The 56636-nt window shown below is 74.0% G+C and carries 46 protein-coding genes (1 of these 46 running past the window's edge); 17 read left to right on the top strand and 29 right to left on the bottom strand.

The features are described 5' to 3' along the window. The 12 genes from hypF to AB0D44_RS07955 all read right to left on the bottom strand — a co-directional run. A protein-coding gene (gene hypF / locus AB0D44_RS08010; RefSeq protein ID WP_362586109.1) for a carbamoyltransferase HypF crosses the window boundary here: on the bottom strand, window positions 1-2359 show its 5' portion. It extends 5 nt beyond the left edge of the window; the window shows 2359 of its 2364 coding nt (coding positions 1-2359); its start codon is at window positions 2357-2359; the stop codon falls past the left edge of the window. Continuing rightward, window positions 2359-3186 carry a hydrogenase nickel incorporation protein HypB gene (gene hypB / locus AB0D44_RS08005; RefSeq protein WP_362586106.1) on the bottom strand — a complete coding sequence of 276 codons (828 nt, stop codon included), beginning with the start codon at window positions 3184-3186 and terminating at the stop codon, window positions 2359-2361. Before hypB ends, hypF begins: the two co-directional genes overlap by 1 nt. 3 nt (window positions 3187-3189) lie before the next feature. After that, window positions 3190-3600: a hydrogenase maturation nickel metallochaperone HypA gene (locus tag AB0D44_RS08000; RefSeq protein WP_362586103.1), complete on the bottom strand. Its 411-nt coding sequence runs from the start codon at window positions 3598-3600 to the stop codon at window positions 3190-3192. Between the two features lie 219 nt (window positions 3601-3819). Beyond that, complete coding sequence (locus AB0D44_RS07995; RefSeq protein WP_362586101.1) at window positions 3820-4332, bottom strand: hydrogenase maturation protease; 513 nt, start codon at window positions 4330-4332, stop codon at window positions 3820-3822. Next, on the bottom strand, window positions 4329-5759 hold the full coding sequence (locus tag AB0D44_RS07990; RefSeq protein WP_362586098.1) for a hypothetical protein: 1431 nt from the start codon (window positions 5757-5759) through the stop codon (window positions 4329-4331). Before AB0D44_RS07990 ends, AB0D44_RS07995 begins: the two co-directional genes overlap by 4 nt. Further along, window positions 5756-6463: a DUF6084 family protein gene (locus tag AB0D44_RS07985; RefSeq protein WP_362586095.1), complete on the bottom strand. Its 708-nt coding sequence runs from the start codon at window positions 6461-6463 to the stop codon at window positions 5756-5758. The genes AB0D44_RS07990 and AB0D44_RS07985 overlap by 4 nt, the downstream gene beginning before the upstream one ends. After that, entirely contained in the window at window positions 6460-7080 is a 621-nt protein-coding gene (locus tag AB0D44_RS07980; protein ID WP_362586194.1) for a DUF5947 family protein, read from the bottom strand. The genes AB0D44_RS07985 and AB0D44_RS07980 overlap by 4 nt, the downstream gene beginning before the upstream one ends. 80 nt (window positions 7081-7160) lie before the next feature. After that, complete coding sequence (locus AB0D44_RS07975) at window positions 7161-7688, bottom strand: hypothetical protein (protein ID WP_362586092.1); 528 nt, start codon at window positions 7686-7688, stop codon at window positions 7161-7163. Next, on the bottom strand, window positions 7685-9469 hold the full coding sequence (locus AB0D44_RS07970; protein WP_362586089.1) for a nickel-dependent hydrogenase large subunit: 1785 nt from the start codon (window positions 9467-9469) through the stop codon (window positions 7685-7687). The genes AB0D44_RS07975 and AB0D44_RS07970 overlap by 4 nt, the downstream gene beginning before the upstream one ends. A gap of 72 nt (window positions 9470-9541) precedes the next feature. Beyond that, window positions 9542-10597 carry a hydrogenase expression protein HypE gene (locus AB0D44_RS07965; RefSeq protein WP_362586086.1) on the bottom strand — a complete coding sequence of 352 codons (1056 nt, stop codon included), beginning with the start codon at window positions 10595-10597 and terminating at the stop codon, window positions 9542-9544. Between the two features lie 72 nt (window positions 10598-10669). After that, window positions 10670-12439 (bottom strand): hydrogenase maturation protein, encoded by a 1770-nt coding sequence (locus AB0D44_RS07960; RefSeq protein ID WP_362586084.1) that lies wholly within the window; start codon window positions 12437-12439, stop codon window positions 10670-10672. A 201-nt stretch (window positions 12440-12640) separates the two neighbouring features. Next, window positions 12641-13546, bottom strand: coding sequence for a LysR family transcriptional regulator (locus AB0D44_RS07955; RefSeq protein WP_362586082.1), 906 nt, complete (start codon window positions 13544-13546; stop codon window positions 12641-12643). Window positions 13547-13729: 183 nt separating this feature from the next. Here AB0D44_RS07955 and AB0D44_RS07950 point away from each other — a divergent pair, with 183 nt between their 5' ends. After that, window positions 13730-14260, top strand: coding sequence for a DUF6817 domain-containing protein (locus AB0D44_RS07950; protein ID WP_362586079.1), 531 nt, complete (start codon window positions 13730-13732; stop codon window positions 14258-14260). A 9-nt stretch (window positions 14261-14269) separates the two neighbouring features. Here AB0D44_RS07950 and AB0D44_RS07945 read toward each other — a convergent pair whose 3' ends face one another. The 5 genes from AB0D44_RS07945 to AB0D44_RS07925 all read right to left on the bottom strand — a co-directional run bounded on the left by AB0D44_RS07945 (window position 14270) and on the right by AB0D44_RS07925 (window position 22118). Beyond that, entirely contained in the window at window positions 14270-17404 is a 3135-nt protein-coding gene (locus tag AB0D44_RS07945; RefSeq protein ID WP_362586076.1) for a TIM-barrel domain-containing protein, read from the bottom strand. 283 nt (window positions 17405-17687) lie between these two features. Continuing rightward, entirely contained in the window at window positions 17688-17894 is a 207-nt protein-coding gene (locus AB0D44_RS07940; RefSeq protein WP_362586073.1) for a hypothetical protein, read from the bottom strand. A gap of 217 nt (window positions 17895-18111) precedes the next feature. Next, on the bottom strand, window positions 18112-19905 hold the full coding sequence (locus AB0D44_RS07935) for an ABC transporter permease/substrate binding protein (RefSeq protein ID WP_362586070.1): 1794 nt from the start codon (window positions 19903-19905) through the stop codon (window positions 18112-18114). Next, window positions 19905-20963 carry a betaine/proline/choline family ABC transporter ATP-binding protein gene (locus AB0D44_RS07930; RefSeq protein WP_362586191.1) on the bottom strand — a complete coding sequence of 353 codons (1059 nt, stop codon included), beginning with the start codon at window positions 20961-20963 and terminating at the stop codon, window positions 19905-19907. Before AB0D44_RS07930 ends, AB0D44_RS07935 begins: the two co-directional genes overlap by 1 nt. 174 nt (window positions 20964-21137) lie before the next feature. After that, window positions 21138-22118: a SigB/SigF/SigG family RNA polymerase sigma factor gene (locus AB0D44_RS07925; RefSeq protein WP_362586067.1), complete on the bottom strand. Its 981-nt coding sequence runs from the start codon at window positions 22116-22118 to the stop codon at window positions 21138-21140. A gap of 145 nt (window positions 22119-22263) precedes the next feature. Here AB0D44_RS07925 and AB0D44_RS07920 point away from each other — a divergent pair, with 145 nt between their 5' ends. After that, window positions 22264-22653 carry a helix-turn-helix domain-containing protein gene (locus tag AB0D44_RS07920; RefSeq protein ID WP_362586064.1) on the top strand — a complete coding sequence of 130 codons (390 nt, stop codon included), beginning with the start codon at window positions 22264-22266 and terminating at the stop codon, window positions 22651-22653. Here the strand turns inward: AB0D44_RS07920 and AB0D44_RS07915 are convergent. Together AB0D44_RS07915 and AB0D44_RS07910 are read right to left on the bottom strand one after the other, a co-directional pair. Continuing rightward, window positions 22646-23434 (bottom strand): GntR family transcriptional regulator, encoded by a 789-nt coding sequence (locus tag AB0D44_RS07915; protein ID WP_362586061.1) that lies wholly within the window; start codon window positions 23432-23434, stop codon window positions 22646-22648. The two genes, AB0D44_RS07920 and AB0D44_RS07915, sit on opposite strands and share 8 nt — an antisense overlap. A gap of 114 nt (window positions 23435-23548) precedes the next feature. Beyond that, window positions 23549-25105 (bottom strand): IucA/IucC family protein, encoded by a 1557-nt coding sequence (locus AB0D44_RS07910; protein WP_362586188.1) that lies wholly within the window; start codon window positions 25103-25105, stop codon window positions 23549-23551. A 119-nt stretch (window positions 25106-25224) separates the two neighbouring features. On the opposite strand from AB0D44_RS07910, the gene AB0D44_RS07905 reads away from it, so the two are divergent. The 4 genes from AB0D44_RS07905 (at window position 25225) to AB0D44_RS07890 (ending at window position 31188) form a co-directional block, all read left to right on the top strand. Further along, window positions 25225-26751, top strand: coding sequence for an IucA/IucC family protein (locus AB0D44_RS07905; RefSeq protein WP_362586058.1), 1527 nt, complete (start codon window positions 25225-25227; stop codon window positions 26749-26751). A gap of 122 nt (window positions 26752-26873) precedes the next feature. Beyond that, the gene (gene argG, locus AB0D44_RS07900) at window positions 26874-28325 is read left to right on the top strand and encodes an argininosuccinate synthase (protein WP_362586055.1); all 1452 of its coding nucleotides are present in this window, start codon (window positions 26874-26876) and stop codon (window positions 28323-28325) included. 139 nt (window positions 28326-28464) lie between these two features. Beyond that, on the top strand, window positions 28465-29976 hold the full coding sequence (locus tag AB0D44_RS07895; protein WP_362586052.1) for an FAD-binding oxidoreductase: 1512 nt from the start codon (window positions 28465-28467) through the stop codon (window positions 29974-29976). 9 nt (window positions 29977-29985) lie between these two features. Continuing rightward, entirely contained in the window at window positions 29986-31188 is a 1203-nt protein-coding gene (locus AB0D44_RS07890; protein ID WP_362586050.1) for a trypsin-like peptidase domain-containing protein, read from the top strand. Here AB0D44_RS07890 and AB0D44_RS07885 read toward each other — a convergent pair. Both AB0D44_RS07885 and AB0D44_RS07880 read right to left on the bottom strand, forming a co-directional pair. Beyond that, entirely contained in the window at window positions 31142-31534 is a 393-nt protein-coding gene (locus tag AB0D44_RS07885; protein ID WP_362586047.1) for a hypothetical protein, read from the bottom strand. The genes AB0D44_RS07890 and AB0D44_RS07885 overlap by 47 nt on opposite strands. 65 nt (window positions 31535-31599) lie before the next feature. Next, a complete protein-coding gene (locus tag AB0D44_RS07880; protein WP_362586044.1) occupies window positions 31600-32547 on the bottom strand; it encodes an AEC family transporter in 948 nt (315 codons plus the stop codon). A 72-nt stretch (window positions 32548-32619) separates the two neighbouring features. Here AB0D44_RS07880 and AB0D44_RS07875 point away from each other — a divergent pair, with 72 nt between their 5' ends. The 4 genes from AB0D44_RS07875 to AB0D44_RS07860 all read left to right on the top strand — a co-directional run bounded on the left by AB0D44_RS07875 (window position 32620) and on the right by AB0D44_RS07860 (window position 37136). Further along, window positions 32620-33972 (top strand): sensor histidine kinase, encoded by a 1353-nt coding sequence (locus AB0D44_RS07875; protein WP_362586042.1) that lies wholly within the window; start codon window positions 32620-32622, stop codon window positions 33970-33972. Continuing rightward, complete coding sequence (locus AB0D44_RS07870; RefSeq protein WP_362586039.1) at window positions 33969-34649, top strand: response regulator transcription factor; 681 nt, start codon at window positions 33969-33971, stop codon at window positions 34647-34649. The genes AB0D44_RS07875 and AB0D44_RS07870 overlap by 4 nt, the downstream gene beginning before the upstream one ends. Window positions 34650-34803: 154 nt before the next feature. Further along, complete coding sequence (locus AB0D44_RS07865) at window positions 34804-35847, top strand: alpha/beta hydrolase (protein ID WP_362586037.1); 1044 nt, start codon at window positions 34804-34806, stop codon at window positions 35845-35847. 68 nt (window positions 35848-35915) lie between these two features. Beyond that, window positions 35916-37136: an acyltransferase gene (locus tag AB0D44_RS07860; RefSeq protein WP_362586035.1), complete on the top strand. Its 1221-nt coding sequence runs from the start codon at window positions 35916-35918 to the stop codon at window positions 37134-37136. A gap of 61 nt (window positions 37137-37197) precedes the next feature. Here the strand turns inward: AB0D44_RS07860 and AB0D44_RS07855 are convergent, their stop codons facing one another. Continuing rightward, window positions 37198-37620 (bottom strand): DUF350 domain-containing protein, encoded by a 423-nt coding sequence (locus AB0D44_RS07855; protein ID WP_362586033.1) that lies wholly within the window; start codon window positions 37618-37620, stop codon window positions 37198-37200. Between the two features lie 95 nt (window positions 37621-37715). On the opposite strand from AB0D44_RS07855, the gene AB0D44_RS07850 reads away from it, so the two are divergent. Continuing rightward, window positions 37716-39479 (top strand): GNAT family N-acetyltransferase, encoded by a 1764-nt coding sequence (locus tag AB0D44_RS07850; RefSeq protein ID WP_362586031.1) that lies wholly within the window; start codon window positions 37716-37718, stop codon window positions 39477-39479. A gap of 82 nt (window positions 39480-39561) precedes the next feature. Here the strand turns inward: AB0D44_RS07850 and AB0D44_RS07845 are convergent, their stop codons facing one another. Further along, on the bottom strand, window positions 39562-41580 hold the full coding sequence (locus tag AB0D44_RS07845; protein ID WP_362586028.1) for an AMP-binding protein: 2019 nt from the start codon (window positions 41578-41580) through the stop codon (window positions 39562-39564). A 137-nt stretch (window positions 41581-41717) separates the two neighbouring features. Here AB0D44_RS07845 and AB0D44_RS07840 point away from each other — a divergent pair, with 137 nt between their 5' ends. After that, entirely contained in the window at window positions 41718-43631 is a 1914-nt protein-coding gene (locus AB0D44_RS07840; protein WP_362586025.1) for an ABC transporter ATP-binding protein, read from the top strand. 7 nt (window positions 43632-43638) lie between these two features. Beyond that, complete coding sequence (locus tag AB0D44_RS07835) at window positions 43639-44016, top strand: VOC family protein (protein ID WP_362586022.1); 378 nt, start codon at window positions 43639-43641, stop codon at window positions 44014-44016. Window positions 44017-44085: 69 nt separating this feature from the next. Here AB0D44_RS07835 and AB0D44_RS07830 read toward each other — a convergent pair whose 3' ends face one another. Then, window positions 44086-44433, bottom strand: a complete 348-nt coding sequence (locus tag AB0D44_RS07830; RefSeq protein ID WP_362586020.1) for a hypothetical protein — start codon at window positions 44431-44433, stop codon at window positions 44086-44088. Between the two features lie 166 nt (window positions 44434-44599). Here AB0D44_RS07830 and AB0D44_RS07825 point away from each other — a divergent pair, with 166 nt between their 5' ends. Further along, entirely contained in the window at window positions 44600-45127 is a 528-nt protein-coding gene (locus AB0D44_RS07825) for a gluconokinase (RefSeq protein WP_362586017.1), read from the top strand. A 208-nt stretch (window positions 45128-45335) separates the two neighbouring features. Here AB0D44_RS07825 and AB0D44_RS07820 read toward each other — a convergent pair whose 3' ends face one another. The 3 genes from AB0D44_RS07820 to AB0D44_RS07810 all read right to left on the bottom strand — a co-directional run bounded on the left by AB0D44_RS07820 (window position 45336) and on the right by AB0D44_RS07810 (window position 50827). Continuing rightward, window positions 45336-46322 carry a hypothetical protein gene (locus tag AB0D44_RS07820; RefSeq protein ID WP_362586014.1) on the bottom strand — a complete coding sequence of 329 codons (987 nt, stop codon included), beginning with the start codon at window positions 46320-46322 and terminating at the stop codon, window positions 45336-45338. A gap of 75 nt (window positions 46323-46397) precedes the next feature. Further along, a complete protein-coding gene (locus AB0D44_RS07815) occupies window positions 46398-47138 on the bottom strand; it encodes a hypothetical protein (RefSeq protein WP_362586011.1) in 741 nt (246 codons plus the stop codon). 128 nt (window positions 47139-47266) lie between these two features. Continuing rightward, on the bottom strand, window positions 47267-50827 hold the full coding sequence (locus tag AB0D44_RS07810; RefSeq protein ID WP_362586008.1) for a S8 family serine peptidase: 3561 nt from the start codon (window positions 50825-50827) through the stop codon (window positions 47267-47269). 202 nt (window positions 50828-51029) lie between these two features. On the opposite strand from AB0D44_RS07810, the gene AB0D44_RS07805 reads away from it, so the two are divergent. The 3 genes from AB0D44_RS07805 (at window position 51030) to AB0D44_RS07795 (ending at window position 54918) form a co-directional block, all read left to right on the top strand. Next, the gene (locus tag AB0D44_RS07805; protein WP_362586005.1) at window positions 51030-52523 is read left to right on the top strand and encodes an MFS transporter; all 1494 of its coding nucleotides are present in this window, start codon (window positions 51030-51032) and stop codon (window positions 52521-52523) included. A 4-nt stretch (window positions 52524-52527) separates the two neighbouring features. After that, the gene (locus AB0D44_RS07800) at window positions 52528-53172 is read left to right on the top strand and encodes a DUF6629 family protein (RefSeq protein WP_362586002.1); all 645 of its coding nucleotides are present in this window, start codon (window positions 52528-52530) and stop codon (window positions 53170-53172) included. Window positions 53173-53262: 90 nt separating this feature from the next. Next, window positions 53263-54918: a GMC oxidoreductase gene (locus AB0D44_RS07795; protein ID WP_362585999.1), complete on the top strand. Its 1656-nt coding sequence runs from the start codon at window positions 53263-53265 to the stop codon at window positions 54916-54918. A gap of 61 nt (window positions 54919-54979) precedes the next feature. Here the strand turns inward: AB0D44_RS07795 and AB0D44_RS07790 are convergent, their stop codons facing one another. Together AB0D44_RS07790 and AB0D44_RS07785 are read right to left on the bottom strand one after the other, a co-directional pair. Beyond that, window positions 54980-55459, bottom strand: a complete 480-nt coding sequence (locus AB0D44_RS07790) for a carboxymuconolactone decarboxylase family protein (RefSeq protein WP_362585996.1) — start codon at window positions 55457-55459, stop codon at window positions 54980-54982. Beyond that, on the bottom strand, window positions 55456-56538 hold the full coding sequence (locus tag AB0D44_RS07785) for a dihydrodipicolinate reductase (RefSeq protein ID WP_362585993.1): 1083 nt from the start codon (window positions 56536-56538) through the stop codon (window positions 55456-55458). The genes AB0D44_RS07790 and AB0D44_RS07785 overlap by 4 nt, the downstream gene beginning before the upstream one ends. Window positions 56539-56636 lie beyond the last annotated feature (98 nt).

Below are 56636 nucleotides of genomic sequence, written 5' to 3'. Positions count from 1 at the left end.
TAGAGGTGGTGTCCGTGGCGTGGACCGCTGCGGCCACCATGAGCTGGCCCAGCGACAGGCCGCCGTCGTTGGGCGGGACCCGCAGGTGGCGCAGGACGGTGAAGTCCCGCTCGCGCAGGATCCGGGCGCAGGCCGAGGAGAGCAGGGTGTTGGCGAAGACCCCGCCGGTCAGGGCGACGGTGTCCAGGCCGTGCCGTTCGCGGGCCAGGGCGCACAGCGCCCCGACGAGCTCGGCCACCGCGGTGTGGAACCGGGCGGCGATCCGGGCCGGATCCGTACCCGCCCGCACGTCGGCTGCGACGGCGGCCAGCAGGGGCGCCGGATCGGCGGTCACCGGCCCGTCGGCGCCGTCCGGGGGCGGGCGCAGGGCGAAGGCGTAGCCCGGCCCGGATCCGGCGTCGGCGAGGTCGGTGAGCGCCGCGGACTCCAGCTCGATCGCGGCCTGCGCCTCGTACCCGGAGCGGTGGCAGACCCCCGCCAGGGAGGAGACCGCGTCGAAGAGGCGGCCCATGCTGGAGGTCGGGGCGCAGTTCAGGTTGCGCTCCAACTGGGCGCGCAATACGCGCAGTTCGTCGGGCGGACAGGCCGCGACACAGGGCAGGTCCGGGGCCCATTCGATGCCCGCGGCCCGTAGCTGGGACAGGGCCATGCGGTAGGGGCGGTGCACGGCCGCGTCGCCGCCCGGCAGCGGGACGTAGGCGAGGTGGGCGAAGCGCGTGTACCCGGCGTAGTCGGCGAGGAGGAACTCGCCGCCCCACACGGCGCCGTCGTCGCCGTAGCCGGTGCCGTCGAAGGCGACGCCGATCACCCTGCGGGCGCCGTCCAGGCCGTGTTCGGCCATCGCGGAGGCGATGTGGGCGTGGTGGTGCTGGACGCGGACCAGCGGCCGGCCGGCCGCGGCGCGCCCGGCCCGCTGCCCTGAGCGGTAGCCGGGGTGGAGGTCGGCCGCGAGCAGGGCGGGGGTGACGCCGGTGACGGCCTCCAGCTGCCGCTGGGCGCGTTCGCAGGCGTACTGGGTGGCGAGGTCGTCCATGTCGCCGATGTGCGCGGACAGCCAGGCCAGCCGTCCTTCGCCGAGGCAGAAGGTGTTCTTCAGGTCTCCCCCGGCGGCGAGGACGGCGGGGACCGGCAGCGGGAGCGCCACGGGCAGCGGGGCGTAGCCGCGCGAGCGCCGTACGGTCAACGGCTCGCCGTCGCAGACGCGCACCACCGAGTCGTCGCAGGGCACGTGGATCGGCCGGTCGTGGGTGAGCCAGGCGTCGGCCAGCCCGGCGAGCCGCTCCAGGGCCTCGTCGTCCCGGGTGACGATGGGCTCTCCGGAGAGGTTTCCGCTGGTCATGACGAGCAGCCGGGGGCCCGGCGGATCGCCGGGCAGGCCGAGCAGCAGGTGGTGGACGGGCGTGTACGGGAGCATCGCGCCGAGGTCGGGGCAGCGCGGGGCGACCCCGTCGGCCACCGCGTCGGCCTCGACGGCCGACCCGAAGGCGCGGCGGCGGCGCAGCAGCACGATCGGCCGGGCCGCCCCGGTGAGCAGGGTGCGCTCCTCGGGCCCGATGTGGACGAGGTGTTCGAGGTCGGCGAGGTCGCGGGCCATCAGGGCGAACGGCTTGTCCCCGCGGGCCTTGCGGCGGCGCAGTTCGGCCACGGCTGCGGGGTGGGCCGCGTCGCAGGCGAGGTGGTAGCCGCCGATCCCCTTGACGGCGACGATCGCTCCGGCGGCCAGGAGCCTGCGGGCCTCGGCGATCGGGTCCTCACCGGTCGGCTCGTGGGGAGGGTGCCCGGCCAGCAGCCGCAGCCGGGGTCCGCAGGCGGGGCAGGCGACGGGCTGTGCGTGGAAGCGGCGGTCTGCGGGGTCGGCGTACTCGCCGGCACAGTCGGGGCACATCGGAAAACCGGCCATCGTGGTGTGGGCGCGGTCGTAGGGCAGCCCGGTGACGATGGTGAACCGCGGTCCGCAGTGCGTGCAGGTGATGAAGGGGTGCCGGTGGCGGCGGTCGCCCGGGTCCGCCAGCTCGGCGAGACAGTCCGCGCAGGTGGCCACGTCCGGTGGGACCAGGGTGCGGGCGGGGCCGCCGGTCCGGGAGGGGACGATGGTGAACCCGGTGCCGCCCGCGACGGGCACCCGGCGGTGGTCGACCGCGTCCACCACCGCCAGCGGGGGCGCGTCGGCCGCGAGCCGGTCGCAGAACTCGGTGACGGCGGCCGGTGCGCCCTCGACCTCCGCCACGACGCCCTCGGGGGTGTTGGTGACGTGCCCGGCGAGGCCGAGGCCGGTGGCGCGGGTGTACACGTACGGCCGGAAACCGACGCCCTGCACCACGCCCCGGACGAGGATCCGGCGCCGCTCGACGGCCTCCATCAGCGCGACTGCACCACGGCGTGCGGGGCCGCAGGAGCGTGATCCTGTCCGTGGTCGTGGTCGGGCCCGTGGCCATGCCCGTGCCCGTGCCCGGGTCCGTGCCCGTCGCCGTGCCCGTGTCCGTGGCCGTCACCGTGGGACCGTCCCGCCATGACCGGCGTGTGCGTCGCGGTGCCCGCGCCGACCGCCAGCGCCCGTTCGAGCAGCACGCCCACGCCCTCGCCCGTGCGGGCGGACGTCAGGGCCACCTCCACACCGGGGTTGACCCGCTGCACGTTGGCGCGGAAGGCCGCCTCGTCGAACGCGACGGCCTGCGCGATGTCCGTCTTGGTCACCACCACCAGTTGCGCCAGCCCGAAGGCGGTCGGGTACTTCAGCGGCTTGTCCTCGCCCTCGGTGACCGAGGCGAGCACCACGCGCAGGGTCTCCCCGAGGTCGTAGGAGGCCGGGCAGACCAGGTTGCCCACGTTCTCCACGAACAGGATCCGGGTGTCCTCGGACAGCCATCCGTCCAGGTGCCGGCCCAGCATCCCGGCCTCCAGGTGACACAGCCCGTCGGTGAGCACCTGCTTGACCGGTGCTCCGGAACGGGCCAGCCGCCGTGCGTCGTTCTCGGTGGCGAGGTCGGCGGTCAGCGCGGCCACCGGCACCCCCCGCTCCCCGGCGAGGAGCAGCTCGCGCTCCAGCAGCTCCGTCTTCCCGCTGCCCGGGCTGGAGAGCAGGTTGACGACCACGGTTCCCCGTGCGGTGAGTTCGGCGCGCAGGGTCTGCGCCGCCTCGTCGTTCTTGGCGAGTACCGCCTGCCGTAGATCGACCACTCGGCACATGGTTCAGGCCTCCTCGGAGATCGGTTCGCGGGGACGGGCGGCGGCGGGGGCGGGGCCGGCGGGTCCGTCGTCCCATTCCACGGTGAGGATCCGCAGCTCGCGGCCCGTGAGCAGTTCGACGTCGGTGGCCCGCGCGCAGCCGGGGCAGCACAGTTCGGGGGGCATGCCCGTCGGCCATGCGTGCCCGCAGGAGCCGCACCGGGCGCGGGCGGCCACCGTCTCGGTGACGAGAGCGGCGCCTTCCAGTACGGTTCCGGCGCAGGCCAGTTCGAAACAGAAGGCCAGGGCGTCGGGAACCACCCCCGCCAGTTCCCCCACCTCGAGCCGTACGGTCGTCACGGCGCCGGCGCCGCCGGCCCCGGCCGCTTCCTCCACCTGGCCGACGACGGCCATGGCGATCGACATCTCGTGCATCGGACTCCGTCCTGCCGGGGCTCATTACACCGGCAGGACGGAGGCGGGGCGGGCGGGCACGCCGACGCGCGACGCGCCCCGTACGCCATTCGGGCGCCGGGGCGGACGCGTCGCGGTCCTACATCCTGACCATCCGCAGGTAGCGCCTGACGTCGGGGAAGACCCCCAGCAGTACGGCGACCAGTGCGGCGGTGGCGGTCCCGCAGATGACGGCCTTCTTCATGGGGTTCTCCTCAGTGCGCGGGAAGGCGTGGCGGTCTCGTCGTGGAGCAGGTCCAGCACCATGCGGGCGGCCTGCGGTACGGCCGCCGCCACGGGTGGGCTCAGGCCGATGCCCTCCTCAACCGAGGCCGGTTCGCAGCCGACGACCAGGGTGCGGCGGGGCGGAGCGGTCCCGGTGCCGGCGCACAGCGTGTCCAGCAGGGCGAGGACGGCGTCGGGGGACATGTGGTGGCCGTCCAGGACGGCGCCGCCGGGCCCGGCGCCCCCGTCCGGCTCGATGACGTAGAGCGTGCCGGGCTCGCCGCCGCGTGCGGTGGCGTCGACCAGCACGAGCGTGTCGTAGCCGTCGAGGAGCTGGTAGGCCAGGTGCACTCCGCGTACACCGAAGTCCACCACCTCCACCCCGTCGGGCAGTTCGTGCGCGGACAGGGCCCGCACGGTCTCGACGCCGAAGCCGTCGTCGCCGAGGAAGACGTTGCCGATGCCGGCGACGAGCGTCCTGCCGCTCACGCGTCCTCCAGGGGGGTGACCTCGTCGGGCTGGAAGTAGAGGAAGCGGCCCTGTTCACGCCGGATGTCCGCGCCCGGATCGCCCTCGACGGTCACGGCGAGGTGGACCCCGCCGTCCACGTCGTGCAGCACCGCCTCGACCCGGGCGGCCATGCCCTGGAGGAACAGGTCCTGCGCGTCGGTGCGGCGCAGGCCCGGGCGGAGCAGGACGCGGCTGCCCACGCCCACGTGGACGCCGTCGATGACGATCCGGTCGCGTGCCGGGTCGGCGGTGTCCTCCCGGGCCGGGTCCCACCACGGGGTATCGGGCCGGAACACCGTCCCCTGGTCCGGGAGTTCGGGGAGGGTTTCGGGCAGGTCCGGGGGCCCGCCCCCCGGGTCCGTGATCTCGCGCAGGGCGCGCACCGCTCCGTGCAGCCGCTCCAGGACCTCGGGCGGCATGGTGTCGGCCAGGTCGATCACGGCGGCGGCGCGGGCGTCCGTACCGCGTGCCTCGCGCTTCTCCCGGTCGGTGAGGGCCGCCGTGCGCAGGGCGAGGATCTCGTCGATCTCGGTGGCGTCGTACATGGCGCCGGCGCTTTCGGGGGCGATGGCCGGGTGGTCCTCCAGGATGATCGGCGAGGACAGGACCACGTCGGCGCGGCCGGGTTCGCCGGCCAGTACGGGCCAGGTGTGGCGGTTGGCGCAGGAGGCGACGGCTTCCCTGGCCCACTCGGGCGGGTCGGTCATGGACAGGAAGGAGCCGGCGCTGAGGCCGAGCAGGAGGTGCGCGGCGACCAGCGAGCGGGGCAGGGCCGCGTCGCGGTCGGCCGCTCCCTCCGGCGGGGTCCACGGGCTGGTGTTCTCCACGATCGCGGTGAGCTTGAACACCCGGTAGGCGCCCCCGAGTTCGGTGGCGCGCAGCCGGACGACGCCCTCGACCTCCTCGGTGCGCCGCACCAGGCGGCCGACGGGGCGGCCCTCGGCGTCGAGGACGGGCTCCGTGGTCTCGCGGGCGGGGCGGCGGAAGGGGAGGCTGACGCCCTCGCCCGCCAGTTCGGCCACGTCGGCGGAGAGTTCGACCCGCTCCTCGGACCCCTCGTCCCACGGGACGAGGACCCGGTCCGCGAGGTGCAGTTCGGGTACGTCCGTGAAGGTGCCGTCGGCCAGGGCCCGTTGGACGGTGCGGCGCTGTGCGTGCAGGAAGCGCAGCTCGACGGCGAGCCGGGCGGCGCCCTTCGGTTCCATGAGGATCTCGGTCTGCAGGTGCGCGTGCTCCTCGTGCGCCGCGCCCCATGCGGGCGGGACCAGTACGCCGAACTGCCAGCGCAGCCGGTTCTTGGCCGCCGAGGCCCGGTACGGGTAGAGCACGTAGCCCTCGAAGAGGACCGCGTCGGCCACCTGCCGGGCGGTGGCGAAGCGGGAGTCCGGTGCGGCCGTGGTGGTCATGGCGCCGTCCTCTCGGTGGCACGGGGCAGTACGGAGCCGAACCGGAGGGGCGGGGGCGGCGGGGGCGGCGCTTGCGGCGGGGCGGCCGCGTCGAGGAGGGCCCGCACGGTGTCTTCCCAGGAGGCGAGGGCGTGCCGCGAACGGTAGGCGAGCAGCTCCGCCATGGTGTCGCGGGGCAGCCGCAGCCAGCCGGAGCCCGGGAAGTGCTGCTCGATCATCTCCCGCCAGACGGGTACGGGCAGGCGGTAGGAGGCTTCGCGGTCCCAGGGCACGGGCTCGACGCGGAAGCCGCCCGCGCCGGTGAAGGCGGTGCCGGAGAACAGCATCAGCAGCGGCGCCTCGCCCTCTTGCAGGGCGTGGAAGTAGCGGGTCGCGGCGATGTCCATGTCGTAGGTGCAGGGGACGACCAGGTCGGTCTCGGTCTCCCCGGTGAAGCCGGGCACCATCAGCGCGACCTGGGCGAACTGGACGGGCTGCAGGGTGCTGCCCCAGCGGCTGCGCTCGCCGAACAAGTCGGCCAGCCCCTCGGCCTCGGCGGGGCCGTAGCCGCGCCGGGCCGGTTCGATGCGGATCTGGCAGCGCAGGGCCAGGGCGTGCACCCGGGCCCCGTCGGCAGCGGTGATCCGCAGGCGGAAGACGAGGGTGGGGCCGGCGGCGTAGGCGTCGGCGCGCACCCCGGTGCAGGTGAAGGCGAGGTCGGTCATCGCGGCCGCGCCTGGCCGCCGTCGGCCGGGACCTTGGCCCGGCGTTCGACCTGCTCGAAGAAGGTGTCGAGGGCGGCGCGGGCCTCGGCGCCGCCGTCGAAGCCCTGCCACAGCAGCCTCATTCGGCCCACCAGTTCGTAGCAGACGTCGATGGGTACCAGGTAGCAGGCGGTGCGGCCCTCCGAGCGGCGCAGCAGGAGGGCTTCCACGTCGGGTTCCAGCAGTGCGGCCAGCCGGCCGCCGCCGAGCACGGTCTGCCAGGTCTGCGGGTCGAGTTCGCTCTCGGTGGCTCCGGCCGGGCTCGGGTACAGCGCGACCAGGCGGTCGAGGGCGGCGTTGCGGAAGAAGAAGGCGACGCCGACGGGGATCTGGAGCAGTTCCCAGGCTCCCTCGTCGAGGGGGTGGCCGGGGTCGGTGAGGTAGCGGTCGGGGACGGCGCGGTAGCGCCCGGTGGCGGCGCCCGGCCGGTCGAACAGCAGGGCGCAGGCAGTGCAGGCGCAGACCAGGGCCCGCTTCTCGGTCTCCACGAGGTGGCGGTGGCCGTCCTCGGGCACCACCGCCGCGCACAGTTCGCAGGTTTCGGGCTGCGGCGGGCGCGGGCCCGCGAACCGCCGCAGGCCGCGCGGTGACCCCGCGGTCCCGGGGATCCCGGGGATCCGTGGGGCCGTCCGCGTGCCCGGGCGGGCCGGGTGAGCGCTCACCGTGCCCGCGCCGGGGCGTGCGGGCGGGTGGAGATCTGGAGCAGGGCGGGCTGCGGGGCCGCCTCCTCCCGCTCCACCCGGGTGACCTCGGGGGCGAAGGAGCCCAGGGCGTCCTCGAGGGCCCGCTGCCCCGCCGGGCCGCCGGCGCTGCCGCCACAGCCGCAGCCGGAGCCCGCGGGCTCGGGGCGCAGCCGCAGCACGCCGGTGCTCTCGTCGAAGCCGAGCACCTGCGCCGGGTCGCCGGCGGCGGCCAGGGCGCGGGAGATGCGGGTGTGCACGTCCTCGGGGTGCAGGTCGTGCAGGGCCAGCAGGCTCGCGACGAGTTCGTCGTCGAGCAGCGGGCGCAGCGGCTCCTCGCCGAGCCCGCCGACGAGCCGGGCGAGCCCCGCCCCGTAGAAGTCCATGAGGACGCGCACCAGTTCCTCGGCGGCAGCGCACGCCTCCCGGTCGCCGCCGGCGGCGATCCGGTCGAGCACGTCCTCGACGCGGCGGCCCGTCTCGCGGGCGTCGACGGCCGGGCTCATCCGCCCAGTCCGCTCAGGCCGGTGGGCACGTGCATGGTCTTCACCGTCTTGCCGCCGCCCACGTACATGTGGACGCCGCACGGCAGACAGGGGTCGAAGCTGCGTACGGCCCGCATGATGTCGATCCCCTTGAAGTTCTCCGGGGGGTTCTCCTCGAAGATGGGCGTGTTCTGGACGGCGTCCTCGTACGGTCCGGGGGTGCCGAAGGTGTCGCGGGTGCTGGCGTTCCACGGGGTCGGCGGGTAGGGGTGGTAGTTGGCGATCTTGCCGTCGCGGATCACCATGTGGTGCGAGAGCACGCCCCGTACGGCCTCGGTGAAGCCGACGCCGATGGACTCGTCCGGCACCTCGAACTTCTCCCACGTCTGGGTGCGTCCGGCGCGGACCTCGGCCAGACCCTTCTCGGCGCAGTGCAGGGCGATGGCGGCGGCGTAGGCCTGGAAGTACGTGCGGGCGCGGTTGCGCTCCAGCGCGTTGCTCCACTTCGGGATCTTCCACTCGAAGCGGGTCTCGGGCTTGGTCATGGTGCGCGGCAGGTTGATGACCACGCTGTGCCCGGTGGCCTGGACGTAGCCGACGTCGACGAGCCCGGACAGGGCCGTGGACCACAGGCGGGCGATGGGGCCGCCGCCGGTGTCGAGCGCGAGGTGGTCCTTGCCGTCGAACCAGCGCGGCGACATCACCCAGCTGTACTTGTCGTCGAAGTTCCGCTTCTGCGGGGCGGGGATGGTGTGCTGGTTCCAGGGGTGGCGCGGGTCGACCGGGTTGCCGAGCGGGTCGTGGGTGACGAACTGCTCCTGGCCCGCCCAGTCGTCGTAGTAGGAGCTGCCGAGGAGGATGCGGATGCCGAGGTTGATCTCGGTGAGGTCGTTGGTCACCAGTTTGCCGTCGACGACCACGCCCGGGGTGACGAACATCTTCCGTCCCCAGTCGGTCATGTTGGCGTACGTGAAGTCGCAGTACTCGGGGTCGTTGAGCGCGCCCCAGCAGCCGAGCAGCACACGGCGCCGGCCGACCTCCTCGTACCCGGGCAGGGCCTCGTAGAAGAAGTCGAAGAGGTCGTCGTGGAGCGGCACGACGCGCTTCATGAACTCCACGTACCGCATGAGGCGGCTCATGTAGTCGGTGAAGAGCTGCACGGAGGCGATGGTGCCGACGCCGCCCGGGTAGAGGGTGGAGGGGTGCACGTGGCGGCCCTCCATCAGGCAGAACATCTCGCGGGTGTAGCGGCTGACCTGGAGGGCCTCGCGGTAGAACTCGCCCTCGATGGGGTTGAGGGAGCGCATGATGTCGGCGATGGTCTTGTAGCCGTGGTCACCGGCGTGCGGGGCCTCGGTGCGCTCGGCGAGTTCCAGGACCCCGGGGTTGGTCTCGCGGACCATCTTCTCGCAGTAGTCGACCCCGACCAGGTTCTCCTGGAAGATGTTGTGGTCGAACATGTACTCCGCCGACTCGCCCAGGTTGATGATCCACTCGGCGAGGTGGGGCGGCTTCACCCCGTAGGCCATGTTCTGCGTGTAGACGGAGCAGGTGGCGTGGTTGTCGCCGCAGATCCCGCAGATGCGGCTGGTGATGAAGTGCGCGTCGCGGGGGTCCTTGCCGCGCATGAAGACGCTGTATCCGCGGAAGACCGACGAGGTGCTGTAGCACTCCGCGACGCGCTTCTGCTTGAAGTCGATCTTCGTGTGGATGCCGAGGCTGCCGACGATCCGAGTGATCGGATCCCAGGCCATCTCCACCAGGCCGCTGCCGTCGCCGGCCGCCTTCGTCTTCGGTGCCATCGTGTCTGCCGTGACCCTTCTCGCTGCGGTGCTGCGGGGAGTTCGTGACGGGGGTGGGGGCGTGCGGGGCGGTCACCAGGGCGGGCGGTAGCCCGTCGTCAGCTTCTCGCCGGAGCGACGCCACTTCGGCTCCTTGTCCACGGTGTGCGCGGTCATCGAGCGGAGTCGGCGCACGAGGGCCCCGTACGCGCCGCTCGCCTTGCTCGACACCTTGGCGCCGGGGGGTTCGTCCATGAACGGCATGAACTTGTCGGGGAAGCCCGGCATGGTGCAGGCGATGCAGATGCCGCCGACGTTGGGGCAGCCGCCGATGCCGTTCATCCAGCCGCGCTTGGGGACGTTGCACTTGACGACGGGACCCCAGCAGCCCAGCTTGACCAGGCACTGGGGCGAGTCGTAGGTCTTCGCGAACTGGCCCTGCTCGTAGTAGCCGGCCCGGTCGCAGCCCTCGTGGACGGTGGCGCCGAACAGCCAGGTGGGGCGCAGCTTGTCGTCGAGCGGGATCATCGGGGCCGCGCCGGCCGCCTGGTAGAGCAGGTAGGTGAGGGTCTCCGAGAAGTTGTCCGGCTGGATCGGGCAGCCGGGCACGCACACGATCGGGATGCCGGCCTTCGAGGTCCAGTCCCAGCCCAGGTAGTCGGGCACGCCCATGGCGCCGGTGGGGTTGCCCTCCATGGCGTGGATGCCGCCGTACGTGGCGCAGGTGCCGATGGCGACGACGGCGAGGGCCTTGGGGGCCAGCCGGTCGATCCACTCGCTGGTGGTGATGGGCTGGCCGGTCTCCGGGTTGTCGCCGAAGCCGCACCAGTAGCCCTCGGGCTTGATGCTCTCGTTGGGGATGGAGCCCTCGACGACGAGCACGAACGGGTCGATCTCGCCCCGCTCCCCCTTGAAGAACCACTCGATGAACGTGTCCGCGCCACCGACCGGGCCGCATTCGAAGTCGATCAGCGGCCAGTGCACCGCGATCTTGGGCAGCCCCGGCAGGGTGCCCGTCACGATCTCCTCGATGCTGGGCTGCATGGCGGCCGTCAGGGATACGGAGTCGCCGTCGCAGCTCAGCCCCGCGTTGATCCAGAGGATGTGGATCGGGGGGTCTTCAACCGTGGTCGACGTCGCTGGATCCATGGGGATGCCTCCTCGGGGAGGTGCTCGGGGCGGAGTGCGGAGCGAGGCGGGCGGACGGCCTCGTCTTTCTTGCTAACAGCCGGGAGCCCGGCATGCCTCGTCATGCGCGGCCGGTCCAGTGACCTGACGCTGCCGGGAGGGCAGCGGGGCGGTGTGCCGGCCGGCCACGGCGCGCGCGAGGTGGGGCGGCGTGGCCGTCGCGGGCTCCTTGCGCACGAAGGCCCGGCGCAGGGCGTGGTAGGGGGCGTCCGGGTCGAAGAAGGTCTGCCGCATCAGGACCAGCTCCGCCTCGCGGTAGGCGGCCAGGGGCTGCTGCGCCTCGTCGCGGTCGCGCCGCGCCTTCTTGGCGGCGATCCGGGAGGCGGTGGAGGGCAGGGCGGCCAGCCGGGTCGCGAGCCGCGCCGTCTCGCCGGCGAAGGTCTGGGGCGTGCAGGCCACCGTGCGGTCGGCCAGCCCGAGCCGGTGCGCGGCCTCAGCGCTCAGCGGCAGGGCCTCGGTGGTGAGGCGCTCGGCCACGCCGGTGCCGACGCGGCGCGGCAGGGTGTACGTCCAGTACTCGGAGCCGTGCAGCCCCATGAGGCGGTAGTGCGGGTTGAGGACCACGCCGGAGCGGCACCAGACCTCGTCGGCGGCGAGGGCGAGCATGGCCCCGCCGGCGGCGGCGTTGCCGCCGAGGGCGGCGACGACCAGGCGGTCGGTGGTGGTGAGCACGGCCTCGACGAGGTCGTCCATGGCGTTGATGTTGGCCCAGGACTCCTCGGCCGGGTCCGCGGCCGCCTCGATGACGCCCAGGTGGATGCCGTTGGAGAAGAAGTCGCGGCCGCCGCCGAGGACCAGGACGCCGGTGGGGCGGGCGCAGGCGATCCGGTAGGCGTTCAGCAGGCGCCGGCAGTGGGCGGTGCTCATCGCTCCGCCGGGGAACGTGAAGGACAGGAAGCCGGTCTGCCCCTCCTCCCGGTAGCCGATGTCGGACCAGGTGCGCCGGCGGGCGTCGGTGTGCAGCGGGGCGGGGTGTTCGCGCAGGGTGGGCAGCCGGTCGGCGAGGGCCACGGTGGCGGGCAGTTTCGGGGCGGCGGGGCCGCCGGGGGTGCGGCGGGCGCGGAGTTCGGGGATCCACACGGCGCCGTCGGCGGTGGCCCGGCAGATGGCGCCGGCGCGGGTGGCGAGCAGTTCCCCGGGGCGGCCGCGCAGGTGGTCCTCGGCGTGGCCGCCGTGCAGGAACCACTCGCCGCCGAGCAGTTCGTCCCGTACGCCGGGCTGTGAGTCGGCGGCGCGCAGGGTGCGCAGGACGCGGGCGGTGGAGTCGCTCTGCCAGTCGATCCGGCGGTGCTCCTGGCGCATCGCGGGGCGCGGGTGGCCGCTGGTCTGCGGCTGCGGGGTGTACGTGCCGGAGCCGAAGCGGTGTACGGCGAGGAGGACGGCCTCGAGGGCGGCGTCGGCGACCTCACCGCGGTAGAGGTCGCTCTTGCCCACCGGGGGCACGGGGCAGGCGACGTGGGCCCAGACGGCTCCGGCGTCCATCTCCGCCTCGGCCTGCAGGACGGTGACGCCCCATCGGGCGGTCTCCTCGTGCAGGGCCCAGTCGAGCGAGGAGGGGCCGCGGTCCCCGACCGGTCCCGGGTGGACGATCAGGCAGGTGTACGCCGCCCAGATCTCCTCGGGCAGGGCGGTGCGCAGCATGGGCGCGATGACGAGGTCGGGCCGGTGCCGGTGGACGGCGGCGGCCAGGGGCACGTGGGGCAGGGCGAGTTCGACCGCCACGCTGTGGCCGTGGTCGCGCAGCTCGGCGTGGACGCGCTGGGTGAGGCTGTTGAAGGCGCTCGCGACGAGCAGGACGTGCACGTGATCTCCCAGCGGCGGGCCCGGAGCCGGGGTGCCGGAGCACCTCGGCCGATCATGGCCGGGGAGCGACGCGAACGTCATGACCGGCCGCCTGAGATGGTCGGGCACCACGGCGGCGGCGCGCCCGGCGCCGAGCAGCCGGGTCACCCGAAAGCGCAGCCTCCGGGGGCCACTCGGCCCTGGGGGCTGCGCTGCTCGGGGTCAGCGGGCGGCGGCGCGGGAGGTGCAGCTGCGGGCCACCTCGGCGGCGAAGGCGCGGGCCGGCGGGGCGAGGGCGGACCACCGGCGGACCGCCCAGCCGACGGCGAGGGGCGGCAGGCCGGGGATGGGGACCAAGCGCAGGGGGCCGTCGGTGCCGGGGACCCGCCAGCCGGGCAGCGCGGGGACGACGGCGTGGCCCAGGCCCAGTTCGGCGAGGAGCAGGGCGGTGTCCCAGTCCGCCACGCTGGTGTCGGAGCGCACCCGGACGCCGGCTTCGGCGAAGGCGGCGTCGAGGCGGGCGCGGGAGGCGGAGTTCTCCGGGAGCCGGACGTGGCGGATACCGGAGAGGTCGGCCAGCTCGACGCTCGGCCGGGCGGCGAGGGGGTCATCGGCACCGACGGCGAGCACCCAGGGGAGTTCCATGACGGGACGCTGCTCGATGCCGCGGACCGGGTCGCCGACGGTGATCCAGGCGAGGTCGAGGTCGTCGGCCGCCAGGGCATCGAAGCAACTGCGGCTGGAGTTCTCGGTCTGGAACTCCAGGCTCACACCCGGGTGGCGGCGCCGGAAGGTGACGACGGCCTCGGACATGAAGTGCCGGACGGTGGTCGCGCCGGTGGTGACGCGCACCGAGCCGCCGTCTCCCCGTACGAGGTCGTCAAGGCGGCGCAGGGCGCCGTCGAGGCCGGCGATGCCGTCGGCAGCGGCCGCCTGCAGGATGCGGCCGGCCTCGGTGGGCACCACGCCGCGGGCGTGGCGCTCGAGCAGGCTCGCGCCGGTCTGCTTCTCCAGGCGGCGGACGTGCTGGCTGACGGCGGACTGGGTACGGCCGAGGTCGCGGGCCACGGCGCTGAGGCTCCCGGCGCGGCACACGGCCACGAACACGCGGAGGTCGTCGAGGGTCATGAGATCCAAGCTATCGCTTGGATGCGGGGAGCAAATCGGAGGATTGACTTGGGTGTCGGCCGGGACCAAGATCGATGCAGGGCCCGGGCGGCAACCCGTCCCGCGTCTGCGCCACCGGGTCCGGACCCCTGGTGCGGAGGTGGGCCGGGTGCCGACCCACCACTCTTCGAAAGGACGGCTCGCGTGCCGGATGACGTCGTCGCATGGCTGCGGGACCTCGGCGCCGAACGCATCCCCCATCCCGGCGGAACCCTGCTCGTCCACCTGGAGCGGGTACGGCACCTGCTCGCCTCCTGGGGAGCGCGCCCCGCGCTGCAGCAGGCGGGGCTGTGCCACGCGTTCTACGGCACGGACGGCTTCCCGACCGCCCTGCTCCCGCTCTCGCGGCGGCCCGAACTGACCGCGGTGATAGGCGCCGAGGCGGAGGGGATCGTCTACTTCTACGCCTCCTGCGACCGGACGGCGTCGTATCCGACGCTCGCCGACGGGGAGGCGGCCTTCCGGGACCGGTTCACCGGCCGCGTCCACTCCCCCGCCCTGGCGCTGCGCCGGGACTTCGCCGAGCTGTCGGCGGCCAACGAGCTCGACCTCGCGCGGACCGACCCCGCCTTCCGCTCGCGGTGGGGCGCCGAACTGCTCTCGCTCTTCGGCCGGTTCCGCGGGCTGCTGAGCGAGCCGGCCTGGCGGGAGTGCCAGGCCGTGCTCGGCGGCTGACGGCTGCGGTCAGGGGGTGAAGGTCCAGCGTTGGGCGGCCGCGCCGTCGCAGGCGGCGCGGGTGAGGAGGGTGCCGTTGGCGGTGCCGGATCCGGCCGGGGTGAGGCACTGGCCGGCGGTGCGCAGGGTGCTCTGGGGGCCCGCCTGCCAGGTCTGGCCGGCGCTTCCGTCGCAGGTCCGGATGGTCACCCGGGCGGGGTCGGCCCCGTCCAGGCAGACTCCGGCGAGGCCGGTGAGGCGGCCGTCGCCCTGTAGCGTCCAGCGCTGGTTCGGTCCGCCGTGGCAGGTGTAGAGGGTGGGTGCGGTGCCCGGGGCGGTGTCGCTGTGCGGCAGGTCCAGACAGCTGCCGGACGCGGCGTTGACGAGCGTGGCGTCGGCGGGCAGCGGGGCCGGGCGTCCGGTGAGGGTGATCTCCGCGGCACTGGTCCAGGGGCCGCGTCCGCCGGCCTCGGTGAGGGCTTTCAGCCGCAGGTAGCGGCCGCTCTTCACGGACAGGGCGGCGGTCTTGGGGGCCGCGGTGTCGGCGAAGGAGCCGCTCGCCACGGGTGGGCCCCAGTCCGCGGTGGTGTCGGAGACGTAGACCTCGTAGTCGCCGATGCGGCCGTTGACCCCGCCGTCCTGGCGGGGCAGGTAGCCCAGTCCGTCCACCGCGTAGCGGGCACCGAGGTCGAGCTGGATCTCGTGCGGGAGCGCGGCCGGCTTCCCGGAGGACCAGGCGGTGTGCCACAGCGTGGCCGGGTTGCCGTCGAAGGCGTTGACGGCTGCGCCGTTCTCGGCGGCGGTCTCCTGGCTGTCGGCCGAGACCAGGGACCAGCCCGACTGGGCGATGGGGCTGGAGGAGGGCAGGGCGCCCGCCGCCGGGACGGTGGTGCCCGCGGCCGAGACGCTGAACGCCCCCGACTTCGTACCCGTCTTGATCCACAGGATTCCGGAGCGGTCCGCCGGGTCGAAGAACCAGCCCGAGGCGGCCGCATCGTAGGCCGCCTTGGAGGTCAGGCGGGGCAGGGGGGCTCCGTCCGCCGTGAGGGCGGTGGGCGCGGAGGCCACGTGGAGGGTGAACTCGTAGCCCCGGGAGGCCGGCTTGCCGGTGTAGCTGCCGGTGGGGGCCCCGACGGACACGGTGACCGTGCCGGTTCCCGAGGCCGGGGCGGTGACGTCGACCTGCTGGCGGGCGAAGGCACCGGACTGGTGGGCTCGGGTGCGGCCGTCGTCCTCGTAGAGGCTGAAGGAGGAGGCGCCGCGGGGGTGGATGTCGTAGGTGAGGGTGGAGACCGGCTTCTCGCCCGTGTGGTTCATCTGCGGCCACATCGGCACGACGGCGCCGCCCTTGACGAAGAGCGGCAGCGTGTCGAGCGGGGCCTGGTAGCCGTTCAGCCAGCCCGGGCCCGCGTAGGTGCGGCCCGTCCAGTAGTCCGTCCAGGTGCCGGCGGGGAGGTAGATCCCGTCGCGGACGGAGGTGTCGGAGACGACGGGCGCGACGAGGAGGGAGTCACCGGCCATGAACTGGCCGCTGGTGAGGTTCCCGCGGGCCACCGGGTCGTCGGGGTACTCCAGGACCATCGCGCGGGTGCTGGGCACGCCGGTCTCGTGGGCGGTCCTGCTCATCGTGTAGAGGTACGGCATCAGCCGCATCTTGAGCTGGAGGTACTTGCGGTTGATGGAGAGGTAGGGCTCCGCGAAGCGCCAGGGCTGCTTGTCCTGGTATCCGGCGGACGGGTTGGTCGCGCCCCAGCCGGACATGGTCATGAAGGCGGGCGTGAAGGCCTTCCACTGGAGGTCGCGGGTGTAGGTCTTCGGGCTGCCGCCGAAGATGCCGTCGACGTCGCCGGAGGCGTAGTTCAGGGCGGACAGGCCCGCGCCGGCGATCGCGGGCACGTGCCAGCGCATGTCGTCCCACGTGCCGTGGGTGTCACCGGTCCACACGACGGCGTTGCGCTGGGTGCCGGCCCAGCCGTCGACGGTCCAGACGTAGCGCCGGGCGTCGGAGTTCTTCTCGATCCCGTCGACGGCCTGCTGCACCCCGTCGAAGGCGTACTTGTAGCCGCTGCCGATCCAGGCCACGTCCGTCTTCACGCCGCGGGTGCCTGCCGTTCCCACCTCGTCGGCGATGGAGCCGAGTCCGGTGGAGGTCCACAGTCCGGTCTGGAAGCCCTTGGCCTTGAGCGCGTCCACCGTCGACTTCAGGGGCGCGGTGTAGCCGCAGCCGTAGCCGTCGTTGGGCAGGAACCAGCCCGAGGGCATGTCGGCGGCGCGGGCGTCGGCCGCGTACCCGACGACGTCCGGGGTGGTCTGGTGGCGCAGACGGTCGTGGTCGCCCTGGTAGTCGGGGTTGGAGGCGTTGAAGCAGTCGGCGTTGCCCAGTTCGAAGCCCCACATCGGTGCCAGGAACGGTTTGCCGCTGACGTCGGTGTAGGCGTCGAGCACGGACTTGAGGGAGTCGCCGGTGAAGTACCAGGCGTCGAAGCGGCTCTCGTCGTGGGTCAGTGCGGTGGGCGCGTTGAAGGCGTATGAGCCCGGCGCCCAGGTGTTGCGCATGACGCCGTAGCCGTTGGTGGACATGTAGAAGGGGGCGGGGCTGGCGTTGTTGTTCTCCCGCCACTTGTTGTCGACCGCGACGGGCACGGTCTTGCCGCGCAGCGCCCATTCGCCCAGGCGCAGGCCGGTCCCGTAGAACTGCTCGTCCGCGCCCCTGGCCAGGTACTGGGTGGTCTGGCTGCCGGTCCACGTGGTGGGCTGGGTCTCCTGCCAGACGAGTGTGGTGTTGTCGGCCCGGTAGACGGAGAACCGGAGGGGGGACTTGTTGACCCGGATGGACAGGGCGCCGGTGGTGATCCGGTAGTACGTGCCCGCGTCGCTCCAGCCCGTCGTGACCGGGCCGAAGTCGGTGGTCGGCGCGAGGTCGGTGCCGGCCGGGTCTTTGGTGAAGGACCCGTCGGGCGAGAGCCAGAGCCGGAAGATGTCGGCCCGGGCGACGACCACGCGGGCCTTGGCGCCGCTGGAGGCCGTGACGGTAAAGGTGGCGCCGGCCTGGCTGAAGCCGGTGACGTTGCCGGCCGTGGCGGTGGCTCCGGCGGGGGCCGCGGCGGCGGGCGAGGCGACCGGCCCGGCGGCGGCCAGACCCGCGACGGCGAGGGAGGCGGCCAAGAGGGCGGCCCGGATCCGCCGCAGGCGGGGTGGGTGGTGGGCCCTGGCCCCGGCCCTCGTCCCCAGCCTCCTCCCGGCCCTCGTCCCCGGCCTCGTCCCCGGCCTCGTCCTGCGGATGCCTGGCAGTCTCATGGGGCAGCTCCTCGTGCGGTCCGGATCGCGGACACACCTCTTTGGCATGCGCCTGACAAGATAGCGCTCGACCGCGCCCCATTGAAGGATGATGCTCGAAATCTCTTCCTACCGCGCAACTTTGCGCAGGAAAGGTGCAGCCGCAGGCCTCTCAGACGGTGACCGTCAGCACCGGCGGGGCCGAGGAAGACCACCGGTGGCCGCAGGGGTCGAAGACCAGCACCACCGGCCGGCCCCGCCGCTGTCGCCAGGAAATGCGCTCCGGCGCACCGTCGCACACCGGACAGCGGGGCAGCGGGGCGGGCTCCGGAGGGGACTCGGGTGCGGCCGCGAGCGGCGTGCAGTGCGGATCGCGCATGGAGGCTCCCTGGTCGTGCGGTTGGACTGATCGCACTGTGCCATGCAGGAGCCCTCGACCGCACGGGCGAATCGTCCAGGGTTCTGGCTGGTCAGAGGTAGGTCCGCAGGAGGATTCCGGTCCTCTTGGGGGCACTTGGGACCAACCGCACCCATCCCTGCCCGCTCACCGCCCGGCCGCCCCGGAGTCCACACGGCGTGGACCCCGGGGCACGCGGTCAGGCGAGCTCGTCGACCTCGGGGTGCTCGGCCAGCCAGGCGCGGACCGCCTGCTGCTCCTTGCCCTTGCCGGTGCCTTGGATCTCGGCCTCCAGGCTGGTCAGCTGCTGCTCGGTGAGCTTGAAGGAGCTCAGCCACCGCGCCACGTCGGGCTCGTCGGCGGCGAACCCCTTGCGGGCCAGGGTGTGGATGCCGTCACCCGTGCCCCAGACCCCCTTCGGGTCCTCCAGCTTGGTGAGCTCGTACGTGGAGTACGCCCAGTGCGGGGACCACAGCACGGTCACGACGGGCTCCTTCTTGTCGTAGGCCCGCTTGAGCTCGGCGAGCATGCCGGGGGTCGACCCGTCGACGACCTGGTACTCGCCTTCCAGCCCGTACTCCTTGAGGACCTTGTCCTTCAGGATCGACATGACGCCCGCGCTCGGCTCGATGCCGATGATGCGGCCCTTGAACCGTGCGGACTTGCCCTTGAGGTCGGCCAGCGAGCGCACGTCCTTCACGTACGAGGGCACGGACAGCTCCAGGGAGGTGGGGCCGTACCAGGAGCCGAGGTCCTCCAGCTCGTTCCCGTACTTCTCCCAGTACTGGGCGTGCGTGACGGGCAGCCAGGCGTCGGTCTGGAAGTCCAGCTGGCCGCCGGCCAGGCCCGTGTAGAGCGCGCCGGCCTCCAGCTGGCGGGTGTCGACCTTGAAGCCGCGCCGCTCCAGGAGCTCCTTCCACAGGAAGGTGGAGGCGATGCCCTCGTCCCACGGGATGTAGCCGACGGAGAGCGTGCGGCCCTTGCCGACGTCCGCGGCGCCGGCCGGTCCGTCCTGGGCGGCCGGGCCGCCGAAGGTGCCCAGGCCCGCGGCGACGAGGGCGAGGACGACGGCCCCGGTGAGGGCGTGGGCGGGCTGGGGGCGGTGGGTCCACAGGCGGGCCGCGCCGGTGGCGGCGGACCGTACCGTGGCGAGGGCACGCCGGCCGAGCGGGGAGACCTGGCTGCCGAGCGCCCCGGTCATCCGGTCGAGGTACATGGCCAGGATCACGATCGAGATGCCCGCCTCGAACCCGAGGCCGATGTCGACGTTGCCGATGGCCCGGTAGACGGCGCCGCCGAGACCGCCGCCGCCGACCATGCCCGCGATGACGACCATGGACAGGCCGAGCATGATGACCTGGTTGACGCCCGCCATGATGCTCGGCAGGGCGAGCGGCAGCTGGACGCGGACCAGGGTGTCGCGCGGTGCGGTACCGAAGGCGTCCGCGGCCTCCACCAGGTCCGGGTCGACCTGACGGATGCCGAGCTCGGTCATCCGCACGCCCGGCGGCAGCGAGAAGATGATGGTGGCGATGATGCCGGGCACCACGCCCACCCCGAAGAAGATGATGCCGGGGATCAGGTAGACCATGGCCGGCATGGTCTGCATGAAGTCCAGGACCGGCCGCAGGACGGCGCTGACCCGGTCGGAGCGCGAGGCCCCTATGCCGAGCGGGACGGCGAACAGCAGCGTGACGAGGGTGGCGACCAGGACCAGGGACAGCGTGGACATGGCCTCGGACCACAGGCCCACGGAGTCGACGAGGGCGAAGCCCGCGAAGGCCAGCAGGCCCGCGAGGAGCCCGCGCAGCCACCAGGCGCCGACGGCGAGGATGCCCGCGAACAGCAGCGGGGCGGGTGCGGACAGGACGGCGTCGATGCCGTCGTAGAGGCCGGTGACGACGGCGCTGATGGCGTCGAACAGCCAGGACAGGTGGCTCTGGAGGAAGTCGACGCCGCGGTCGACCCAGGCGCCGAGGTGCAGACGGGGCATCAGGCCGCCACCTCCGCGCAGGCCATCGGGGGCCGCGGTTCGTCACCGATGAAGGCGATGAGCCGGTCCTGCGGAACCGAGCCGATGACCGCGCCGTCCGCGCCGGTCACGGCGACCGGGTGCGGGACGCGGGCGCTGACGGCGCACAGGTCGGCGAGCGGGGTGTCGGCGTGGACGGTCGGGCAGGCGCAGGCGCCCGCGCCGGTGGGCTCGTCCATGACGGCGTCGGCCGTGAGCACGCGCGAGCGGTCCACGTCCTGGATGAAGGAGGCGACGTAGTCGTCGGCGGGCCGGATGAGGATGTCCTCGGCGGTGCCCTGCTGGACGATGCGCCCGTCGCGCATCACGGCGATGCCGTCACCCAGGCGCATGGCCTCGTTGAGGTCGTGGGTGATGAAGACGATGGTCTTCTTCAGCCGCCGCTGCAGTTCGAGGAGCTGGTCCTGCATGTCGCGGCGGATCAGCGGGTCGAGGGCGCTGAAGGACTCGTCCATCAGCAGCAGGTCGGCGTCGGTGGCCAGGGCGCGGGCCAGGCCCACGCGCTGCTGCATGCCGCCGGAGAGCTCGTCGGGCCAGGACTTCTCCCAGCCGCCGAGACCGCACAGCGCCAGGGCCTCGGCGGCCCGGCGTTCGCGCTCGGCCCGGGGGACGCCCTGGACCTCCAGTCCGTACGCGGCGTTCTCGAGGACGTCCCGGTGCGGGAACAGTGCGAAGTGCTGGAAGACCATGCTGATCTTGGTGGAGCGGACCCGGCGCAGCTCGCGCGCCCCGAGCGCGGTGAGGTCCTCGCCGTCGAAGAGGATGCGTCCCGCGGTGGGCTCCAGCAGTCCGTTGAGCATGCGCAGCAGCGTGGACTTGCCGGATCCCGACAGACCCATGACCACGAAGATCTGGCCGGGCTCGACGCTGAAGGAGGCGTCGATGACCGCGGCCGTCGTGCCGCCGGCGCGCAGCTCCTCGCGGCCGGCGCCGTCCCGCAGCGCGCGGACCGCGGCCGCCTGGTCGCCGGGGTGTCTGCCGAACACCTTGTAGACGTGCTCGGCCTGGAGCGTGGACACATACACCTCGCGGGTCGTACCGGGTACGGCGCGCGCCGGTCCGGCCGGCGGGCCGTGGAGCGGGACGGGATCTGCCCGCGTGCGCCACGCGCTCCGGCGGGCTGCGCCGGAGCACATGGTTCCGCTCCAGCCCCGCCCGTTCCCGGCATTCACCCGAGCAAACGCAAAGGTGATCTACCTCACGGCAGCGGTCCGCTGCCCGGCCCCGGGCTCGTCCTCGAGCATGGAGTCGCGCAGGTGCCCCAGGATCCGGTTCAGCAGCCGCGAGACCTGCATCTGCGAGATGCCGAGCTCGGCGCCGATCTGGGCCTGGGTCAGCTCCTCGCCGAAGCGCATCCGCAGCATGCGGCGTTCGCGCTCGCCCAGCCGTTCCAGCAGCGGCGCCAGGGTCTGGATGTCCTCGACCAGTTCCATGGCCGGCTCCTCCTCGCCGATGACCTCGGCGAGCGTGTGCCCCTCGGACGGGCCGCCGCCGTACTCGGACAGGGCGGCCTGCGGGGCGTCCAGGGAGCCGCTGGTGTGTGCGTTGGCGGCGAAGAGCCCTTCGATCACCTCTTCCTCCGAGAGGTCGAGGCGTTCGGCGAGATCCGCGACCGTGGGCGACCGGTCGAGCTCGCTCGTCAGCGTCTCCTTCGCCTTCGCGATGTCGATGCGCAGCTCCTGGAGCCGGCGCGGGACGCGGACGGCCCAGGACGTGTCGCGGAAGTGCCGCTTGATCTCGCCCGTGATGTACGGCATGGCGAGGGTGGAGAACTCGTTCTCGCGGGCCGGGTCGAACCGGTCGATGGCCTTGATCAGGCCGATGGTGCCGACCTGGACGATGTCCTCGATGTCACCGCCCTCCCCGCGGCTGCGGAAGCGGCGCACGGCGTACTGGACGAGTGAGGCGTTCATCTCAATGAGGGTGTTGCGGACGTACTGGTATTCCGGGGTGCCCTCGGACAGGGCGCGCAGTCGCCGGAAGAAGACCTTCGAGAGCTCCCTCGCGTCCGCCGGGGCCATCTCCCGGGGATCGTCGATCCGCGGTACGCCGGCGCTGAGGGCCGCGGAGTCGGCGCTCCGGCGCGGGCTCGGGACGGCGGCGGGTGCGGCCGTGGGGGCGGGGACGCCGTCCGTGACGGCGGCGGTATGGGAGGACGGGGCAGGGACCGGCATGGGGTTCGCTCCTTGGGCTGGTCGGCTTGCGGCGCGGGACCTTGACTGCCGTAGATGGTGGACCTCTTCTTCTCTCCCGTCAAGAATTACCGGAAATGTGTTTCACGTCTTGCGTCACGTGAATCACACATCGCATCATGGTGGTATGGGGAGCATGTCTCAGCGGAACAACTGGACGTTCCTGACGAATCACGCCCGCGTTCTGGTGACCATCGCCCGGGACCCGGCCGTGCGGCTCAGGGACGTCGCCGCCGTGTGCGGACTGACCGAGCGCACCGTCCAGACCATCGTCACCGACCTGGAGACCGACGGGTACCTGCGGCGCGTCCGCGACGGGCGGCGCAACCGGTACGAGATCTCCCCCGGCGCGGTCTTCCGCCACCCGGCCGAGGCGGGCGTCCAGGTGGCCGGCCTGCTCGCCCTGCTGACCGGCGCCGCCGCCGACCCGGCCGCCCCGGCCCCGTCCCGGGATCCGGCCGACGCGGAGGCCGGCGAGCTCCTCGGGATCGCCCCGGCCTTCGACCCTTCTACGTGACGCGGAAGCCGGCGACGGGGCGGTGGTCGCGGTGGAAGGTCAGCCGGTCCCAGGTGGGAAAGGCCAGGTCGGTGATAGTCAGCAGCCGGCCCGAGGTGTCGTGCAGGGTGCGGCGCACGGTCAGGCCGCAGGACTGGGCGGCGTCCGGCGGCCGGACGGTGCGGGTCAGGGTCAGGGTCTCGGCGACCCGGCCGGTCGCCTCGGCCCGCTCCAGCCAGCGGTGCAGGGGCCTCAGGTCCTCGTCGCGGACCGCCGGCGGCCGGTCGCGGTAGCGGGCGAGCTCGGGGCTCTGCGCGACGGCCTCCCGGCTGAGGTAGGTGACCGCGTGCCGCACGGCCTCGCCCGCCGGGCCCCGTTCGCGCCGGTGGTGGACGAGGGTGCGCTCGCCGCCGGTGATGCCGAGCAGCCGGCCGAGCGAGGGCGGCACGGTGACCAGCGTCAGCCAGCTCTGCATACGGACCGGTACGGGGGTCAGCTCCGGCGCGGCCACCGGTACGGGCGCACGGTCCGGTGCGGGCGCGGACGCCCCGGGTACGGGAGCCGCGGCGGCGACGCGCGTGCCCCGGCGGCCGGTGACCACGAGGCCCTCCTCGCGCAGGTGCTGGAGCGCGGCCCTGATGGTCTGACGGTTGACCTGGTAGCGGGCGGCCAGGCTGCGCTCGGACGGCAGCCTGCCGCCGGGGAGGTGCGCGGCGCGGTGGAGTTCGTCCCGTAGCGCTGCGGCGATCCGCTGGTACTTGGGGCTTGCGGCCGGGCCGCCGCCCCGCGAAGGGGAGGGCATGGCTTCTCCTCTGACGGGTGGTCAAGGACTGCGCGGTCTGCCCGACCAACCTAGCATTGGTCTATACCTTTGAGTGAGGGGACGTCACGGAACGCCCACACCTTGGCCGGTTCCCTACCCCCGCAGCGGGTTCGCGAGCGGCAGGTAGCGGGCGTCCGCGCCGTCCGCGCGGGTCCAGCGCAGCAGCAGGTTGGTCTTGGCCGGCAGGGTCGGCGCGCTGAGCAGCTCCCCGATCTCGGGGAGCCCGCGCTCGGCGTCGTAGCGCAGGAACTCCTCCCGTACGGCCGGCCACACGAGCCGGGAGATGTCCGGATGACGCTCGGCGAGCGCCCCGGCCATCTCCGCCAGGTGGTTGACGACCAGGCAGTAGACCAGCCGCTGCCAGGCCGCCGCCCGCTCGAGGTCGGGCAGGAGCTTGACCCCCTCCGCGTCGCGGAAGAGGGCCTGGACCGGCAGGCCCGCCCCGTCCACCGCGACCAGGGTGTTCTGGAGGTGCGCCTCCAGCACGATGCCGTGGCGGGCGAACAGCTCCAGTACCGGGGGCACGACGTGGCGCAGGTACGCCCGCCACCATCCCGCCGGGTCGGCGGTGCGCGCGAGCGGGCTTCCGGCGTAGCCCTCGGCGAGTGCGGCCGCCAGCAGCGGAGTGGCCCCGGGCGCGGTGCGGGCGCGCCCGTCGCGGGCGCCGAAGCCGTCGCGGACCAGGACGGCGAGCTCCTCGAAGGCGAAGCCCGCAGTGCGGTAGCCGCGGTCGGCGAGCCAGGCCGCACCCGACCCCGCCCGGCGCAGCGCGGCGAACCCGGCTTCGACGGCGGCGTCGGTGCGGCGCAGCTTCAGCAGGTCGTGGCGCCACAGCCGGCGTACGTCGTTGGTGATCCGGACGTCGAGGCTGAACTTCACGAACGCGTCGGCCGGAGGCCCGGGTACGTACAGGGTCCGGATCGAGGCGGTGGGCCAGGCGGGCAGACGGCTCTCGCCGAGCCGCAGCAGCCGCCCGTCGGCGAAGGCCTCGCGGACCGCCGGCCGGGAGCCGACCAGGTCCAGCTGCCAGGGGTGGGCCGGCAGCAGCCGGTATCCGGCGGGCGGGCGCGGCCCGTCGAGGGCGTCGGCGAGGGAGTCGATCGCCGCGGCGGCGGCCGGCCCGCCCTCCTCGGCGGCCTGGTCCTCGCGCAGCCCCAGGAAGACCAGCGGGAAGCGGGCGTGGGCCTCCGGCGCGTAGGGCAGCCAGCTCCCGGCCGGGGCCCCGCCGCGGGCCTTGGGCGCGGGGTGGTGCGGGTGGCCCATGACCAGGGACTGCTCGGAGAGGAGGTACGGGTCGGCCGGGGTCCGGGCGACGGAGCGGGCCGCCAGCAGCGCGGCGACGGTGTCCCGGCTGTCGTTGATCTCGACCGGCAGTTCGTCGTTCGGGACGCCCGTGTAGCGGCCCAGTTCGTCGGAGGTGAGTTTGACCAGCTCGGCGTGGCTGAGCGGATGCCAGCCGTCCGCCGTGCGCAGTTCGGGGCGCTCGGGCCGGCGGACGCCCCGCACCCGCAGCAGCCGGCCGCTGCCGCGGAGCCGGTGGACCCCCGTGCCGTGCCCCCCGGCCGGCTCGGCGGCCTCCCGGAGCAGGCAGTTCAGGAGCGGGGTGGCCGCGTAGGCGTCGGCGGCGGCGTTGAAGTCCACGGGTTCCATTCGGTCCTGTCCGGTGTGCCGGAGGTTCGCGAAGGCGTCCACCGGCCGTGATCATCAGTATCCGCGATGATGACGTGATCATCCTGAAAAGCGATATCCCGATGTGCGGAGCTTCCAGCATGTACTTTCCCGACTCCCCTGCCGAAGAGGCCGTCGCAGCCGAGCTGGCCGCGGTGCGCCCCGCGCTCGAGCCGGCGTACACCGGCGCGCTCGGCGGGGCACGGGCCGCCGTGCTGACCCGGCTGTGGCGGGCCCTGGCCTACGAACCGCTGCCGTGGGTGGTGGGCCGGGAGCGGGGCTCCGGGGGCCTGGCGCTGCGGCTGGCCGGGGGCGGTCGCCTGGAGGGCCCGCTGCCGGACGCGTACGCCACCGAGGCGTACGTGCAGGAGGTGCTGCTCGACGGCAGGCCCCACCGGCAGGCCGCGCGGCTGATGACGGCTCTGGGCGTGCCGCACGGGGAGGATTTCGCCGCCGAGCTCGACGGGAGCACCGCCTCCCTCGCGCTCTCCCGGGCCGGACAGCCGGCCGCTGGCACGGAGGACCCCGCCCCGCGGACCACCCGGGAGTGGGAGCAGCGGGTGGTCGACGGGCATCCGTACCACCCGAACTGCCGCTCCCGGCCCGGTTTCACGGTGGCCGAGCAGCTGGCGTACGCGCCCGAGCACCGGCCGGTCGTGGAGCTCGGGCTGGTCGCCGTACGGGCCGAGGAGTGCCTGGTCACGGGCGGCTGGCCGGCGGAGCTGCGGGACGGGGGGCGGATCCTGGTCCCGGTCCACCCGTGGCAGGCGGAGCACGTACTGGACGGCGAGCGCCCGCGCTTGTCCGGCGTCGCGGCGCATCCGCTGATGGCGCTGCGGACGCTCGCCCCTGTGGCGGACGGGGCGCACGTCAAGACGGCCCTGAGCACCCGGCTGACCTCCTCCGTACGGGACATCTCCGGCTACTCGATCGAGACGGCGGCGGCCGTGTCCGCCTTCGCCCAGGCCCTGTCCGAGCGGCTCGACGGCCGGCTGCACGTCACCCGGACGCTGGGCGCGGCCACCGCGCACAGCCCGGACCTGGCAGCCGTGCTGCGCGAGCCGCCGGAGGCGTACGCGGACACCGCCGCCGGCGAGCGGGTGCTTCCGGTGGCGGCGCTGGCCCGGTTCCCCCCGGCCCGCTCGGCGGCCTGGCTGGCCGAGTTCGCCCACCTCGCCCTCTCGGTGTGCCTGCGCGTGCTGGAACTCGGCGTGGCCCTGGAGGCCCACGGCCAGAACCTGCTGGTCGTCCTGTCCGCCACCGACGCCCCGGTGCGGCTGGTCTACCGAGATCTCGCCGACATCCGGATCAGCCCGGCCCGGCTGGCGCAGCACGGGCTGCCGCTGCCGCCGCTGTCCGGGCGGCTGATCACCGACGACGTGGCCGCCCTGCGGCGCAAGCTCTTCGGTTCCCTGCTGACCGGGGCGCTGGGCGCGACCGCCGGCTCGGCCCGGGCCTTCGCGACGGCCTTCGCCGGCGCCGAGGCGGCCGGACTGCCGGCCACCGCCGACAGGGAGGCCCTGCTGACGCACGCGCTGCCCACCAAGGCGCTCACCCTGATGCGGCTGAGCCCCGGCGTGCCGGGCGACCAATGGGCTCAGCTGCCCCATCCGCTCGCCGGGGGGTGAGCCGCGGCGCCGATGCCGCCGGGAGCAGGCCGCCGCACCTGGGGCGCGGATACCGAATGGGGCGCGGATACCGAACATCCGACCACGTTGCATGAACATGCATGATGACGCATACTCTTCCTATGTCTAAGGTTCTCACCTCCCTGCCCACCGGCGAGCGCGTCGGCATCGCCTTCTCCGGCGGCCTCGACACCTCCGTCGCGGTCGCGTGGATGCGCGACAAGGGTGCCGTCCCGTGCACCTACACCGCCGACATCGGCCAGTACGACGAGCCCGACATCGCGTCGGTGCCCGGCCGCGCGACGGCGTACGGCGCCGAGATCGCGCGCCTGGTCGACTGCCGCGCCGCGCTGGTCGAGGAGGGTCTGGCCGCGCTCACGTGCGGCGCGTTCCACATCCGGTCCGGCGGCCGCGCCTACTTCAACACCACGCCGCTCGGCCGCGCCGTCACGGGCACCCTGCTGGTCCGGGCGATGCTCGAGGACGACGTGCAGATCTGGGGCGACGGCTCCACCTTCAAGGGCAACGACATCGAGCGGTTCTACCGCTACGGCCTGCTCGCCAACCCGCACCTGCGCATCTACAAGCCGTGGCTCGACGCCGACTTCGTCACCGAGCTCGGCGGCCGCAAGGAGATGTCGGAGTGGCTGCTCGCCCACGACCTCCCCTACCGCGACAGCACCGAGAAGGCGTACTCCACCGACGCCAACATCTGGGGCGCCACCCACGAGGCCAAGACCCTGGAGCACCTCGACACGGGCGTCGAGACCGTCGAGCCGATCATGGGCGTCCGGTTCTGGGACCCCTCGGTCGAGATCGCCGCCGAGGACGTCACGATCGGCTTCGACCAGGGCCGCCCCGTGACGATCAACGGCAAGGAGTTCGCCTCCCCGGTCGAGCTGGTCATGGAGGCCAACGCCATCGGCGGCCGCCACGGCCTGGGCATGTCGGACCAGATCGAGAACCGGATCATCGAGGCCAAGAGCCGCGGCATCTACGAGGCGCCGGGCATGGCCCTGCTGCACGCCGCGTACGAGCGCCTCGTCAACGCGATCCACAACGAGGACACCCTCGCGCAGTACCACAACGAGGGCCGGCGCCTCGGCCGCCTCATGTACGAGGGGCGCTGGCTGGACCCGCAGGCGCTGATGATCCGCGAGTCCCTCCAGCGCTGGGTCGGCGCGGCGGTCACCGGCGAGGTGACCCTGCGGCTGCGGCGGGGCGAGGACTACTCGATCCTGGACACCACGGGCCCGGCCTTCAGCTACCACCCGGACAAGCTGTCGATGGAGCGCACCGAGGACTCGGCCTTCGGCCCGGTGGACCGGATCGGCCAGCTCACCATGCGCAACCTCGACATCGCCGACTCCCGCGCCAAGCTGGAGCAGTACGCCGCTCTCGGCATCGTCGGCAACACGCACGAGACGCTCATCGGCGCCGCGCAGGCCGCCTCGACCGGGCTGATCGGCGCGATGCCGGAAGGCGGCGCCGAGGTCATCGCCTCCCGCGGCCTGGCCGAGGGCGACGACGAGCAGATGCTCGACCGCGCCGCCATGGAGTTCGGCACCGACTGACCGGCGCCGGCCGACCGGAACCCGCCGCCCGGCACCGACCCGGCTGCCCCCCGACCGCCCGTGGGCCGTTCGGGGGGCAGCCCGGTGTGTGGGGGCCCGCCTGCACGCCGATCGGTGCGGGCGGTGGCAGGAAGGGGGCATGAGCCTCCGTCGGCGCCAGGTCCTGGGCAGTGCGGCCGCGGCCGTCCTCGCTTCGGTCGGGGCGGCCGGCCGGGGCCCCGACTACGGCGCGCTCGCACGCGGGATCGACGGGCGGGTGGTGCTCCCGGCCGACCCGGAGTACCCCGCGGCCCGGCAGCTTTTCCAGCCCCGGTACGACTCCGTGGCCCCGGCGGCGGTGGCCTATCCCGCACACGCCGGTGACGTGGCCGTCTGCCTGGACTTCGCCCGCCGCGCGCCCGTGCCGGTGGTCGCCCGCAGCGGCGGGCACGGCTACGCCGGGTGGTCGACCCGTGCCGGCGGGCTGGTCGTCGACGTCGGCGCCATGGCCGCGGTGGCCGTGGAGGGGGACGGCGTACGGATCGGCGCGGGGGCCCGGCTCGGCGACGTGAACGCGGCCCTGGCGGGGCGGGGACTCGCCGTACCGACCGGACTGTGCCCGTCGGTCGGCATCGCCGGACTCACCCTCGGCGGCGGCCTGGGCCTGTCCTCGCGGACCTACGGCACCACCTCCGACCGGCTCACCGCCGCCCGGGTGGTCACCCCCGACGGCGCCGTGCGCGAGGTGTCCGCCGACCGGGACGCGGAGCTGTTCTGGGCCCTGCGGGGCGGCGGGGGCGGCAACTTCGGGGTGGTCACCGAGTTCCGGTTCGCCACGCACCCGGCGGGCGACTGCGCCTTCGCCGAACTCCACTGGCCGGCCGGCGACTCGGCGGCGGTGCTGCGCGGCTGGCAGGGCTGGCTGGCCGCGCTCCCGGACCCGTTCTGGAGCCAGGTGGAGTTCACGGTCGAGGCGGGAGCCGCGGCGGCGCCCCCGGCGGTGCGGGTGGTGTGCCTCGACGGCGGACCCGCACTGGAACGGCAGCTGACCCGGCTGTCGGACCTGGTCGGACGGCCGGTCCGGGACGGCTGGAGCGTCGTACGGAGCTACGGGGACACCGCACGGGCCCTCGCGGGCTGTCTGGAGCGCAGCCCCGAGCAGTGCCGGCTGCCGGGCACCCTGCCCGGCCGGGACCCGAAGGGCCTGCTGGTCCGGGACTCGTACGCGGCGCGCTCCGACTTCTGGGCGGCCCCCGGGCTGCCGGAGGCGGCGATCGGCGCGGTGCTGGCCGCCGTGCGGCGGTACGGCTCCGCGGTTCCTGCCGGCGGCCTCGCCGTGGTGCAGTTCGACGGGGTCTGCGGGGGCGCCCTGAACCGCATCGCCGCTGCCGACAGCGCCTTCGTCCACCGCGACAGCGCCTTCCTCGCCCAGTACCTCGCCTACTGGCCGCGCTCCGCGACGGGCGCCGATGTGGCCCGGCACCAGGCCTGGCTCGACGGGCTCTGGCAGGACCTGCGGCCCTGGGCGAGCGGCCGGGCGTACCAGAACTACAGCGATCCGCGGCTCGCCGGCTGGCGCGAGGCCTATTACGGGCCCCACCTCTCCCGGCTGGAAGACGTCCGCCGTGCCTACGACCCCGACCGGTTGTTCCGCTTTCCCCAAGCCGTCTAGGAGCTGCGCATGCGACGCCTGCTGACCATGGCCGCGGCTGCGGCCGCCCTGCTGGCGGCCGTGGGGCCACCGCCCGCCGCCGAGGCCTGGAGCGCCGCTCCGGGGGCGGCCGGGCGCTGGACCGCCCGGGCCGCGGAGTCCTTCTGGACCGCCGAGCGGATGGCCGCCGCGACTGCGCTGCCGCCGGATCCCGTCCCGGGCGCGGCTGCCGGAACCGGTCCGGCTGCGGCAGCGGATCCGGACCCGTGGCCTGCTCCACCGCCGCTGCCGTGGGCCCGGCCGCTGCCCCCGCCCGAGCCCGAGCCGGCCCCGACTCCCGGGCCCGCCGGATCCCCCTCCCCCGCTGCACCGACCCCCGTGCCGAGTGGGGACCCGGCGGCGCCCGCGGTCACCGCGCCGACCCCGGCCCCGGTTCCGGCCCCCGTTCCGGCCCCGGCCGTACCGTCCGCCCGGCCCGCCCCCGCGGCGGTCCGCCTTCCCGCCACCAGTCCCGGCGTGGGGCAGGACTTCGACGGTGTCCCCGTCGCCGGCCGGCTGTTCCTGGTCAAGGGCGGCGGCTCGTACTTCTGCACCGCCAGCGTGGTCGCCTCCCCCGGCCGCAACCTGGTGCTCAGCGCGGCACACTGCCTGACCGGCTCCGACACCCGGCAGGTGGCCTTCGTACCGCGGTACACGCGCGCCCGACCGCAGCCGTACGGGATGTTCCCGGTGGTCCGCGACGCGGCCGGCCGCTCCCGGATCTGGATCGATCCGCGCTACCGGTCCCAGGGCCCCGACCGGGCGGCCACCCTCGACGTGGCCTTCGCGCAAGTGGGCCCGGACTCCCGCGGCCGCCCGGTGCAGGACGTGGTCGGCGGCAACCGCCTGGTCACCGGCGCCGGTTACGCCCATCGGCAGGTCACCCTGATCGGCCACCCGGCCTCGGCGGCGCGCCCGCGCGTGTGCGTCAACCGGACGGTGAAGTTCACCAGCAGGGACGCGCGGATCCCGGGCTCGTTCCTGCGGATCGCCTGCACCGGCTATCCCGGCGGGACCAGCGGCGGGCCCTTCCTGGCCCGCTATGACGCGCGGACCGGAACCGGTGACGTGGTCGGGGTGATCGGCGGCTGGAAGACCGGCGGGGACACCGCCGACACCTCGTACAGCTCCTACTTCGGCAGGCAGATCAGGAAGTTGTACGAGAAGGCGGTTGCCGGGGCGAAGGCGGGGTGAGCACCCGGACCCAGCGGGTCCGGCGCGGGTTGCCGACCGTGCGCGGGGTCGCCGGGAGTCCGGCGGCGATCAGCGGGTCGGCGGGCGGCAGCCCGAGCCTGCGACGCAGGTCGGCGAGGGCGGTGTGGACCGGCGCGAGGACCACTTCGGCCCCCGGGTCGATGTGCGCGAGGGCGTGCGCGGTGGTCTCGATGGCCTCGGCGGCGTCCTCGGCGGCGGTCCGGCTCCACCCGCCGGGCGCGCCGGTCCGCCAGGGCGCGACGGTGTCGTAGAGGTGGCAGGCGGCATCGGCCACGGCGTCGGCCCGTTCCCCGACGCCCGGCGCCGCGATGGTCGGCAGTTCCATGCCGGGTCAACGAGCCGGTTCCCTGCGGGGGCACGAGGCGGTGTCCGGCAGCGGGGGCGGGGCGCTCAGGGGGAGACCGCCTGCAGCCAGAGGGGCAGGAGCAGGAGGGTGGCCAGGGAGGTTTTGATCACTATCGAGGCGGAGAGGGCGACGCCCACGTCGTAGCGCTGGGCGAAGATGAACAGGTTCTGCGGGGTGGGCATCGCGGCGAGCAGGACGAGGTACGCGAGCCACTCGCCCCGCACCCCGACCAGCGGCCCGCACACCGCCCAGGTCAGCACCGGGAAGGCGACGCACTTGAAGGCGATGAGGGCCAGCTCCTCGCGGGTGGTGCCCCGCAGGTCCAGGCCGACGCCGCCGAGGTGGAGGCCCAGGGCGAACAGGGCCACCGGGGAGGCGCTGTCGCCGACGAAGGCGGCTGCGTCCAGGACCACGTCCGGAACGTGCACGGACAGCAGGTTGAGCACGATGCCCGCGTTGCAGGCGAGCACCAGCGGCGTGGCGAGCGAGGCACCGAGCGCCCGGGCCAGCCGCCGTCCCGGGCCGCCCGCGCCGGGGCCCGCCCGGCCCAGCTCCATCAGGGAGATGACGACCAGGGACAGGACGCACACCTGGAACAGCAGGATCGGGAAGATCGGGGCGGCCGTCCCGAACACGGTGATGAAGACGGGGACGGCGAAGTAGGCGGTGTTCACCTGGACGCCCGCCATGACGCGCAGGGCCACGGCCCGGGGGTCCCGGATCCCGTGGGCCACGGCCGCCACCGAGACCACGGCCGCGGCGAGGGCGGCCGCCGCGGCGTAGCCGCCGATCGCCCGCCAGTCGAACAGGGCCGCCAGGTCGCCGGCGTAGATGTTGCCGAACAGGTAGCAGGGCACGGCGAAGAGGAAGGCGTAGTCGGAGAAGGCCTTGGCGGCCTCGGCCGGTACGGCCTTGCGGCGGGCGAGCAGCACCCCGCCGCCGAAGGCCAGCAGCACCGGCACCAGCTTCTCCAGAGCGGCTGCCCCACCCATGCGTACCGCTCCTCCGTGATCGTCCGGCGAGCAGCCTATCCCCCGGTCCCGTTGCGCATAGGCTGCCCGATCATGAGCGACAAAGCCCGCTTCCGGCTGGTCGGCCGGACCCGCGCACGCGTCCGTGCCGCCTCGTCCTCCCCCGCATCAAGGGTGCCCGGGGCGCTGACCCAGCTGGCCGTGGTGCTGCGCACGCCCGCCCGGGCGGCGCAACCCCTGTTCGCGCAGGCGCCCAAGACCTGGCAGCGGCTGCTGCCGTTCGCCGTCGCCGGCGTCTTCGTGGTGAGCCTGCTGCCGGTGACCATCGCCGTGCTCGCCAACGACTACGGGCTCGGCGGCGGCTGGTCGGGGGCGCTGGGGGTGGCGCAGACCGTGCCGCTGCTGCTGGCCGTGACCCGGCCGCTGCACGCCTGGGCGCTGGTCCTGCTCGCCGACACGATCGGCGGGGTGCTGTTGGTCCATGCCGACCGGGTGGCCGGGCACGCCTGGCCGTGGACGCCGATGGCCATCGTCGGCTACCTGCTGCTGATGGCCTGCCTGGGACTGCGCGAGTCCATCCGGACCCTCGTCGGGGTGTGGCTGGTGACCGGCGCGGTCGGCACGGTGCTGGGCTTCTTCCGGCCGGCGGGCTCCGTGGACACCGCCGCGCTGCTGTTCGTGCTCGGCGGGGTCGTGCTGGCGCTGACGGGTGCGCTGCGCGGGCTGGGCGATGCGCAGCAGCGGATCGCCGAGCAGGAGAGCATCAGCGAGGCGGAGCGGGCCCGGCGGACCCTGCTCGAGGAACGGGCCCGGATCGCCCGGGAGTTGCACGACGTGGTGGCCCACCACATGTCGGTGATCACCGTGCAGGCCGATTCCGCGCCGTACCGGCTGCCGGGCATGCCGCAGCCGGTGCAGGAGGAGTTCGCGGCGATCGCGGCCAGTGCCCGGGAGTCGCTGGGCGAGATGCGGCGCCTGCTGACCGTGCTCCGCGGTGACGGTACGGAGCGCGCCGAGGGCGAGAAGGCCCCGCAGCCCGGGATCGACCGGCTCCAGCAGCTGGTGGAGGCGACCGTACGGGCGGGGCAGCCGGTGGAGTTGTCCCTGGCCGCCGGCGCGGCCGGGGCGGCTCCGCCCGCGGTGGACCTGTCGGCGTACCGGATCGTGCAGGAGGCGCTCGCCAACGTGGTCCGGCACGCGCCCGGCGCCGCGACGCGGGTTTCGGTGACCGTCGACCAGGACGAGGTCCTGGTGCTCGTGGTCAACGGCCCGGCCCGGGAGGCGGTCGTGGCGCTGGAGAGTTCGGGCACGGGGCACGGTCTGGTCGGGATGCGCGAGCGCGTACGGTTGACCGGCGGGACGCTGGACACCGGTCCGCTGCCCGACGGCGGCTTCCGGGTCGCCGCCCGACTGCCCCTGAACACCCCCAGCGAGGAGTGGCGTTGACCATCCGCGTGATCATCGTCGACGACCAGGCCATGGTGCGGGCCGGGTTCGCCGCGCTGCTGTCGGCGCAGGCCGACATCGACGTGGTGGGCGAGGCGCCCGACGGGCGGCAGGGGGTGCAGGTCTCCCGCGCCACGCACCCGGACGTGGTGCTGATGGACGTGCGGATGCCGGAGATGGACGGGCTGACGGCCGCCCGGGAAATCCTGGATCCCCCGCCCGGGGTGGTGCACCGGCCGAAGGTGCTGATGCTGACGACCTTCGACATCGACGACTACGTGTATGAGGCGCTGCGCGCCGGTGCCTCCGGGTTCCTGCTGAAGGACGCGCCGCCGGCCGACCTGATCGCGGCGGTCCGGGTCGTCGCGTCGGGCGAGGCGCTGCTGGCTCCCTCGGTGACCCGGCGGCTGATCGCGGACTTCGTGCAGCAGCGCCCGGCGCCGCGCAAGGACCCGGCCCTGCGGCTGAACGGCCTCACCCCGCGGGAGTCCGAGGTGCTGGAACTCATCGCGCGCGGGCTGTCGAACCAGGAGATCGCGGGCCATCTGGTGCTCGCGGAGCAGACGGTCAAGACGCACATCGGACGGGTGCTGGCCAAGCTCGGCCTGCGGGACCGGGCGCAGGCGGTGATCTTCGCGTACGAGGCGGGAGTGGTGCGGCCGGGCGACTCCGCCTGAGGAGCCGGACCGCCGCCGCTCCCTCCCCCACTCCCCCTCGCCTTCTCCTCCACCCCCTACCGGGGTATGACATCCGGTTTGGCTCCACGGTCCGACGTCCGGCCCGCTACCTCCTTCCTACCTTCTGCCTCGTCACGAGGAGAGGAGAAGGGGCATGCGCCGCTTCGGAAGGACGTTGGCCACGGCCGCGCTGGCGGTGGCCGTCGTCGGGGGGACCGCGGGATGGGCCTCGGGCGACAGCCAGCGGGCGGTCACGGGGCCGCCGCCCGGCACTGGCCCCTGGCGGGCCGATACGGTGTCCGGCCGGGCGCTGCCCGATCCGGCGCGTGCGACGCCTCACGAGGTGGCCCGGTTCTTCGCCGGACTCGACGAGGCCGAGCGTCTCGCGCTGGTACGGGCCCACCCGCTCGTGGTGGGGAACCTGGACGGGGCTCCGCCCTCCCTGCGGTACGAGGCCAACCGGCTCGCGATCGCCGCCACGGGAGAGGCCCGCTACGCCTCGCTCGGAGCGCCGGACCGGCAGATCCTGGCCTTCGACCCGCGCGGCCGCGGGCAGGTCGCCGAGGTGTTCGGGGACTTGGAGCACCCGGCGCACGTCTCGGTGATCGTGCCGGGGGCCGACAACGACGCCGCCCACCACGACGCCCGGCGCACACCGGCCACCGGACCCGCCGGGATGGCCAGGGCGCTGCGCGCGGCGACCGACGCGTCCACGGCGGTCATCGCCTGGGTCGGGTACACCACCCCGGTCGGGGTGGGCCTGGACGCGGCCGACGGCCGGCTGGCCGAGGCGGGGGCGGTCCGCCTGGCCCGATTCACGGCCGGGCTGGACGCGGTCGGCGCACCCGACCCGGTGCTGTTCTGCCACAGCTACGGCTCGGTGGTCTGCGGGCTGGCGGCCCGGCACACGGACGCCGCCGACCTGGTGGCCTTCGGCTCTCCCGGCATGCGTGCCGACACCGCGGCCGGACTGCGCACCGGCGCCCGGGTGTGGGCGGCCCGCGGCCCCTCCGACTGGATCGCCGACGTTCCGAACGTCCGGTTCGCCGGAATCGGCCACGGCGCCGACCCCACCTCCGCGGGCTTCGGCGCCCGCCGGGTGCCCGCCGCCGACGTGCGCGGCCACACCGGCTACTTCGCGCCCGGCACCGGGTCCCTGGCGGCGTTCGCAGCGATCGCGAAGGGAGAGCTCCGATGACTCCGACGTGTCCGACGAGTCCGATGAAACCGGCGACTTCGGCGACTCCGGCGACTTCGGCGAGCCGGATGAGTGCCCTCGCCCGGCTGCACGCCGCCGCCGGGCGGATCGACCGGCAGACCCCCGCCGGTCGCGACCGCGCGATCGACGGGCTGCGCGCCCTGGCCCTGCTGGCGGTGCCGACGGGCCACTGGCTGCTCGGCGGGTTCACCCTCGACCCCGGCGGCGGCCTGCACAACGCCAGTCCCCTCTCCGCCTTCGGCGCCCTGGCCCCGGCGAGCTGGGTGCTCCAGATGCTCGGCATCTTCTTCCTCGTCGGCGGCTACGCGTCGGCGCTCTCCTTCCGGCGCCGCACGGGCTCGGCGGGCACCTGGCTGAAGGGGCGGACCGTCCGGCTGGGGCGGCCGGTCCTCGGGGTCACGATGGTGTGGGCCCTGGCCGCGCCGGCGTTGTACGCGGCCGGGGTGCCGGAGGTGACGCTGCGGACCGGGGCGACGCTGGTGATCCAGCCGCTGTGGTTCGTCGGGGTGTACGTGGTGATCACCGCGCTGACGCCGTACTGCGTGCGGGCGGCCGGCCGGCTCGGCGGCTGGGCGGCCGCTCCGCTGCTCGCCTCGGTCGCGGTGGTGGACTTTCTGCGCTACGGCCCGCTCGCCGGCTCGGTGCCGGGATGGGTGTCGCTGCTCGCCATCCTGCCGGGCTGGATGTTCGCGTACCAGCTGGGTGTCAGCTGGGGTGAGGGGCGGATCGGGCGGCGCGGCGGCCGGCTGCTGCTGGTGGGCGGGACGCTGCTGTTCGCGGTGCTGCTCGTGGTGTTCCACTACCCGGCGTCGATGGTGGGCGTGCCGGGTGCGGAGCGGACCAACTCCCACCCCCCGTCGCTGCTCGTACTGGCCCTGGCTGCGGCCCAGTCGGGCGCGGCGATCCTGCTGCGCGACCGGCTCGCGAGGCTGCTGGCCCGGCCGGCCCTGTGGGCGCCGGTGGTCGTGGTCAACCTGTGCGCGATGACGATCCTGTGCTGGCACCAGACGGCCATGCTGGCCGCGGCCGTTCCCGGTTCGTTCCTGGGCGCCGTGGCGGGGCTGACGACGGCACCGGACAGCCTGGGATGGATCGCGGCGCGGGTGGCGTGGATGCCGGTGTTCGCGGTGCTGCTGGTGGGCATCGCCCGGTACGCGCGCCGGTTCGAGCGTCCCTCGCGGGCGGTGCGCGGGCACGGGGCCGTGCGACGGACGGTCGCGGGGCTGCTGGCGGCGGGGTTCGCGGTGTTCGCGCTGGGCCTGGCGTAGGACCACGAGAGCGCCGCTCCCCGTGGGGAGCGGCGCTCTCGTCGCGTCGGGTGCGGGCCCGTCAGGCGATCGAGGCGGCCACGATCGCCGCCACGGCGAGGTTGCAGGAGGCGGTGACCCAGACCGCGGGGTGGGGCTCGGGGTCGACGACGATGGCTCCGAGCTTGCCCGGGGTCACCAGGTCGAGCACCAGGAACGCCACCGCCATCAGGACCAGGCCGAGCACGCCGAAGGCCGCGGTCGACAGCAGACCCTTGCCGAAGTCCTGGTAGGTGGTCCAGATCGAGGTGAAGACGATGCCGCCGATGCCCAGGAGCGCGGAGCTCAGCAGCAGGGCGGCGTTGCGGTTGCGCTCCTCCCAGATCTGCTTCGGCAGCTTCCCGGGCGTCAGCACGTCCACGAGGACGATGCCGAGGATCAGCAGCACCAGGCCGAGGGCGCCGAAGGCGCTGGTGCGGCCAAGTCCGTTGATGATGTCGCTCATTGAGAAGCCTGTCTCCGCGTGGGTGGGAAATGATGTGCCGTGGGGAGGCCGAATCTATCGCACGGCCCTGCCCCGGACCATGGGGAGGTCGGCAATTGGTAAAGGTCAGGGCCGCGCGGGCGGCCGAGGCGCAGGCCCTGACCGGGCTGGTGATGCGGTCCAAGGCGTACTGGGGGTACGGGCCGGAGGTCCTGGCCGCCTGCGCGGAGAAACTGCGGATCCGGCCCGGTGACGTGACGGGCCGCCGGGTCGTGGTGGCCGAGGACCCCGAGGGGGCGGTGCTCGGGCTCGCCTCCCTGGACGGGGCCGCCCCGCTCGCCTCGCTGGGGCTGCTGTTCGTGGAGCCGTCGGCCATCGGTCGGGGCGTGGGACGGCTGCTGTACCGGGACGCGCTGCGCCGGGCGGCGGAGCTGGGGGTGCGCCGGCTGGTGATCGATGCCGATCCGCATGCGGCCGGCTTCTACCGGGCGATGGGGGCGCGTGCCGCGCCGGGCGGCCCCGAGGGGCTGGCGAGGTTCGAGGTGTCCCCCGCCCCGCTCGCCGCCTGGGCGCGGGAGTGGACGGGCGGCGGGCGGGCCGTTCACGTGGGCAACGTGGCCGAGTTCAACGCCCAGTTCGCCGATGCCTCCCTGGACCGCGAGCAGGCGGCCGCGCACCACTACGCCTGTCTGGCCGCCTTCTACAGCCCCTGCCCGGCAGCGCTGGTGCTGCCGCGGGCGGTGTCGCGGGGCTGGACCGAGCTGGTCTGCCGCCAGTTGGGCTGGAGCGGGGTGGAGGTGTACGACGGCCTGGTGGAGCGGGGCCCGGGGCTGCTGGACGCCGTACGGGAGCGGCCGGCCCTCGCCGCGCGGCTGACGGGGGCCGGGCTGCCGCTCGTTCCGTGGGGGCTGACCGGGCCGTTCGGGCGGCTGACGGGGCGGCCCTGGGAGCCCGCGGAGCTGCGGTACGAGTCGAAGTCCGCGGCGCACGGCCTGTTCGGCCGGATCCTGGCCGGGGGCGGACACCCCGCCATTCTGCTCCCTGCGCAGTGGCGGCCCGCCACCCGGTGGTCGGCGGCCCGGCTGCTGACCGCACGGGCCGGGGCGGGCGAGAGCAGCGTGCTCAAATCGGAGCACGGTGTCGGGGGTTCGGGCACCACGGTGGTCACCCCCGCGCAGCTGCGGGCGGCGGGCGGGGCGCGCGCCGTGCTGCGGCGGCTGCCGCGCGGGCCGCTGCTGGTGGAGGAGTACGTGCACGGCCCGGCGGGGGACGAAGGGCCGCGCGACCTCACGTACGACGGGTTCGTGGCTGCCGACGGCCGGGTGCACGAGGTCGGCGGGGCGGTCATGGACGTGCGGGACGGCTGCTACGCCGGGGCCACGGTGGGACCCGGGGTGGTGCCCGCCTGGGCGCGCGAGCCGCTCGGCGCCTTCGGTGCGGCGGTGGGCCGCGCGCTCTCGGCCGGCGGCTACCGGGGCTGGTTCGACGTGGACTTCGTGACCGCCGGCGAGGGGCGGCTCGCGCCGACCGAGACCAATCTGCGCCTGACCGGGCCGGCCATCGCCTTCATGGTGGCGGCCCGGCTCGACGCGCTGCGGGGCGCCGGGCACCTCGTACGGATCGCCGACCGGGTGGAGCTCGGCGCGCGGCTGCCCGAGGCGCAGCTGGACGAGCTGTGCGCCGGACTGGCGCGGGAGTGCGCCGAGCTGGGTGCGGTGTTCGTCCCGGCGATCCCGACGGCCGCGTGCGAACCCGTGCCGTGGCTGGGCTTCCTGGTGGCCGCGCACGACGCGCAGACGCTGGACGCGGCCGAGGAGCTGGTTCGGGCCGGGGCCCTGGCGGGTGGGGGGCTGTTCGGCCCGCCCGAGCCGGGCTCGTGAGCGAGCCGGGTCGTCGCGCGAGCCGGGTCGTCCGCGCGAGCCGAGGCCGTGAGCCCGGGCCGGCCGGATGCGGATCAGCCGGTCATTCGTCGAAGTCGAAGGGGTTGGGCGGTTTGGCGATGACATAGGCAGCGACGACGACGCCCGCGATCATCAGGGGGATGTTGAAGGTGTAGACGAGGGCTGCCTGCCGCGGCCAGTTCTGTTTGGCCGCGAGCCGGTAGAGGTTGTCCTGCGGCCACCACGCCAGCAGCAGGTAGGACACCGCCAGGTGCGCGGCGGCGGTGAGACCGCGGCCGCGGCCCCGGCGCGGCATCCGGGCGCGGCCGCGGAACAGGAAGAGCAGGCCGATGCCGAAGGCCACGCACTCGGTGACGTAGAGCAGGAAGAAGAGGAAGGCCCAGGGCTGCGGTACTCCGGTGAGATCCGTCGATCCGGGCCAGAAGACCTTGGTGAGGATCAGGCCGACGAAGCCCATGGCCAAGCCCGCGCAGCCTGCGGCCCAGGAGGCCGGGAACGGACCGGTCGGACCGGCCGGACCGGCCGCGGGCCGCCCGGACTTGCTCCCGGCGGGCTGCGCCGCGGAGGCGCTCAGGATCGGCAGGGGCAGGGCGGTCCGGTCCTCCTGGCCGCCCCGGTTGCGGGGCAGGGAGCGCAGCGGGACCACCCGGAGCGGGATGTCCTCCCGGGGCAGTTTCCCCGCCAGGTGGGCGCGCAGTTCTTCGACGTCCGGCAGCTCGGCGCCCGGGGGCCACGAAGGCGCGCCGGGCCGCGGGGTGGCGTAGGCGACGAGCCGCCGCGGACCGCGGGCGCTGTCCACGCCGTTGACGAGCACCGCGCCGATGCCCTCGTGGCCGCGGATCACGGATTCGACGGGGTGCGGGTCGAGGGAGCGGCCGTCGGGCAGGGTGATCCGGTCGCGGATCCGGCCGCGGAACTCGAGCAGTCCGTCCTCGCGGAGCAGGCCGAGGTCGCCGGTGGGCACCGGGTCGCCGCCGGGCGGCGTGAGGTGTATCTCCCCCTCCCGCACCTCGGCCCGGCAGCCGGGGAAGGGCGTGCCGAGCAGGGAGCGCTCCTCGGGCCCGTCCAGGGGGCGCAGCAGCTGGGGCAGTTCGAACCAGGTGCCGGTGCCCGCTGTCTCGGCGGTGCCGTAGACGTTCAGCACCCGCACGCCGGGGCGCAGCACGGTGTGCAGGGCGGCCAGCTCGTCGAGGTGCAGCCGGTCTCCGGAGAAGGCGATCAGCCGCAGCGACGGGACGTCGGCTCCCGGCGCCCGGCGGGCCTGCGGGACGGGCGTCCGCGGCGCCGCGTGCGGGGTCAGCAGGTGGACGGCGTCGGCGGGGCCCGCGTGGAGCACGGTGACCCCCTGGGACTCGACCGCCGCCGTGACCTCCTCCGCCTTCCAGGGCGCGAGCGCGGGGAGCACGAGCGCGCCGCCCGAGCACAGGGCCCGGGTCCAGCCCGCGGCGAAGGCGGTGACGTCGGGGCGGGCCGTGATCAGGTGCCGGTCCTGCGGGGTCGGCCGGGCGACCTCCGCCCAGCCCTCGTACGCGCCCAGGAGCAGGCCGTGGCCCACGGGGACGGCCCGCGGCTCGGCCGCCCCGGTGAACAGGACCGCTGCGGCGCTGCCCGGCCCGGGAAACGCCGGCGACGCGGCGGGCCGTTCGCCCGCCCCGGGGGCCTCCTCCCCGAACCGGATGACCCTCGGTCCGCTTCCGTCGTCCAGGGCGGCCTGGTGGGCGGGGTGGGTGAGCAGGACGTCGGGCTCGGCGCCGGCGAGCTGGCGGCGCCCGGTGCGCGGGTCGTCGACGTCGAGGACGGTGTAGGCCCCGCCGGCCTTGAGGACCGCGAGGAGGGCGGTGACCAGCTCCGCCTGGCGGACGGTGCCCACGGCCACGCGGCCGCCCCGGGGCAGGCCCGCGGCGAGCAGATGGCGCGCGAGCCGGCCGGCGCGTGCGTCGAGTTGCCCGTAGGTGAGGCTGTCGGTGCCCGCGACGAGCGCAGGGGCCCCGGGGGTGTCCCGTGCCCATTGCTCGAAGCGGTGCAGGACGGTGTCGGCGGTGTACTGACCTGAGCGTGCGGACTCGGATCCCTGCGTCATGGACCGATGATGCCAGCGGGCACCGACAGTGGTCGGCGGACGCGGATTTCGGCCGCTCGAGCCGGAGTTGACCCCGGTTGGAGCGGACGGCCCGCATGCTTGACCTCGACTTCGGTTGAGGTCCTAACGTTCAGGACATGGACATGGAAGTCACCGCCTGGACCTCGCTGCACAGTGCGATCAACGCCCAGCAGGACCGTCGCCCCGTCTCCCGGGCGAGCCTGCGGCGGGTCGCCGCCTTCGCCCGCCCGCACCGCCGTGGGCTCACCTGCTTCCTGCTGCTCAGCGTGGTGACAGCGCTGCTCGCGGTGGCCACGCCGGTGCTCGCCAGCCGGATCGTCGATGCCATCGTGGGCGGCCGGGACAGCGGTACCGTCACCCGCCTCGCCCTGCTCATCGCCCTCATCGCGGTGGCCGAGGCGGGCCTGGGGCTGCTGACCCGCCGTCTCTCCGCCACCCTCGGCGAAGGGCTGATCCTCGATCTGCGGACGGCGGTCTTCGACCACGTGCAGCGGATGCCCGTCGCCTTCTTCACCCGGACCCGGACCGGGGCGCTGGTCAGCCGGCTCAACAACGATGTGATCGGCGCCCAGCGGGCGTTCAGCAACACCCTGTCCGGGGTGGTCGCCAACACCGTGACCCTGCTGCTGACCCTCGCCGTGATGCTGAGCATCTCCTGGCAGATCACCCTGCTGGCCCTGGTGCTGCTGCCGGTGTTCGTGCTGCCGGCCCGCAGGATGGGGACGCGGATGGCGGCCATGCAGCGGGAGGCCTCGGCGCTCAACGCCGCGATGGGCACCCAGATGACCGAGCGGTTCTCCGCGCCCGGCGCGACGCTGGTCAAGCTGTTCGGGCGGCCGGCCGACGAGTCCGCGGAGTTCGCGGCCCGCGCGGCGCGGGTGCGGGACATCGGGATCCGCACGGCGATGGCCCAGTCCGCCTTCATCACGGCCCTCACCCTCGTGTCGGCGCTGGCCCTCGCCCTCGTCTACGGGCTGGGCGGCTACTACGCCCTGCGCGGGACCCTGGACGCCGGCTCCGTGGTGGCCCTCGCCCTGCTTCTGACCCGGCTGTACGCACCGCTGACCGCGCTGGCCGGGGCCCGCGTGGAGGTGATGAGCGCGCTGGTGAGCTTCGAGCGGGTCTTCGAGATCCTCGACCTGAAGCCGCTCATCACCCAGAAGCCGGACGCCCGCACGGTGCCCGACGGTCCGGTGGCCGTGGAGTTCGACCGGGTCTCCTTCGGCTATCCGTCCCCCGACAAGGTCTCGCTCGCCTCCCTGGAGGAGGTCGCCACCCTCGACGCCCGGGGCGGTACGCAGGTCCTGCACGAGGTGTCGTTCCGGGCCGATCCCGGCCGGATGATCGCCCTGGTCGGCTCCTCCGGCGCCGGCAAGTCGACCATCGCGCAGCTGCTGCCGCGGCTGTACGACGCCGACGCGGGCGCGGTCCGCATCGGCGGGGTCGACGTACGGGATCTGACGGCCGACTCGATCCGCGCAACGCTCGGCATGGTCACCCAGGACGGGCACCTCTTCCACGAGTCGGTGCGGGCCAACCTGCTGCTGGCCCGCCCCGAAGCCTCCGAAGAGGAGGTCTGGGAGGCCCTGCGCCGTGCCCGGCTGGACGGGCTGGTCGCCTCGCTGCCGGACGGGCTGGACACGGTCGTCGGGGAGCGCGGCTACCGGCTGTCGGGCGGGGAGCGGCAGCGGCTGACCATCGCGCGGCTGCTGCTGGCCCGGCAGCGGGTGGTGATCCTCGACGAGGCCACCGCGCACCTGGACTCCACCTCGGAGGCGGCGGTGCAGGAGGCGTTGGGCGAGGCCCTCGCGGGCCGGACCGCGGTGGTGATCGCGCACCGGCTGTCGACCGTGCAGGCGGCCGATCTGATCCTCGTGGTCGAGGGCGGGCGGATCGTCGAACGGGGCACGCACACCGAACTGCTGGCGGCGGGCGGCCGGTACGAGGAGCTGTACCGCACCCAGTTCGCGTCGGGGGACACGCCCGCCGACGCGGCTCCGGGCGGCGTGAGGACCGGCTCTGGAGCATGATGCCGCCATGGACATCAAACTGGAACTGGTTGCCGTGCCCGTGACCGATGTCGACCGGGCCAAGGCCTTCTACGAGAAGATCGGCTTCATCACCGACCACGACCACACGGTCAGCGACGACGTCCGCTTCGTGCAGCTGACCCCGCCCGGGTCCGCCTGTTCGATCGCGATCGGCCGGGGACTGACCCGGATGACCCCGGGCTCCCTGGACAACATGCAGGTCGTCGTCACCGACATCGAGGAGGCGTACGAGGACCTGCGCGGCCGCGGTGTCGAGGTGACGGAAATCCAGGACCTGCCCTGGGGTTCGTTCGTCTACTTCTCCGACCCCGACGGCAACGGCTGGGCGGTCCAGCAGACGACGCCGCGCAAGAGCGCGCAGTAGGCGGACCGGGACGGCGACGGCTGCGGGGAGGCCCCGGCCGTCGCCGTCGCCGTGTTCCAGGGGGTGGGGTCAGCTCTCCACCGCGACGGCGTGGTGGTCGAGTTCCCACGCGTGGTGCTTGAACTCGTGGCGGAAGTCGGCGTGGTCCTCCCACTGGCGGGCGATGCCGCGCAGCACGTCCCAGTTGTGCTCCACCGACTGGTCGATGACGCGGCGCATGGCCGGGTCCGCCGACTCACGCTGCGCGATGAGACCCTTGATGGCGGAGGCCTCCAGGACCGCGTTGCGCAGCGCGCGCAGCGCACGGGAGGTGTCGTCCATCCCGAAGCCGTACTCGCTGCCCGTCTCCGCGTCGAACAGCGGGGTGAGCCGCGCCTCGATGAAGGCGGTGATCCGCTCGAAGTGCTGCACGTCCATCGGGGGCTCCCTCTCCTGCCGGGCCCCTGCGCGGGCCGGCGTCTCCAGTGTGCTTGTGCTGCTCACCGGCATTATCCAGCAGCGGCTTTCCGATGATCTACGGTGGTGGTCCGGCCCGGTGGTGCCCCACACGAAACCGGGGTCGACCAGGACGGCGAGGTACCGCGTGAGCTCCCAGCGCGTCATTGTGGTGATGGGCGTGGCCGGCACGGGCAAGACGACCGTGGGCCGGCTGCTCGCCGCGGCGCTCGCCCTCCCGTACGCGGAGGGCGACGCGTTCCATCCCGCGGCGAACGTCGCCAAGATGTCGGCCGGCATCCCCCTGGACGACGCCGACCGGCGGCCGTGGCTCGACGCCGTCGGCGAGTGGATCGGCGCCCGGGCCGGGCGCGGCGGGGGCGGCGGCGTGGTCGCGGCCTCGGCGCTCAAGCGCTCCTACCGCGACCGGCTGCGCGCCGCGGCCCCCGGCGCGGTCTTCGTGCACCTCACCGGCGCGCGTGCGCTGGTGCAACGGCGGATGGCGGCCCGCACCGGCCACTTCATGCCCGCCTCCCTGCTGGATTCGCAGTTCGCCGCCCTGGAGCCCCTCCAGGAGGACGAACTCGGCTTCGTCGTCGACGTGTCCGGCTCCCCGGAAGACATCACCGAGCGGGCGCTGGCCGCCCTGTGCCGGCTCCCCACTGCCGAGAACTGACGGAGGAAGCGTCACCGCGACCGGTCTCGGCGTCGAGACACGGGCAGCGCCGGCACGCTGCAGCGCGTCACCGGCGTCGCGGGCTCCCCGCTGATCGCCCGGCTCGCGGCGGTTCTGGTCGGCAGGGGCACCCTCGGCCGCGCGGCCGGCTTCGCCCGGGCGCGGCTGTCCACGACCGTCGAGGTGGGAAACTGCCGGACCCGGCGGCTCAGCCCGGCAGGCGCGCCTCGCCCAGCTGGGCCGCGGCCAGCGTGAAGCCGTTGGCGGCGGTGGCGCAGCGGCCGGCGAGGAGCGCGACCTCGGCGCGCAGGGCGTCGTCCTGCGGGACCCGCCAGGCGGGCGCCGCCGTCGTCGCGCGCAGCCGCACGGCGTGGGAGCGGAGCGCGGAGGCGTGCCCGCGGAGGCTGCCGGGCCGGTGCGGGTGCCGGTAGGGGTCCGGCCCCAGCGGCGGGACCGCCCTCAGCCGCCGGGGCGCCGGCCGCGGCGGCTGCGCCGCGTCCCCGTCGGCCCCCGCCTGCGGCGCACCGTCGGCGGGCAGACCGGGGCCGCGGTCGCAGAGCGACCGGAAGGCGGCGCCCAGGCCCAGGAGCGGTGCGGCGGGCACGGCCCGGCCGGTGGCGACCTGCCAGCCCGCGTGGTCGTTGAACGGGTTGGAGTCGGTCAGGGCGTGCCAGGCCAGGATGTCGGCGAAGGCCGGGGCCAGCAGCGAGAAGGCGTGCTCGGCGCCCCGGTCGCGCACGATGTCCCGGAACAGGCGGACGGCCTCGGCCTGCCGGCCTTCCGCGACGGCCCCCAGGACCGCCGCCGCTCCGGGATCGCGCAGCAGCTCGGGGCGACGGGCCTTCACCACCCGGATCCGGGCTCTGAGTCCGCAGACGGCGACGCTGATCGCCAGGCTCTCGCGGCCCGCCAGGGCCCCGGCCAGCCGCCCGGCCCTCGGCAGGGCGCCCCGGCCGCGCGGCGCCCAGCCGAGGCCGGCGGGGTCGGTGAGGGTCCTCAGGAGGGTGCGCCAGCCGTTGCGGCGCGGCCCTCCCCGGGCGAGTGCGGTGGCGGGCAGGCAGGCACCGAGGGCCAGCCCGGAGGCGTAGCCGGCGGCCTCGCCGACCGCGTCGGCGGCCTGGGCGAGTTCGCGGCACAGGTCGTCGAGCAGGTCGACGTCCGTGGTGTCGTACGCGGAGGTCACGGCGTCGGGCATGGGGTCCTCGCGTGGTCAGCGGCGGTGACATCGGCTTCACCGTACGTCGCTCCCGCGGACCCCGCGCTCCGAGCGTCACACCGGGGCGAAGGCGGCGTCCCGGAAGGCCTGGCGGAGGGTGGTGTGCCGGCCGGGCGGGAGGGCCGGAAGGAGCAGCGCCCAGCGGTGGCCGCCCGGACGGGCCCACAGGGCCGGGCCGGGGACGGCGGGGGCGGGGTGGGCCCAGACGCCGTGCGGGGCCGGGTGCCACATGAGGCCGCGGGCGGGGGTCAATTCACCGGTGCGGATGCGCAGGGACTCGGCCGTCCAGGTGCGGGGCAGGCCCGTCGGGCCGTCCGTGTCCGCGGGGGCCACCAGGTGGCCGAGGAAGCGGACGAGGTCGCGCAGGGGCGCGCGCAGGGTGCCGTCGGCGAACCGGGTGCCGGTCATGCCCAGGGGCTGCCAGACCCGGGTGGCGGCGAGTTCGGCGAGCGGGCTGCCCGAGAGGTGCTCGGCGAGACGGGTGAGGGCCTCGGTCCCGTCGGTGCGGGTGAGCAGGTGGTGGGCCGTGGTCCCGGCCGGGGTCCCGGCGGCGGCCTCCTCCCCGTAGGCGGCGAGCGGCGTGTGCAGCCGGAGCGCGCCCTCCTCGACGAGGCTGCCGACGACGGGCCAGAGGGCGAGGACGGCGGCGAGGGAGCCGACGTCGAAGACCGTGCCGTCGCAGTCCTGCGAGGCCGCCTGGACGCCGTCGGGTCCCCCCACGGCCCAGACGGCGCCGGGGTCGGCGCAGCCCACGAGGGCCCGGATGCCGTCGGCCTGGTCGCTCAGGAGCGTCATGGTCGTCCACGCTAGCGAGCCCGGCGCGGTGTGCCCGCACGTCGGTGCGGGAGTCGGGGCTCCCCCACCCGAATGGCACCGCCGGGGGCGGGGCGCCCTGCAGCGCCCGGCCCCCGCCGGTCGTGCGGTCAGCTCTGGTCGGGACGGTCGGTCACCCGAAGGGTGTTGATCAGGGGCTTGCCGAATCCGGTGTGCGTGACGAAGCGGACGTTGAGCACCCCGTCCGTCACCTCGACCGTGTAAGTGCGGGTCAGGGCCGTGTACGTGCCCGCCTCCAGGGAGATGTCCAGGGAGGGCAGGACCTGCCGGCCCTCCGCCAGGACGTCGAAGACGCGCTTGTTCGGCCGGGTGGAGGAGAGTTCGGCGAAGCCCAGCTCCACCGTGTAGGTGCCGTTCGGCACGTTGTCGAAGCGGTACTCGTACATGCCCTCGCGCGCGTTGCGCAGCAGCCGCTGGTCGTCCGTGCCGGCGATGGTGCGGCTGGTGGTCCGTACGGAGGTGTTGCCCTGGTAGCCGTACGAGCCCGCCGTGTACTTGCGGTCCGGGGACCAGGCGTCGCCCAGGACGTCCGTGCCCGCGGAGTCGGAGCCCGCGTCCAGGGCGACCTGGTAGCGCGGGACGACGACCTTGACCGGAACGGTCAGGACCGGGGTCCTGCCACTGGCCGAGGTGATCTTCAGGTCGGCGGTCAGGACCGACCCGGGGGCCAGTCCCTTCGTGTCCACCGCGAGGGTGAGCGGGGTCCTGGCGCCCGTCGGCAGGTTCCCGGTCCCCGGCGTGGCCGTCAGCCAGGCCGCGTCCTCGGTCACCGTGAACGCCGTGCCGAGGCCCGGGTTGGTCAGGTCCAGGGTCCGCGTCCGCTGCTGGTTCGCCGGGAGGACGACCTCCACGGCGGGCCGGGACGCCGTCACCCGGCCGGTGCGCAGGGACTGCGTCACCGTCGTGACGTCGGCCGCCTTGACCTCGACGGTCCCCTGCCCGCTCTCGTAGTGCGGCGCGGAAAGGGAGAGGGCCCGCGAGCCGGACGGGCTCTGGACGACGTAGCCGCCGTCCGCTGCGGTGGTGGCCGAGACGGCCGCCTCTCCCGTGCCGACGGTCACCGTGGCGCCCGCGACCCCGTTGCCGTCGTTGGCGTCGAGCACCCGGCCCGCGACCACGCCGCTCTTGGTGGTGCGGAAGGAGATGCCCAGGCCGTCGGTGATGACCGGGGTGTTGAAGGAGTACCTGAAGGCGTCGGTCCCGGTGGCGTTCTCCACGCCGACGGTGGCCGTGGAGCCGCCCTTGATGCCGGTGCCGCCCGTCCCCTTGTAGGCGTAGGAGACGCTTCCGTCCTCACCGATGGACGCGGAGAAGGAGAACTTCTCGGCCTGCGCCGACCAGTGGGACACCTCCCGCCACTCGATCACGTAGCTGCGGTGCGGGGCGGTGCCGGTGACGGCGGTGAAGACTCCGGATCCGGTGCCCGCCGCGCCGACGACCAGGTCGTCCCAGAAGGGGTAGAGGGCGGCGTTGGGGGTGGCCGTGCTCGGCAGGTCGCCGTTGATGTCGGCGGTGTGGCTGCCGCCGAAGCTGACGGTGCCGTTGGTCCCGATCCAGGCCTGCGCGTACGTCTTTCCGTACAGCGGCAGGGGGAAGGGGAGGTCGACGCGTTCGGTGGTGTTGTCGCCGGTCAGCGCGAGCTGTCGGCTGCCCGCGGGGTACGGGCGGTCGCCCGCGGTGGCGCAGGCGTAGCCGTAGCCGTCGGTGCGCTCGGGAAGGTTCACGGTGACGGTGGCGTCGCCCGCGACGGTGGTCTTGGCGGCGCCGCCGGTGACGCAGCGGGAGGGGTGGGTGGCCTTCACGTCGTAGGTGCCGTGGGGCAGGGTCACCTCGAAGCGGCCCTGCGCGTCGGTGGTCGCGGTCACGGGGGTGTCCACGATGGTGACGGAGGCGCCGGCGGCCGGCCCGGAGGGGGCGGCGACGGTGCCGCTGAGCTTTCCGGAGGCGGCCTGGACGAGGGTGAAGTCGCCGGTGGCCGTGGCGTTCTCGGTGACCGGGACCGTCGCCGTCTGCGGCCCGTAGCCGAACTTGGCGGCGCTGACGGCGTAGTCGCCCACCGACAGTGCGGGGAAGCGGTACGTGCCGTCGGCCGCGGTGGTCGTCGTACGGTCGATCGGCCCGTCGGCGGTGACCGTGGCGCCGGCGACCGGCGTACCGCCGGAACGGACGGTGCCGGCAAGCGCGCCGACCGCGCCGCGCGGGGCGCCGTTCACGGCGGCGAGGGCGTCGAGCCTGCCCTCGCCGAAGACGTTGTTGTCGGCGGCGCTGCCGCCGCACTGGGCGCTGTCCGCGTCCTGGGCCGTGCCGTCGAGCAGCGCTTCGGTCTGCGCGATGTCGCCTTCGAGGGCGGGCGCGGCCGACCAGAGCAGGGCCACGGTGGCCGCCGTGTGCGGCGAGGCCATGGAGGTGCCGGAGAAGGCCTCGTATCCGCCGCCGGGGACGGAGGAGCGCACGTTCACGCCGGGGGCGGCGATGTTCGGCTTGATGACGCCGCCGGGGCCCGCGCCGCGCGAGGAGAACGAGGCGACGGCGTTGTTGATGTCGAAGGCGCCGGAGCTGTAGGAGCTCGCGTAGTCGCCGGGTGAGCCGCTGGTGGCGCAGCTCGGCCCGGAATTGCCGTTGGAGAAGGCCGGGAAGATGCCCGCGGCGCGCCAGGTGTCCACGATCTGCTGGTACCAGTCGTCGTGCGTGGCGCTGCCCCAGGAGTTGTTGACGATGTGCGGCGCGAGGTCGGGGCGCGGGTTCTGGCCGCTGAGGTCGGTGGGGGCGACGATCCACTGGCCGGAGGCGAGCAGCGACGCCTCGGAGCAGGAGTTGGTCTCGCAGCCCTTGGCGGCGATCCACTTGGCGCCCGGGGCGACACCGATCTTGTTGGAGCCGCCGTCGTCGCCGACCATCGTGCCCATGGTGTGGGTGCCGTGGTCGTTGTTGTCGCAGGGGGCGGCGCCGGCGCAGACCCCGGCGGGGTCGAACCAGTTGTAGGCGTGGGTGTAGGTGCCGTCCGCGTTCTTGCCGCGGTACTGGTTGTTCACGGCGGGGTGGGTGTGGTCCACGCCGCTGTCGATGTTGGCGACGACGATGCCCTCGCCGCGCACTCCGGCCTGCTCCCAGACCTGGGGGGCCTTGATGCGGTCGATGTTCCACTCGACGGCGTCGGCCGCGGTCCGCTCCCGCTCGCCTTCGGCGGGTTTGGGCAGGTCGACCTTGTCGTCGGCGTCGATCCGGGACACCTCGGGGCGCTGCGCGAGGGTGCCGGCGAGCTTGTGGCTGCCGACGACGCGGACGGCGTTGACGATCCAGTACGAGGTGTACTCGGCCCGGGCGCCCTCGAGGGCCTTGACCACCTCGGCCTGGCTGCGCGCGGCGTGCTCCTGCTTGGTCCTGAGCACGGTCTCGGCCTTGGCCGCGCGGGTCTGCTGCTTCCGCGCGGCGCTCAGGTCGGCGGCGCTGTCGAGGTAGACCCAGAAGGCGGCCTTGTCGGAGCCGTCGAGCTGGGCGCGGAGCTTGGGTTCGATCTTGCGTTCAGCCGCGCCGGGGGCGGGGCCGGGGTCCGGTGCGGCCGCGGCGACGCCCGCGCCGAGGGGGAGGAGCAGGACCGAGGTGAGGGCGGCGAGCGCCGCGCGTAAGGATCGCCTGGTGCGTTGGGCCACGTGTTGTCTCCTCGTACGCCGTGTGCAGGTTGTGCGGGAAGAGGGTGCGTGAGGTGTGCGATGTGCGCGGGTCATGCTGATTGAGTGCCATTTCCATTACAAGAGGGCCTATTGAGCCTCGTTCCCCCGGCCCCGGCGCCGGCCGGGTGGCCCCCGCGTCCGCCCAGTGGCCCCCGGCGGCCGCCCGGGCCAGCCTTGAGTCATGACCACACCCGCCCCGCCGGCCGGGCCCGGCGTCCCGCTCGCGTCCGCGCGGGGCCGCTGGATCCTGCTCACCACCGTGCTCGGGTCGAGCATGGCGCTGCTGGACTCGACGGTCGTCAACGTCGCGCTCCCCCGGATCGGACGGGACCTCGACGCCGATCTCGCCGTCCTGCAGTGGACGGTCAACGCCTATCTGCTGACCCTGGCCGGGCTGATCCTGGTCGGCGGAGCGCTCGGCGACCGCTTCGGGCGCCGCAGGGTCTTCGTGCTCGGCGTGGTCTGGTTCGCCGTGGGCTCGCTGCTGTGCGGTCTCGCACCGGACCCCGGGGTCCTGGTGGCGGCCCGGGCCCTCCAGGGCATCGGCGGCGCGCTGCTCACACCCGGCTCGCTCGCCCTGATCCAGGGCTCGATCCGTCCGGAGGACCGGGCCAGAGCGGTGGGACTGTGGTCGGGGCTGGGCGGGGTGGGGGCGGCCGTGGGGCCGTTCCTCGGCGGCTGGCTGGTCGACGGACCCGGCTGGCGGTGGGTGTTCCTGCTGAACGTGCCCCTGGCCGCGCTGTGCGTCCCGGTGGCCCTGCGGCACGTACCGGAATCACGCGATCCACAGGCGCGCGGGCGGTTCGACGTGGCCGGCGCACTGCTGGGCGCGGCGGCCCTCGCGCTGCTCACCTACGCGCTGATCGAGGCCCGGTCCGCCAACGCACCGGTGATCGCCGCGGCGGTCGGCGGCTTCCTGCTGACGGGTCTGTTCGTGTACGTGGAGCGGCGGCGGGCCGATCCGATGGTGCCTCCGGACATCTTCGCCTCGCGGCAGTTCACGGCGGTCAATCTGGTCACGCTGTGCGTGTACGCGGCGTTCGGCGGGTTCTTCTTCCTCGTCGTGCTCCAGCTCCAGGTGGTGGCCGGGTACTCCGCACTGGCCGCCGGCGCCGCGCTGCTGCCCACGACGGTGCTGATGCTGCTGCTCTCCGCCCGCTCCGGGGAGGTCGGGGAACGGATCGGACCGCGCATCCCGCTCACCGTGGGGCCGCTGCTGTGCGCGGCCGGGACGCTGCTGATGCTCCGGGTGGGGCCGGACGCCTCGTACCCGGCGGACGTGCTGCCCGCGATGACGGTGATGGGCGCGGGCATGGTGATCCTGGTGGCCCCGCTCACGGCGACCGTGCTGGCCTCGGTGGACCCGGGCCGGGCGGGGCTGGCGAGCGGCATCAACAACGCCGCGGCGCGGGCGGCCGGGCTGCTCGCGGTGGCGGCCCTGCCGCTGCTGGCCGGGATGGGGCCCGAGGCGTACCGCTCGGCCGACCAGTTCGACGCGGCGTTCGGGCGGGCCATGCCCTGGTGTGCGGGCGTGCTGGCGGTCGGGGCGGCGGTGGCCTGGGCGACGGTACGGGCGCCGGTGGCCGGGGCTCCGCACCCGCAGTGCCGCACCCAGTGTTCGATGAGCGCTCCGCCGCTCGAGCCCCCGCGGCGGTCCACCGATGTGACCGACTGACACCATGTGCTGGAGCGCGACGGCCGATCTGACGGCGGGCACGGTCATCACCGCCGTCGGCGTCGCGTGCGTGGCGCGCACCGCACGCGCCCGGCGGGCGCGCGATCTGCCCGTCGCCGCGCTGCCGCTGCTGCTGGGGGCGCACCAGCTGGTCGAGGCCGCCGTCTGGAACTCCGGCGGCGGCTGCTCCCCCGCCGCGACCGCCTGGGCCGTGGTCGCGCTCCCGCTGCTGGCCGTCTGGGTGCCGCTCGGGGTGCTGGTCGCCGCCCCGCACGGGATCCGGCGCCGCCTGTGGGGGCCCGCGGCCGTGGGCGCCGCCACCGCCGCGGTCCTCTCGTACGGGCTCGCGACCCGGCCGGTGACCGCGGAACTGCGCGGCCACACGGTCGGCTACGGCGTGGACGTCCCGTACGCGCCGCTCGTCCTCGCGGGCTATCTGTCCGCCACGCTCGGCGCCCTGCTGCTCGCGGGCGACCGGCGGCTGCGGCTGCTCGGGGCCCTGCTGGCCGTCGGCGCCGTGGTCTGTGCCGCCCTGTGGAGGCTGGAATTCGCCTCCACCTGGTGCGCGTTCGCCGCGGTCGCATCCTTGCTGGTCCTGGGCTGGTCAGGGCGACCCGCATCGGCGAATTCCGTGACACGACCGGCTTGAACCGACGAAGTTACCTAGAGGTATCTAGTGACTTCACACGCACCTGGCAGTAGAACTCGTTCTCATTCAGCCGAGAGTGAGGAACGTCACATGAGTGACACCGGCGAGCCCAGACACGGTTCCAACGAATTCTCCCGTCGCGGATTCCTTGCGAGAACAGGTTCTATTTTGGGGGCTGTGGCCCTCTCTGCACAAGTCACTTCCGCTCATGCGGCGCAGACCGCCACCGCCACCACCGCCTCCACCGCCATCGGTGACGGGGTCCGCGTCCCGGTCCTGGTGATCGGCACCGGTTACGGCGGATCCGTCGCCGCCCTGCGCCTGGCCCAGGCCGGCGTCGACGTCCACATGGTCGAGATGGGCATGGCCTGGGACACCCCGGGCAGCGACGGCAAGATCTTCGCCCACACCACCAATCCCGACTACCGCTCCTACTGGCTGCGCACCAAGACCAAGGCGCCGCTCAGCAACTTCCTCGGGTTCCCGATCGACAAGTCCGTCCCCAAGTACACGGGCATCCTCGACGCCGAGGAGATGGGCGGGATCATCGTCTACCAGGGCCGGGGGGTCGGCGGCGGCTCGCTCGTCAACGGCGGCATGGCCGTGACCCCCAGGCGGGCCAACTTCAGCTCCGTCCTGCCCTCGGTGAACGCCGACGAGATGTACGCCACCTACTACCCCCGCGCCAATGCCGGGCTCGGAGTGGGCCTCATCGACCCGGCCTGGTTCGACACCGTCGCCTGCTACCAGTACGCCCGCGTCGGCCGCAAGCACGCCCAGCGCTCCGGATTCCCCTTCGTCTTCGTCCCCGACGTGTACGACTGGGACTACATGAAGCAGGAGGCGGCCGGCACGGTCCCCAAGTCCGCGGTGGACGGCGAGATCCTCTACGGCAACAACCACGGCAAGAAGTCGCTCCAGCAGACCTACATCGCGGCCGCCAAGGCCACCGGCAGGGTCTCCATCTCCCCCCTGCACCAGGTCACTTCGGTCGCCCCCGCCGCCGGCGGCGGCTACACCGTCGCCATCAACCAGCTGACCACCGACGGCACCGTCGCGGCCGCCAAGACCGTGACCGCCGACCGGGTGTTCTTCGCCGCCGGCAGCGTCGGCACCAGCAAGCTGCTCGTGAAGCTGAAGGCCACCGGCGTCCTGCCCCTCCTCAACGACGAGATCGGCAAGGGCTGGGGCGACAACGGCAACGTCATGTGCGGCCGCGCCAACCACATGTGGGACCCGACCGGCAAGGTGCAGGCCTCCATCCCCTGCGGCGGCATCGACAACTGGGACGCGGGCGGCGCGTTCGCCGAGGTGGCCCCGCTCCCGACCGGGATCGAGACGTACGCGTCCTTCTACCTCTCGATCACCAAGAACCCGCACCGCGCCCGGTTCTCCTGGAACGCGGCGGCGGGCAAGGTCGAACTCGACTGGCAGACGGCCTGGAAACAGCCCTCCATCGACATGGCGAAGACCATTTTCGACAAGATCAACTCGAAGGAGGGGACGATCTACCGGACCGACCTCTTCGGCACCAACAAGATCTGGGGCGACCACCTCACCTACCACCCGCTCGGCGGCGCGGTACTGGACAAGGCCACCGACAACTACGGCCGCCTGCACGGCTACACCGGCCTGTACGTGATCGACGGCGCGCTGATCCCCGGCAACACCAGCGTCAACCCGTTCGTCACCATCACGGCACTCGCCGAACGGAACATCGAGAAGATCATCGCCACGGACCTGTAGCCAGGTCCCTACGCCCGACGACCGGGGCCGACCGGACTCACCGAGCGGCCCCGGGCCCATGTCAGTGACCCGGCAGCATGCAGACGCTGTCCAGGCCGAGCACGTGGTTGAGCCGGCCGAAGGCCAGCCAGGACCCGATGCTCATGGTCAGCTCCACGATCTCGAGCTGGCTGTAGTGCGCGGTCATCCGGTCCCAGAACGCGTCGTCGAGACCGTGGTGGTCGAGGGTGTACCGCTCGGCGTACTCCGCCGCCAGCCGCGTGCGGTCGTCGAAGCGGTCCGTGGTGCGCCACTCGGTGACGGCGTCGGAGAACTCCTCCTCGACCTTCTCCCCCTCCCGCTCGGTGCGCCAGTCCAGGCAGAAAACGCAGCCGTTGATCTGCGCGACCCGCAGGCGGGCGGCCTCGAACTCGCGCAGCCCCAGGGTGGTGTGGGCGTAGACGGACAGCGAGAAGTTGGCGGCGGCCATGCCGATGCCGGGGACCATGTCGCCCCACACGTACTCGATCGGGTGCTGGCCTTCGGGGATGTCGATCCTCATGACGGTTTCCTTCCGAGTTTGCCGATGGCGGGGCGCAGCGGGACGTCGAGGGCGTCGTAGAGCCCGGGCTCGGCGCCGGTGAGCCAGTCGATGGCGCCGACCAGGCGGCCGACGGCGGTGGCGTTGCCGCCCGCCGAGCGGTTCTCGCCCTCGTCCGTGGCCTCGACGGTGACCTCGATGCGCGGGCGGCCCTCGATGACCACCCGGTGGGCGCCGTCCCCGCCGTCGGGCGGGACGGGCCAGTCCGGGGCGCACGAGGCGTGGATGCGCGTGACGTGCTCGATGACGATGCGGGGTTCGCCCTCGACGACGCCCTGCACCTCGAAGCGGATCGCTCCCTGGGTGCCGGCCTCGAACGCGCCCATCGTCCGGGTGGTGACGGTGGTGTCGAGGGCGCGCCGGTCCACCGTCTCGCGGATCTCGTCGAGTTCGACGCCGAGGGCCCTGGCCATCATGCGTATCTGCCCGCCCCACACCATGGTGGGGACCGACGGCATGAGCATCATCGGCTCGTAGTCCATGGGCTGGCCCATGCCGACGAGGTAGCGGACGGAGTCCGGCTGGTCGTAGGTGGAGTAGTCGAAGATCTCCTGGCAGCGGATGGCGTCGATCGTGGTGCCGAGTCCGCTGAGCAGGAGGGGGAGGACGTCGTTGCCCCAGCCGGGGTCGACGCCGGAGGCGAAGAGCGAGCCGCCGCCCTCCGCGATGGCGTCGAGCACCGGGGCGCGGAACTCCGGCGGGGCGCTGCGGTGGTCGTAGAGCGGGTACAGCGCGGGGCTGACGACCACCGCGCCGGCGCGGATCGCCCGGGTGATGTCGGCGAGGGCTTCGTCGGGCCGGACGTCACCGGACGCGGCGTACACCACGGCCCGGGGCCGGGCCGCCAGGACGGCGTCGACGTCGTCGGTGGCCCGGACCCCCAGCAGGTGGTCGAGTCCCCCGAGTTCACCCGCGTCGCGGCCGACCTTGGCTGGATTGTGGACGATGACTGCGGAGAGCTTCAGCGCGGGATGGGCCTCGACGGCGCGGATGGCCAGACGGCCGACGTTGCCGGTACCCCAGACAACCGTGGAAATCATGCGCGGAGGGTAGCCACAGGACCTGGACGTTTCCATAGTCGTGGGGGCGCGGGCGGGCGGGCGCGCGCCCGGGGCGCGGGGCGCGGGCGGCCGCGGGC

This window comes from Streptomyces sp. NPDC048349 (genome assembly GCF_040651925.1).
Taxonomy (GTDB): Bacteria; Actinomycetota; Actinomycetes; order Streptomycetales; family Streptomycetaceae; genus Streptomyces.
This window is presented reverse-complemented; position numbering and strand designations above follow the sequence as displayed.

Bases quoted from the DNA above. Each gene is read 5' to 3' on its own strand.
- AB0D44_RS07940 (WP_362586073.1), bottom strand. From the start codon at position 17,894: ATGCGCGATCCGCACTGCACGCCGCTCGCGGCCGCACCCGAGTCCCCT.
- AB0D44_RS07830 (WP_362586020.1), bottom strand. From the start codon at position 44,433: ATGGACGTGCAGCACTTCGAGCGGATCACCGCCTTCATCGAGGCGCGG.
- AB0D44_RS07875 (WP_362586042.1), top strand. From the start codon at position 32,620: ATGAGCGACAAAGCCCGCTTCCGGCTGGTCGGCCGGACCCGCGCACGC.
- AB0D44_RS07860 (WP_362586035.1), top strand. From the start codon at position 35,916: ATGAGTGCCCTCGCCCGGCTGCACGCCGCCGCCGGGCGGATCGACCGG.
- hypB (WP_362586106.1), bottom strand. From the start codon at position 3,186: ATGTGCCGAGTGGTCGATCTACGGCAGGCGGTACTCGCCAAGAACGAC.
- AB0D44_RS07820 (WP_362586014.1), bottom strand. From the start codon at position 46,322: ATGCCCGACGCCGTGACCTCCGCGTACGACACCACGGACGTCGACCTG.
- AB0D44_RS07970 (WP_362586089.1), bottom strand. From the start codon at position 9,469: ATGGCACCGAAGACGAAGGCGGCCGGCGACGGCAGCGGCCTGGTGGAG.
- AB0D44_RS07975 (WP_362586092.1), bottom strand. From the start codon at position 7,688: ATGAGCCCGGCCGTCGACGCCCGCGAGACGGGCCGCCGCGTCGAGGAC.
- AB0D44_RS07880 (WP_362586044.1), bottom strand. From the start codon at position 32,547: ATGGGTGGGGCAGCCGCTCTGGAGAAGCTGGTGCCGGTGCTGCTGGCC.
- AB0D44_RS07795 (WP_362585999.1), top strand. From the start codon at position 53,263: ATGAGTGACACCGGCGAGCCCAGACACGGTTCCAACGAATTCTCCCGT.
- AB0D44_RS07785 (WP_362585993.1), bottom strand. From the start codon at position 56,538: ATGATTTCCACGGTTGTCTGGGGTACCGGCAACGTCGGCCGTCTGGCC.
- AB0D44_RS07935 (WP_362586070.1), bottom strand. From the start codon at position 19,905: ATGCCCCGTCTGCACCTCGGCGCCTGGGTCGACCGCGGCGTCGACTTC.
- AB0D44_RS07800 (WP_362586002.1), top strand. From the start codon at position 52,528: ATGTGCTGGAGCGCGACGGCCGATCTGACGGCGGGCACGGTCATCACC.
- AB0D44_RS07920 (WP_362586064.1), top strand. From the start codon at position 22,264: ATGGGGAGCATGTCTCAGCGGAACAACTGGACGTTCCTGACGAATCAC.
- AB0D44_RS08000 (WP_362586103.1), bottom strand. From the start codon at position 3,600: ATGCACGAGATGTCGATCGCCATGGCCGTCGTCGGCCAGGTGGAGGAA.
- AB0D44_RS07985 (WP_362586095.1), bottom strand. From the start codon at position 6,463: ATGACCGACCTCGCCTTCACCTGCACCGGGGTGCGCGCCGACGCCTAC.
- AB0D44_RS07990 (WP_362586098.1), bottom strand. From the start codon at position 5,759: ATGACCACCACGGCCGCACCGGACTCCCGCTTCGCCACCGCCCGGCAG.
- AB0D44_RS07805 (WP_362586005.1), top strand. From the start codon at position 51,030: ATGACCACACCCGCCCCGCCGGCCGGGCCCGGCGTCCCGCTCGCGTCC.
- AB0D44_RS07815 (WP_362586011.1), bottom strand. From the start codon at position 47,138: ATGACGCTCCTGAGCGACCAGGCCGACGGCATCCGGGCCCTCGTGGGC.
- AB0D44_RS07895 (WP_362586052.1), top strand. From the start codon at position 28,465: ATGAGCCTCCGTCGGCGCCAGGTCCTGGGCAGTGCGGCCGCGGCCGTC.
- AB0D44_RS07955 (WP_362586082.1), bottom strand. From the start codon at position 13,546: ATGACCCTCGACGACCTCCGCGTGTTCGTGGCCGTGTGCCGCGCCGGG.
- AB0D44_RS07835 (WP_362586022.1), top strand. From the start codon at position 43,639: ATGGACATCAAACTGGAACTGGTTGCCGTGCCCGTGACCGATGTCGAC.
- AB0D44_RS07905 (WP_362586058.1), top strand. From the start codon at position 25,225: ATGTACTTTCCCGACTCCCCTGCCGAAGAGGCCGTCGCAGCCGAGCTG.
- AB0D44_RS07840 (WP_362586025.1), top strand. From the start codon at position 41,718: ATGGACATGGAAGTCACCGCCTGGACCTCGCTGCACAGTGCGATCAAC.
- AB0D44_RS07925 (WP_362586067.1), bottom strand. From the start codon at position 22,118: ATGCCGGTCCCTGCCCCGTCCTCCCATACCGCCGCCGTCACGGACGGC.
- AB0D44_RS07890 (WP_362586050.1), top strand. From the start codon at position 29,986: ATGCGACGCCTGCTGACCATGGCCGCGGCTGCGGCCGCCCTGCTGGCG.
- AB0D44_RS07855 (WP_362586033.1), bottom strand. From the start codon at position 37,620: ATGAGCGACATCATCAACGGACTTGGCCGCACCAGCGCCTTCGGCGCC.
- AB0D44_RS07910 (WP_362586188.1), bottom strand. From the start codon at position 25,105: ATGGAACCCGTGGACTTCAACGCCGCCGCCGACGCCTACGCGGCCACC.
- AB0D44_RS07915 (WP_362586061.1), bottom strand. From the start codon at position 23,434: ATGCCCTCCCCTTCGCGGGGCGGCGGCCCGGCCGCAAGCCCCAAGTAC.
- argG (WP_362586055.1), top strand. From the start codon at position 26,874: ATGTCTAAGGTTCTCACCTCCCTGCCCACCGGCGAGCGCGTCGGCATC.
- AB0D44_RS07865 (WP_362586037.1), top strand. From the start codon at position 34,804: ATGCGCCGCTTCGGAAGGACGTTGGCCACGGCCGCGCTGGCGGTGGCC.
- AB0D44_RS07965 (WP_362586086.1), bottom strand. From the start codon at position 10,597: ATGGATCCAGCGACGTCGACCACGGTTGAAGACCCCCCGATCCACATC.
- AB0D44_RS07790 (WP_362585996.1), bottom strand. From the start codon at position 55,459: ATGAGGATCGACATCCCCGAAGGCCAGCACCCGATCGAGTACGTGTGG.
- AB0D44_RS07885 (WP_362586047.1), bottom strand. From the start codon at position 31,534: ATGGAACTGCCGACCATCGCGGCGCCGGGCGTCGGGGAACGGGCCGAC.
- AB0D44_RS07845 (WP_362586028.1), bottom strand. From the start codon at position 41,580: ATGACGCAGGGATCCGAGTCCGCACGCTCAGGTCAGTACACCGCCGAC.